This is a genomic window from Phaeodactylibacter xiamenensis, from assembly GCF_000759025.1.
Classification (GTDB): Bacteria; Bacteroidota; Bacteroidia; order Chitinophagales; family Saprospiraceae; genus Phaeodactylibacter; species Phaeodactylibacter xiamenensis.
Genome location: NZ_JPOS01000093.1, coordinates 1 through 57,671 on the forward strand (window position 1 = coordinate 1; position 57,671 = coordinate 57,671).

36 protein-coding genes (1 of these 36 running past the window's edge) are annotated in these 57,671 nt (G+C 52.7%); 13 read left to right on the forward strand and 23 right to left on the reverse strand.

Going from position 1 to position 57,671, the window contains the following annotated elements:
• From IX84_RS28345 to IX84_RS28355, 3 genes are all read left to right on the forward strand, one after another.
• Positions 1-567 (forward strand): transposase (locus IX84_RS28345; RefSeq protein WP_044229381.1); only part of this gene is annotated, 567 nt, incomplete at its 5' end.
• A 75-nt stretch (positions 568-642) separates the two neighbouring features.
• Positions 643-1,608, forward strand: a complete 966-nt coding sequence (locus IX84_RS28350; RefSeq protein WP_044229383.1) for a sensor histidine kinase — start codon at positions 643-645, stop codon at positions 1,606-1,608.
• A gap of 164 nt (positions 1,609-1,772) precedes the next feature.
• Positions 1,773-5,063, forward strand: a complete 3,291-nt coding sequence (locus IX84_RS28355; protein WP_044229386.1) for a T9SS type A sorting domain-containing protein — start codon at positions 1,773-1,775, stop codon at positions 5,061-5,063.
• A gap of 48 nt (positions 5,064-5,111) precedes the next feature.
• Here the strand turns inward: IX84_RS28355 and IX84_RS28360 are convergent, their stop codons facing one another.
• Genes IX84_RS28360 through IX84_RS28370 form a run of 3 tightly spaced genes read right to left on the reverse strand, consistent with a single transcriptional unit; the run spans position 5,112 to position 7,788 of the window.
• Positions 5,112-6,326, reverse strand: coding sequence for a retropepsin-like aspartic protease (locus IX84_RS28360; RefSeq protein WP_044229389.1), 1,215 nt, complete (start codon positions 6,324-6,326; stop codon positions 5,112-5,114).
• 2 nt (positions 6,327-6,328) lie between these two features.
• Positions 6,329-7,525, reverse strand: coding sequence for a glycosyl hydrolase family 18 protein (locus tag IX84_RS28365; RefSeq protein WP_052516487.1), 1,197 nt, complete (start codon positions 7,523-7,525; stop codon positions 6,329-6,331).
• A 53-nt stretch (positions 7,526-7,578) separates the two neighbouring features.
• Positions 7,579-7,788, reverse strand: coding sequence for a hypothetical protein (locus IX84_RS28370; protein ID WP_044229394.1), 210 nt, complete (start codon positions 7,786-7,788; stop codon positions 7,579-7,581).
• 89 nt (positions 7,789-7,877) lie between these two features.
• On the opposite strand from IX84_RS28370, the gene IX84_RS28375 reads away from it, so the two are divergent.
• Positions 7,878-8,351, forward strand: coding sequence for a hypothetical protein (locus tag IX84_RS28375; RefSeq protein WP_152605282.1), 474 nt, complete (start codon positions 7,878-7,880; stop codon positions 8,349-8,351).
• Between the two features lie 5 nt (positions 8,352-8,356).
• Here the strand turns inward: IX84_RS28375 and IX84_RS28380 are convergent, their stop codons facing one another.
• From IX84_RS28380 to IX84_RS31950, 6 genes are all read right to left on the reverse strand, one after another.
• Positions 8,357-9,280 carry a DUF6624 domain-containing protein gene (locus tag IX84_RS28380; protein WP_044229397.1) on the reverse strand — a complete coding sequence of 308 codons (924 nt, stop codon included), beginning with the start codon at positions 9,278-9,280 and terminating at the stop codon, positions 8,357-8,359.
• Positions 9,281-9,305: 25 nt separating this feature from the next.
• Positions 9,306-10,217: a DUF6624 domain-containing protein gene (locus tag IX84_RS31715; protein ID WP_152605283.1), complete on the reverse strand. Its 912-nt coding sequence runs from the start codon at positions 10,215-10,217 to the stop codon at positions 9,306-9,308.
• A 7-nt stretch (positions 10,218-10,224) separates the two neighbouring features.
• The gene (locus IX84_RS28390; protein WP_044229399.1) at positions 10,225-13,167 is read right to left on the reverse strand and encodes a M56 family metallopeptidase; all 2,943 of its coding nucleotides are present in this window, start codon (positions 13,165-13,167) and stop codon (positions 10,225-10,227) included.
• Positions 13,154-13,528, reverse strand: a complete 375-nt coding sequence (locus IX84_RS28395; RefSeq protein WP_044229401.1) for a BlaI/MecI/CopY family transcriptional regulator — start codon at positions 13,526-13,528, stop codon at positions 13,154-13,156. Before IX84_RS28395 ends, IX84_RS28390 begins: the two co-directional genes overlap by 14 nt.
• A 66-nt stretch (positions 13,529-13,594) precedes the next feature.
• Positions 13,595-14,287: a hypothetical protein gene (locus IX84_RS28400; protein ID WP_044229403.1), complete on the reverse strand. Its 693-nt coding sequence runs from the start codon at positions 14,285-14,287 to the stop codon at positions 13,595-13,597.
• Positions 14,284-19,275, reverse strand: a complete 4,992-nt coding sequence (locus IX84_RS31950) for an amino acid permease (protein WP_063978309.1) — start codon at positions 19,273-19,275, stop codon at positions 14,284-14,286. The genes IX84_RS28400 and IX84_RS31950 overlap by 4 nt, the downstream gene beginning before the upstream one ends.
• A 124-nt stretch (positions 19,276-19,399) precedes the next feature.
• Between IX84_RS31950 and IX84_RS28410 the strand changes: the two genes are divergently transcribed.
• Positions 19,400-21,928: an OmpA family protein gene (locus tag IX84_RS28410; RefSeq protein WP_152605284.1), complete on the forward strand. Its 2,529-nt coding sequence runs from the start codon at positions 19,400-19,402 to the stop codon at positions 21,926-21,928.
• A 71-nt stretch (positions 21,929-21,999) separates the two neighbouring features.
• Here IX84_RS28410 and IX84_RS28415 read toward each other — a convergent pair whose 3' ends face one another.
• The 8 genes from IX84_RS28415 to IX84_RS28450 all read right to left on the reverse strand — a co-directional run bounded on the left by IX84_RS28415 (position 22,000) and on the right by IX84_RS28450 (position 36,292).
• On the reverse strand, positions 22,000-22,833 hold the full coding sequence (locus IX84_RS28415; protein ID WP_044229407.1) for an alpha/beta fold hydrolase: 834 nt from the start codon (positions 22,831-22,833) through the stop codon (positions 22,000-22,002).
• A 176-nt stretch (positions 22,834-23,009) separates the two neighbouring features.
• Positions 23,010-24,473: a PKD domain-containing protein gene (locus IX84_RS28420; RefSeq protein ID WP_202965309.1), complete on the reverse strand. Its 1,464-nt coding sequence runs from the start codon at positions 24,471-24,473 to the stop codon at positions 23,010-23,012.
• A 317-nt stretch (positions 24,474-24,790) separates the two neighbouring features.
• Positions 24,791-26,554, reverse strand: coding sequence for a PKD domain-containing protein (locus IX84_RS28425; protein ID WP_160213983.1), 1,764 nt, complete (start codon positions 26,552-26,554; stop codon positions 24,791-24,793).
• Positions 26,555-26,568: 14 nt separating this feature from the next.
• Positions 26,569-27,918, reverse strand: coding sequence for a PKD domain-containing protein (locus IX84_RS28430; RefSeq protein ID WP_044229416.1), 1,350 nt, complete (start codon positions 27,916-27,918; stop codon positions 26,569-26,571).
• Between the two features lie 525 nt (positions 27,919-28,443).
• Positions 28,444-32,190, reverse strand: coding sequence for a T9SS type A sorting domain-containing protein (locus IX84_RS28435; RefSeq protein WP_081969002.1), 3,747 nt, complete (start codon positions 32,188-32,190; stop codon positions 28,444-28,446).
• 438 nt (positions 32,191-32,628) lie between these two features.
• Positions 32,629-33,024, reverse strand: coding sequence for a VOC family protein (locus tag IX84_RS28440; protein WP_044229426.1), 396 nt, complete (start codon positions 33,022-33,024; stop codon positions 32,629-32,631).
• 150 nt (positions 33,025-33,174) lie between these two features.
• Positions 33,175-34,830: a DUF1501 domain-containing protein gene (locus tag IX84_RS28445; protein WP_052516489.1), complete on the reverse strand. Its 1,656-nt coding sequence runs from the start codon at positions 34,828-34,830 to the stop codon at positions 33,175-33,177.
• 10 nt (positions 34,831-34,840) lie between these two features.
• Positions 34,841-36,292, reverse strand: coding sequence for a DUF1800 domain-containing protein (locus tag IX84_RS28450; protein ID WP_044229429.1), 1,452 nt, complete (start codon positions 36,290-36,292; stop codon positions 34,841-34,843).
• 86 nt (positions 36,293-36,378) lie between these two features.
• Here IX84_RS28450 and IX84_RS28455 point away from each other — a divergent pair, with 86 nt between their 5' ends.
• The gene (locus tag IX84_RS28455) at positions 36,379-39,615 is read left to right on the forward strand and encodes a T9SS type A sorting domain-containing protein (RefSeq protein WP_044229436.1); all 3,237 of its coding nucleotides are present in this window, start codon (positions 36,379-36,381) and stop codon (positions 39,613-39,615) included.
• Between the two features lie 7 nt (positions 39,616-39,622).
• Here the strand turns inward: IX84_RS28455 and IX84_RS28460 are convergent, their stop codons facing one another.
• The 4 genes from IX84_RS28460 to rfbB form a co-directional block, all read right to left on the reverse strand.
• Positions 39,623-43,417 carry an FG-GAP-like repeat-containing protein gene (locus IX84_RS28460; protein ID WP_160213985.1) on the reverse strand — a complete coding sequence of 1,265 codons (3,795 nt, stop codon included), beginning with the start codon at positions 43,415-43,417 and terminating at the stop codon, positions 39,623-39,625.
• Positions 43,418-43,635: 218 nt separating this feature from the next.
• Positions 43,636-44,334, reverse strand: coding sequence for an RluA family pseudouridine synthase (locus tag IX84_RS28465; protein WP_044229441.1), 699 nt, complete (start codon positions 44,332-44,334; stop codon positions 43,636-43,638).
• 8 nt (positions 44,335-44,342) lie between these two features.
• The gene (locus IX84_RS28470) at positions 44,343-45,050 is read right to left on the reverse strand and encodes a DUF502 domain-containing protein (protein WP_044229443.1); all 708 of its coding nucleotides are present in this window, start codon (positions 45,048-45,050) and stop codon (positions 44,343-44,345) included.
• A gap of 3 nt (positions 45,051-45,053) precedes the next feature.
• Positions 45,054-46,115, reverse strand: a complete 1,062-nt coding sequence (rfbB, locus tag IX84_RS28475; RefSeq protein ID WP_044229446.1) for a dTDP-glucose 4,6-dehydratase — start codon at positions 46,113-46,115, stop codon at positions 45,054-45,056.
• A 143-nt stretch (positions 46,116-46,258) separates the two neighbouring features.
• On the opposite strand from rfbB, the gene IX84_RS28480 reads away from it, so the two are divergent.
• The 5 genes from IX84_RS28480 (at position 46,259) to IX84_RS28500 (ending at position 53,911) form a co-directional block, all read left to right on the forward strand.
• Positions 46,259-47,020, forward strand: coding sequence for a hypothetical protein (locus tag IX84_RS28480; protein WP_044229448.1), 762 nt, complete (start codon positions 46,259-46,261; stop codon positions 47,018-47,020).
• Positions 47,020-48,270 carry a 3-deoxy-D-manno-octulosonic acid transferase gene (locus IX84_RS28485; RefSeq protein ID WP_044229451.1) on the forward strand — a complete coding sequence of 417 codons (1,251 nt, stop codon included), beginning with the start codon at positions 47,020-47,022 and terminating at the stop codon, positions 48,268-48,270. Before IX84_RS28480 ends, IX84_RS28485 begins: the two co-directional genes overlap by 1 nt.
• A gap of 99 nt (positions 48,271-48,369) precedes the next feature.
• Positions 48,370-49,371 carry a bifunctional heptose 7-phosphate kinase/heptose 1-phosphate adenyltransferase gene (locus tag IX84_RS28490; RefSeq protein ID WP_044229453.1) on the forward strand — a complete coding sequence of 334 codons (1,002 nt, stop codon included), beginning with the start codon at positions 48,370-48,372 and terminating at the stop codon, positions 49,369-49,371.
• Positions 49,372-49,504: 133 nt separating this feature from the next.
• Positions 49,505-51,991 carry a T9SS type A sorting domain-containing protein gene (locus IX84_RS28495; protein ID WP_044229456.1) on the forward strand — a complete coding sequence of 829 codons (2,487 nt, stop codon included), beginning with the start codon at positions 49,505-49,507 and terminating at the stop codon, positions 51,989-51,991.
• A 66-nt stretch (positions 51,992-52,057) separates the two neighbouring features.
• Entirely contained in the window at positions 52,058-53,911 is a 1,854-nt protein-coding gene (locus tag IX84_RS28500; protein ID WP_081969004.1) for a T9SS type A sorting domain-containing protein, read from the forward strand.
• A gap of 87 nt (positions 53,912-53,998) precedes the next feature.
• Here IX84_RS28500 and IX84_RS28505 read toward each other — a convergent pair whose 3' ends face one another.
• The gene (locus IX84_RS28505; protein ID WP_044229462.1) at positions 53,999-55,171 is read right to left on the reverse strand and encodes a cysteine desulfurase family protein; all 1,173 of its coding nucleotides are present in this window, start codon (positions 55,169-55,171) and stop codon (positions 53,999-54,001) included.
• Positions 55,172-55,220: 49 nt separating this feature from the next.
• Positions 55,221-55,463: a hypothetical protein gene (locus tag IX84_RS28510; RefSeq protein ID WP_044229464.1), complete on the reverse strand. Its 243-nt coding sequence runs from the start codon at positions 55,461-55,463 to the stop codon at positions 55,221-55,223.
• A 108-nt stretch (positions 55,464-55,571) separates the two neighbouring features.
• On the opposite strand from IX84_RS28510, the gene IX84_RS28515 reads away from it, so the two are divergent.
• Positions 55,572-55,913, forward strand: a complete 342-nt coding sequence (locus IX84_RS28515) for a carboxymuconolactone decarboxylase family protein (RefSeq protein ID WP_044149718.1) — start codon at positions 55,572-55,574, stop codon at positions 55,911-55,913.
• 39 nt (positions 55,914-55,952) lie between these two features.
• Positions 55,953-57,671 carry the 5' portion of an ATP-dependent helicase gene (locus IX84_RS28520; protein WP_044229467.1) on the forward strand. Its footprint extends 594 nt past the window's final position, so 1,719 of the gene's 2,313 nt are visible here — the first part of the coding sequence; its start codon is at positions 55,953-55,955; its stop codon lies off the right edge, out of view.

Sequence of the window (57,671 nt, forward strand, 5' to 3'; positions counted from 1 at the left end):
AAGGGGGCACACCAACGGGTGGAATATGAGTACATCCGTCACGGTACAACGACGCTGATTGCCGCTAACAACGTGGAAAATGGCCAGGTCATCAATTACCGTATGGGAGACACTCGGGATGAAACAGATTATGCTGACTTCATCAAATGCACCGTCCATGCACTGCCAGAAATGGACCAGGTTATTATTTTGTCCGACCAGCTCAATACCCATATGTCGGAATCGCTGGTCCGCTGGATTGCCGAGTGCGAAGGGTATGATGAAGGCCTGGGCACAAAAGGCCGGGAGGGCATCTTAAAAAACATGGTAACTCGTAGGCGTTTCCTGGAAAAAGAAGAGCACCGTATCAGATTTGTCTTCACGCCCAAGCATTGCTCCTGGCTCAACCCAATCGAAAATTGGTTCGCTAAGCTGCAGCGTCATGTGATTAGCAATGGCAATTTTTCTTCAGTCGAAGAGCTACAAATCAAAATAGAAGCCTACGTGGCTTTTTACAATGAGTGCTTGGCTAAACCTCTAAAATGGAAATTTAAAGGCTTCGACAAGGACCGGGAACCTCTCATTTAAATTGTCAGAAACTTATGTCTTAAGCCACTACTTTCTAAGGCGTACCAGGAATTAGGGGATCATGTCAATGCCTTAGTGGCCTATCAGGAAAGCACTGCCATCGCTGATAGCCTTTCCAAAGCTGAAAACCGCGCGGCGATACAGGAAATCCGGACCCGGTACGAAACGGAGCAAACAGAGGCAGAGAATGAATTCCTAAGGCTGGAGAACCAGCAAACGATCAAACAGCGCAACCGTATTCTGGCCGCCGTAGCCATATTATTGTTGCTCCTCTCCGTTTTGGGTGTACTGTACCACAAGGTCCTTCAGGGCAGGCGCCAAATTGCCGCCCAAAACCTTAAGCTTGCCGAGCTCAATCAGACCAAAGACCAGTTGTTTGCCATTATTGCCCACGACCTTCGGGGAGAAGCCAGTGCCTTCCAGCAACTGGCACAAATCGTCGGTTTCCATCTCAAAAACCGCAACCTGGACCGCTTAGAACAGGTATTTGGGCAGGTCAACAAAAGTGCAGCCAACCTCAACACATTGCTTGATAACCTCCTGCAGTGGGCGCTCACTCAACTGGAAGGTGTTCGGTTGAAGCCCACTTCTGTGCATCTGCAACAAGAAGCTGCACATACGCTCCAGCTGTTCGAATCCCATGCTGAACTGAAGGACATCCAACTGATCGATGAGGTCCCGCCCAACCTCAATGCCTTTGCCGACCAAAACAGTGTGCAGCTCATCCTGCGCAACCTGATCAGCAATGCCATTAAGTTCACCCCTCCATCTGGCCGTATCCGGGTATCGGGAAAGCAGGATGGGCAGCAGGTAGTGTTATCTGTAGAAGATACCGGGCAAGGCATGTCTGCTAATCAAATTGCTGCCGTAATGGAAGGGCGGTCTGTTGAATCCCGGGAAGGGACCTCCGGAGAGCGGGGTACCGGGCTGGGCTTACCCCTCTGCAAGGCTTTTGCTGAACGCAATCAGGGCGCATTCACCATTGAGCCCCAACCGGGTGGCGGTACGCTATGCCTTGTCCGGCTGCCCGTTACTGGTTAAAGCAAATGTCATTCATGCTCCTGGTTTTGACATTCATGCATCTACTTCAGCCCTTCGGCGACATCACCGTTTAGCTGCAATCACCGGCATTTAGTTTTGTATTGTTCAGTCCGGGGCTGCCCCCTTTATGGCCCGGAAAAGTCACATTATCAAAACTAATCAACATGCACTATTTTCACCTCACTACATTCCGGGCATTCCTGCTTGTGCTTGGTATGATCCTGCCTGGCCTGGCCTACGGGCAGCAGACTGCAAATTTCAACCCTGTTTTTCAAGCCAATGGACAGAGCTTATTCGAAGCCAACGGCGGTACGCCAGCGGGCCTAAACCTCGATAAGCAATTTCTCGGCGATGGGAAGGTCTCTCAGTTCGTGGATGAGAAGATCCTTGATCTGTTGTTCCTCAAGGGAGGCATAGAGTTTGGTGCCTATTTCCAACTCAAAGAATTGAATGGCGGACAGGTCGACATCACCTATCCTCTTGACATCACTATTCAATACCCGGATGCCAATACGTTTGGCTGCAACGACTGGATCGAAATCACAACCGATTGCACTGTCGGTGCAGGGTACGACCTCGCGGTTACCCCACCTACCCTCGACTTTGAGCTGGGGACTTCTTTTACCGGTGGGGTTTCTGCCTCGATTGGCGATCTGGAGGAAATATCGGCTCCTGAGGGCTTTGGAAGCGCTACCTCAAGTAACTGGCAGGACTTTGGCGATGGTTGGGAAGATCCTTTCTTTGGCCTGAATACCAATACCGGTATTACCTGGCCCTGGGACTACATCCCAGGCCTGAGCGCACCAAGTGGGGCAATACCTGGTTCCTTTCCGGTTACCATCCCTGCCTTCATTGAAGATGCTATCTTTTTGGGTGGAACAATCGATAATCCCTTTGCCGGAGATGGCCCGGACAACCTGACGGGGAAAAAATTAAGTGATAATTCCCTGAAAAACTTCGTTAATATTCACTTCAGCCCACTCAATTTCCAGCAGTACTTTACGGGTGTCCCTCTGAGTATCGGGTTTGATGCCGGCATCGCCTCTGTCGATTTCACGGCATTTAATACGCCCCTGGGGCTGGAAATAGCACAGCGCAGAAAAGTGGAGTTTGAAGGGGAAGTCAATATCCAATTTGCATTTAGTCAGACGCTGCAATACGAAGAGGTTGACCCAGGTACGAACAGTGTGGTCAATACTGGAACAGGGGCAACAGCGACTATTAAAGCCGGCCACACATTGCGGGTAAAATACCCAGACGGTGCCCCTGAGCCAACGATGGTCACCCCTTCTTTCATCATGGTCAATGACAAACTTTCTACCGCTATCACCGAAGAGGTAGTTTTTGAAGTGGGCCTTGAAATCCTGAAGGGGGAACTCGAAGTTGGAGGCTTTGAGCAGGAAATCTGTGAGCCCAATATTCCTCCGTTTAATTTCGACGGCGTACAGTGTTTGACCATTGAGATCGAACCAATAATGGAAGAGTTTTTCATCTTTGATGATGACCTTAATTTCCCGGTTGAAGATATCGTTATCTATGATGAGACCTTTGATGTCACCGATGGCGCATTTGAGGACATTCAGGGCACGCCCATCCAATTACAGCCCGACCAGCAGGCACCGGTTGCCACCTATACCACCGGCTCCCAGGTCATTAACCTGAGCACCCCTACTATTGATTTGGACCTGGATGACTTTCTGGATTCCTTTACCGATCAGGAAGGAGGAGGTACCCAAATCCTTGAGGCTTCCGTTCAAACCTATTCCTGTGCGGATGTTGGCCCTACCGTGTACAGCTGGACAGGCTCAGATAATCGTTGCAATGAGGCGGACTATGACCGAAATTTCACATTGATGGACACCGGTCTGCCCGTCGTCAATACCAAATCCTATGATCTGTACCTCAACGCTAATGGAGAAGCGGTACTGAACCCGGAAGATGTTAACAACAACTCGACCGACAACTGCGGCATTGCGGACTATGAACTGGATAAGTCCGTATTCAATTGCAATAACCTCGGCCCTCAAACCGTGGTGCTAAAAGCGACTGACCTCAGCGGGAATGAGGCTTCCAATTCAGCATCCATTCAGGTTATCGATGCTATAGCGCCCACGGCCAACTGCAAAGACATAACGGTTTACCTGGATGAAGAGGGCCTGGCATCCATCACGCCCGGAGATGTAGACGATGCGTCCTTTGACGCCTGCGGCATTAGTGAGCGTAGCATTTCCAAGGGCGCTTTTGACTGCGATGACCTCGGCTCCAATACAATTACTCTTGGCCTGAAGGATGGCAGCGACAATCAAAGCCAGTGTAACGCCACGGTTACGGTACGGGACAATATTGCCCCCATCGTATTCTGCAAGAGCTTTGTCAAAGAGCTTGATCCATACGGCAATGCCAGCCTGACTCCTGATGATCTGTTTGATGAAGTTAACAGCTTTGACAACTGTACCATCAACCTGCTTTCCGTAACGCCCAACACCTTTAACTGTTCTACCCGGGGCGAGCATATCGTCACCCTTCGAGCTGTCGACAATGACGGCAATAACGTAAGCTGCGAAGGGGTAATCACTATAGTGGAAGGTACTGCACTTCCAGCGCCATGGACTACTGCCGACATCGGTGATCAGGGCAATGGCAGCACCTATAGCTTCAACCCCTGTACGCGGAACAACCCTGCAAACGGAGACTTTACCCTGAGTTCAGGTGCCAACAATCTGGACGGCGACACCTCTGATGATGTAAGCTTCATTAGCCAAACCTTATGCGGCAATGGCGGTATACAGGCACGAGTCAGAGAAGTCACAGGCGGATACGTTGGACTGATGATTCGCGAGAGCGATGCTCCGGGTGCCCGCAAGATTGCATTCTACTCTAATGGCACGAACATGACCCGCTGGGAAACACGCTATCAGACCGGTGCACCACACAATGACACCCATCTGTATGCTTCTTTCCCCTTCTGGCTACGCATCGTACGGCAAGGCAACTGGTTCCGGGGGTACTACAGAAACGCTGGCAATAACTGGGTGCTGATCCATCAGGTATACATGGAATTGCCGGAGTGCGCTGAAGTAGGCATCGCGACCTTCACCCATACTCCGAATGGCACTGTCAATGCGGTTGTCAGCAACGTAACCGTTCAGGGGGCTTCACCAAGCCTTGTCGTGCCTCATGATGGCCCAGAAGTAGCCGCTGACCACGAAACTCTGGCGCGTATTTTCCCCAATCCTTCCAACGGGCAATTTACCGTGGACTTGGGCCAGCCAACACTGCTCCCTATAACTGTTTCCCTAATCAATACAATGGGGCAGCTGATTGAGCAGCGGCAGTTCGAACCAGGTGCACAGCAACTACCCTGGCAAACTCAAAACCTGCCAAATGGCTTGTACTTCCTGGAAATCCCCAAATCAGATGGTACCACTCAAACTCTGAAGTGGATGAAACAATAAGAGCCATAAAGGGGAATTGACTTACAGCCCTGAAGTACGCTTTGTGCTTCAGGGCTTTTTTGTAGCCTTGTTCTGCGGAGCATCAAAAAGGTCCTGCTGCCGTAGGTTCACTCTCAAATGGTTCTCCTGCCTTTGGATGGTCAGCTCAATTGGATCCGTCGCTCCAAAAAGTGCTCTGGCTTCGCAAAAATCCGTTGCATCTACCGGGAGGCTATTGATGGCCACGACTGTATCCCCAAGCACCAGACCGGATTCCACCGCCAAAGATGGATAAACCAGTTGGGCGACTTCGAGGACCTCCCCATTCGGCTGAAGCGCGCAACCAAAGTTTTTCCAGACCGGGCTCCTCTTTTCGCCCATAGGCACAGGCTCAAGTACCAGCTCATTGTTTTGCCAGTCGATCGTAGAACGGAACTCCCGGAGTATTTGTGTGCCAAACAAATGGCCTCCTTTGCGCCGGATGCGCGCCCGGACACCATGTAAAATCAGATCCTCACGGGAAGTGAAAAGCGCTTTCGGAGACATAAACCAAATGGAATCCAGTTCCACCCCATAGAGCCCTACACCGGCTGCACCAGCGGTAAACAAGTCTGCTCCAGCAGGGTCAAACATCTCCTCCACGGCTTCTAAGTCAAGCGACAAGCCACTGGAAGAACCAAAATCCAGGGTAACGTCACTTAGGCGCAGACTATCACCGAGCGTTACCGACAGCTTAGGCGTTCCCTGATTATTGACACGGAAGGGCATCACGATCCAATCTGCGCTGTAAATAAAGCCCTCGCAATCTTCCTGAATACGGATCACTTCATTTTTGTAATCCATTTGCCAGCAGGCATTGCGCATGAGATTAGCCCCCAGCAACCCATCGATATCAAGGCAATCGAAGACAGGTACACTCCGCAAATCAGAGATCAGAGCGCCCTGCCGGATAAAGTTGATACTGTCTATCGTTATGGTTTCCAATACGGTGTAGTCAATACGGTTACGCCGGTCGTAAGAATCAACAGCTGTACCGAATGCTTTGGTTTTGAGCCCCAGTTCCTCCACCAATTGGGCATCTATCAGGGTAGGCGCACCGGTATCCATCAGAAAATTGCAGGGCCTGCCATTGACGGCTACCTCCACGAAAATCAGCCCGTTTTTGATCTGTATGGGAATTTCCCGGGCAAACGTTTTTTGCTGTACTTTTCCTTTGACCCACAGGCGTTGCTTACCGCAGCTGAACAGCAGCAGTAAAAGGAGTACTCCAATTACTTTATGCATGGCTATCGTTTCACAAGCTTGTAAGTTTGCTGACTATCAGCGGTTTGAGCTGTCAGTAGGTAAAAGCCGCCCGGGAGATCCCAGGTGCCCACTTCCATATGAGACTGCCCGTTAAGCACAGCAGACCTTAGCACCTGCCCATTCACATTGCGGATGCGGTACTGAACGGTCTGATCGGAAGTGTTGGCGACGGTGAGACTTTCCCGGAAAGGGTTGGGAAAGACCTCCAGCATTTTAGTCCTTGTCATTGGCTCCTCAACGTCTACCACATTAAGCGTTTCATCAATGGCGCGCAGTAAGGACAGGTCAGAGAAATGATCCTGCCCCAACTCCCAGATCATGATGCCGGATAGCTGGGCTTCTGCCAACTCGGTTTTCTGTACAATCGTAGGGATGCCATTGTAGTATACCTGGTTTACCTGATCCACCCAGGCATTAGCCGGATCCCAGTCTACAATAGTGCCATAGCGGTAGGAGGAAACCGGAGTGCTCCCAAAATCATAACCATAAAATGGCACGCCGAGGGTCAGCTTTGACTTGGCTACACCTTGTCCCTGCCAGTAGAACATCGCATTAAGGGCAAAGGAGTATGGGGAGTGTGGCCCGGGATTGCCGGGGTCCCAGGAACCGGTCAGGTCATACACCATCATATTGATCCAGTCATAGGCGGCCAGCGCTTCGTCTGTAATGTCGGGATAACGATAGGTGCCAGGCAGGGCTGCGGTGAGCGTAAGCCCGTGGGCGTCTACAGAGTCGCGCAATTCCAGCACAAAGGGGCTGTACTTTTCATTGACATGCCCCCATTCCAGGTCAAAATCAATACCATCCAGCCCGTACTGCTCGACGTACTGCATAATTTTGTGAATGAAAGCTGACCGGTTTCCAGGCAGCATGAGGTGTTCCCAGGCCTGTTCCCATTCGTCGGTCAGGGCACCGCCTGCCAGAGAAATATAGACTTCCACGCCCTTCGCCTTAGCGGCATTGACAATCGGGGTGATGTCCTGTCCACCGATATCCAGGTTGCCCTCCATATCCGGGTTGGCAAAAGCAAGGTTGAGGTGGGTCAGTCGTTCATATTCAATCTGACTGTTGTAGTTGAACCGGTAGTAAGGCAGATAGCCAATGACTTTGAAGTCTTCCTGGGCGGTCAGTGGACCCAGCGCCATAGCGAAGGTCAGGAGTAGCAGTATACGTTTCAAATCAATAGGTTTTAGTGATTCAGACGTATAAAGCTAACCAAAATTTCGGGAATCTATGGTAGGCGTCTTATGAGCAGCCGGATCAGAAGCACCCAGGGAAAGCCATGCAGAACGACATCAAACCAGTCAAGTGCCTGCATGCCCACTGCCCCGCCACGTATCCACTTGATCTTGCCCCAGATGTGGGGCTCGGGATAGAAAGGCGCCAGGCCGAGGGTGAGGCAGAGCAGGAGGACGAATTTCCAGTCGTTTATGATAGACATAGCCTGAATTTCATTAGTAGGGCATAAAGGTAATGAAATATGCCATTAACCTTTATCAGGCTTCTTCGGAAATTCCTACATTTATGACCATGGCTAAACGATCTGAAACTTCCTTGCTTTCGTTGATACAAAGGCTACAGCATGCCCTGCAGGAGCACCCCAACCAATCCCTCGCCGAGTTTTGGAATACCCACTCCGATGTGCCCCCCAGCCAGGCGCAGCTACTAACCCCTGCGTTCCTTCAGCAACAACTCTACGGGCAAATCGCCCGCCCCTGGGAACGCCTCAAGCGGAACAAGCCCAAAAAGTCTGTGCTTAAAAAAATGATGGCTACTGATTGGGCGGACTTCGAAATCCTCAACCTCCACCCTTCCCTCTCCAGGAAGCCGATGACGCTGAGCTTTGTGCTGGAACTGCTGCGCAACGCCATCAGTCACGACAAGGTACGATGGGATAAAGACCTGAACGCTACCTTTTCAGACTGGGACAGCAACAAACTTCGCTTTTCTCTGCCAGCGCTCATCCGGTTCATGGAAGCTTTTGAAGCTTTCCGCCAATCCTAAAAGGGCTACTTCGTCTTTTGCTCCACCTCCCAGTCGATATCCCAACGGCTGAGGTAATTCTCAATCGGGCCCAGTCCAACTTCTGCGCGCCGCTGATTTACATATTCCGGCTCCAGGATAGGAAAAGGCTCGTAGGTTTCTGTTTCCGGATTGAACCGTACCTGAGAACCATACTTCTGAGGCTTATCTTCCCGGGTCTGTATGCGGTCGTACATCAGCGCGTAGCTCGACCAGCTTGCCTCCCCCTCTTTGCAGGCCGCTTCAATCATGGGCAGGTAGCGTTTTTGCAGCTCATAATCCGCGTGCTGAATAACCAGGAAAGCAGCAGAAGCTGCTGTACCGCCCACCTGCGAACGCAAGGGCCAACCATTCTCTTCTATAATTTCAACCAAAGCTTCCTGATTCTCTTCATTGATGCGATGTTTAAGTTCCCAGATTGCCGGTGTCATTATATTTCGGCGGCCCAGCTTCCCTTCTGCTACCCGGGTATGCCCGTAAAAAGCCTGATCGGTTTGCATCATGCGCCACAGCGTGCGGGCCAGCTCGGGTTTTTGGTACTTTCCATGCACGGCTTGCACTTTCTCTATCTGCTTTTCTGCCAGCGCCTGATAGCGGTCATCTTCGTACAGGAAAACGAGATCGGGGTCGCGCATCATGAGTACTGTGGAATCGGAGGGCAGCGCTTGCTCCAAAAAGTAGAATGCCGAATCCCGATTATTAAGTAGGGCATAAGCACAAGCCATGTTGTACGTATTCGTAAAATCGTCCGCATCCTGCTCATAGCCTTGCCGGTATAGGGCGATGGCTTCCGCCAAATCTCCTGCCTCCCGGAGGGAGTCTGCCTTTGTGGTAACAGGCATCTGCTTTTCCTGAGCCTGAGCATAAATCGTAAAAAGGAAAAGGAATAAAAAAGTCAGGTGATTTCTCATGGTAAATGGTTTTTATCGGTAAAAATTATTGAAAACGGCTCAGTACCAGCGCACGATAGGACTCGATAGGCATCATGCCTACTTCCATCCGGCGTTGGTTGAGGTTGTCCGGGTCTTCGACCGCTGCCAGTTCGATGGTTTTGGTGGCCGGATCAACTTTTGAAAACTGCGTACCGTAGCGCTGGGGGTTTCCGGCATTGACCTGAATCCGGTCGTACAGGTAAGCATAATCCTGACCATCCAGTCCGCCATTTTTCACCGCTGCTTCAATGTAAGGCAGCTGAGCCTTCTGCCATTCCGGGTCCTGGTCTGCATGCTGAATGAGGATGAAAACAGCGTGCATGCCTTCCTCCCCCACCAGCTCGGCAGTGGGAAAGCCGTGCGCTTCGATAATTGCTTTTAGCGCTTCCCGGTTTTCTGCATCCACCTCTACCCCATCCGCATAGCTCATACCGGAAGTATCAATACTAAACGCTTCTATCAGATAGTCTTGCACATTGCCGCGCGCCAATTGGTCCCGCACTTCCATCGCGATCAGTTGCCCCTGAAGCACGGTATCCTGAGGTTGCTGATCGTCTCTCGTACACGGGATGTGGGCAGGTTTTTGTTCCAGGTACACCCCCTTTTGGCAAAATGTACCCCAGGTATGCTCTGGCTGCAACGCCAGAATAGAATCCCGTCTTTCCATTTGTCCAAGATGCTCCAGCACTTCCAAACCGGCAATTAGGAACCGTAATTCCACGGTGTCCGAATAGGCCCGAAGCGAATCAAACTGTTGAGCAGCAGTACTAAAGTCTTCCTCAAAAGTACTGACAATCATACGCCAGCCCAGTTGCCAATGCTCTGTTTGGCTCAGCGAAGGCGCTTCGGTTTCCGGTGTAGTTTGACAGCCCACCATCAACAAGATGAAGGCCATGGCTACAAAGCTTCTTTTCATTGCATCACTACTTTAAATTAAAACTAAAGGTGACGGGCAGGCGTTTTTGCTGCCCATCGGTATCCTGAATGACCATATCCGTCAGAAATAAGCTACTGTTTGGCTTAAGGTCAGCAAGGTGTTGCTGCACCGTGGTATCCTCCGCAGACTTAGATTTCAGCGTTACGCCCTTCCCCTCTTCCGGTATAATGACTAACTCGAATTGCAGCACCGGGTACTCCAAACCTCCAATTTCCAGCAGCATCCCATCCTCAGTGGCATGCTGAAAGGCGTGCAGGGACTGCACCTCATTACTCCGGGTGCCGCTCAGCCCACGCCAATGAAAGGTCATTGCCTTATCGTACAACTCATAATACTCCGGTATGGTATCCGTATCGATATATGTAGCATGCAACAGTTCCACTCTGTTAATTTCCGGCTCCGGGACTACAGCCTCCCCTTCCCGGCGCAAGCGCTCTACAGTACGAAAGCCGGGGATAGGCAACACATTGACATTTGGATCATTGGCATACTGTTCGTACATCCAACGGTGCTGGGCCACACTCGTATCCAAACGGATGAGGGTAGGCGCTCCCGGCCGGTAAACAAACTGGAAAGGGTCCAGGGATGGCTTCAGCCGGAGCGTATCAGCTTCGGCCGCAATGGGCCGTTCCTGGTTGATTTTTAAAATAAGCCGACCACGGTCGGCACCGTTGTCTAAACCAAAGACCACCTGCAGCTCGAAGGCATCTGTGCGCTGAGCAGCTACCCTTAGCCTGCGCTGCCCGGCTTCGGAGAACAAAGGCGTAAACTTCATACCTTCATCTGACCGGTCATAACTCCACAACATCAGACTATCCGTACCCACCGCTTCGCCATTAAAAGTAGCCGACCACGCTGCCGTCGACAAGGCTGTCAATGCTTCTGCCGGGAGATAACGAACCGCTTCACTCGCCCGCCCGTCCCGCTGCCGGAGAACCCAGTGGTAATCCCCCCATTGGATTTCAGTGCCGGAACGACGCAGCCATGCTTTCGGCTGAGGCAGCTGATCGACTGTACGGCGGGAGAACTCCCCATAGCGTTCACTGAATAAACCGTCCTGAAAGACCAGCCCGGGCTCCGGTGAAACGCCGATACCCAGGCTGGTGTAGAACGCTTTTTCATCTGTGGTACGGGCAAGAAGGTGCAACTGATCTCCTTCGCTTAAGGCTGCCGTTACCTGCCTCCATATTTCCTGAACTTCACCGGGCGAAGCCGCTTCCAAAATCCGGTCAGGCCCGCTTTTTTTGATGAGGTTTACACACAGCTGTTCAACCTCCAGGCCCTGCCCTGCTTTGGTGATTTGAAAAGATGTGTTTTTTATCCTCGCCAAACGACCTGGCTCAACCTCCTGAATGATCGTTCCGGCAGTACTGGCAAACGGATGGTTGTACCATTGCACCCCCAGCAGCTCTTGTCCCAGTTGCAACCGGTAGGGGCTGCTTTCCCAGGGATGGTGGGTATTGATTTTCTGAATATGCTCATCAGCTAAAGCCACACAAAGTTCGGTCTTCCCGCCTTCCGCCTTAGGGCCAGCAACCTTCATCATAGCGTACACTCCTGCCTCCATCATAGCCACCCGGAGATCATCAGAATAAACCTTACCCAAACCAATAATACCGCAACTCAGGCGCCCCCAGGCATCTTCCACCGCCAGAACGAGCACCAGATCCTCCTCCATGCCAACCCCGGCTGGCCAGCAGTCTTTTAGCCTGCCCTTTACCGAAAAGGAGTGGACCAGCTGACTGCCCCTGTAAAGCAAGGCCTGCGTCTTATTGCGCCACAACACCTGCTCCCCCAGCACCAACTCGAAGCGCTCAGTGCTCAGGGCACGTAGGGCGGCGGGAGTCAGAAAGGTAGCTGACAGAGCATTGTCCGGACCACTGAGCTGCGCCGGGCTGAATAATGGCAACCGATAAGGTCCCCAGGCCAGGGCATCCGCCATTTCTTCCGGTTGTTCGCCCCAGGTGGTAAATACGTCCTGCCGGGCAAAGGCATCCACCGCCTGACCTGCCCGTTCGAAGCCCCCTCCGGGGAGTTGTTCTGATAAATTGAATGCAAACAGCAACACCAATAATCCTGTAACAGGCAGCACCGACAGGTACTTCACCGCCCGCCACGGAGCCGAAGACCGTTGTGCCAGCATTTGCAACCGGCTTCTCAGATGAGCGGCAAAAGTATTGGCTAGTGGATGACAACTGTGCCCCATACGCTGTAGGGCCAGAAACTGTGCGTAGGTATGGCGGCTGCCTATTTCCCGCGACACGTAAGCATCCGCTATATATTCATGTACCTGCTGAAGCGCTGTGCGGTAGGCATAAACCAGTGGATTGAACCACTTCAATATCAAATAACATTCCATCAGCAGCACATCCAGGCTGTGCCGCTGCCTGACGTGCACCAGTTCGTGCTCAAGGATAACACGCTTGGCTTCAGGCAGGTCTTCGCCTTTCCAGAATACGTAGCTGAAAAAACTGCTGGCCGGAATGTCCCGTTCGGGCGTCAGCAAAGTGTATCGCCCCTTTTGCTCCCGCCGGCTCCTGCGGATCAACCTCCGCAGCGCCAACAGGCGCAAACTCAGCCGGCTCAGCATAAAAAGCGCACCCGTCAGATAAAGCCCTACCAAAATATCAGCCAGGCTCAGGGAAAAGGCAGGCGTGGGCGCCATGAGCTGCCCGTAAATCTGCAGCTTCGCTGACGCTGCTTCCCGCACCACTGGCAGGAGCACCTCCCCCGCAACGGTAGAGGGAGCCACTGCCTGCTCAATATGAAGCAGAGGTATAGCAAGAGACACCGCCGGCATCAGCAACAGGTACGCCCGGTTGAACTGAAAAAAGGTTTCGCGGCGGAGCAAAAAGTAATAGAGCGCGTAAAACAGCGCCAGACAGATACTGGACTCCAGTAAATATTGTGTGACGCTACTGGGTATCATGATCCTCCTGTTTTTTGATCTTGTCAAGCAGGGCTTCCAGCTCACCGTAAGAAACTTCCTCTTCCTGTACGAAATGAGACAGCAAGGCCTCCGCAGAACTTTCAAAATAGGAGGTCATCAGGTGCCGGAAGGCTTTGCTCCGGTACTCCTGCTTGCTCACGGCCGGATAATAGCGGTTGCTTTTCCCGAAGGCTTCATGCCCAATGAAACCTTCCCCCTCCAACTTGCGCACCATGGAGGAAACCGTGGTAACTGGTGGCGGTGGCGGTGGAAGCTCCGCAACTATTTCTTTCAGAAAGGCCCGCTTTAGCTTCCAAAGCGCCTGCATGACAGCTTCTTCTTTTTCGTTTAATTGTCTCATAGGACAAGTATACAACGAAATTTTCGTTATACCAACTAAAATACCGTTTTTGTAACGAAAAAATCGTTACCCTTCGATTTGCTGCCGGATATAAGCCTCCTGCCGCTCCTGAATATCAGCATCCGGAACGTAGGCAGTGATGCGATAGGTATCAGGCCCAAGCTGTACAACGCTAGCCGGATAAGCCGGTGCCGTCCAGGGTGAGGCGGTCAGCCATTGCTCCAGGCGCTGCTGGGCATTGGGGCCTTCCAACGTTACCTCAAAGGAAAACGGGGAGAGTGCTGTTTTTTCCACTGACCGGTAAATTGCAGGTTTCTGAATCAAATGATAAGGCAACACCAGCAAACCACCATCTTCTCCGGCCAGTTGCACACTTCTCCCACGCAGCTGCAAAATTTTGTAGGCCCGGCCTTCATGATTCAGATAATCACCAGGGCGCAGGTCCCCTTCCAGCCGCAGCAAAAGCCCGGGGTAGAAATCCTTCCACCAGGGCCAGCCCAGCACGATCAGCAAAATGATCGTTGCCAGTGCAAAAACCGGGGAGGCCATCAACAGGCGGTAAAATGCAAAAACGGCCCAACTCAGCCATAAGGCCACGCCCGCTCTCAATAACAAGCCCTCCAGGCGCTGCCGCTGCCGCCGGCTCTTCACAAGAGGCAGCCCATACTTTTTAAGTGCGTACAGCAATGCATGGAGCAGCAAGGCTAACAGGCCAAGCATAAGCACTAACCCTAATGGCAAAGTGGACAATTGGATCATAGCATGCCTTTTTCGGTGAACAACTGCCCCAGGTAATAGCGGACTTCCGGCTTTAACTCCAGCACCTCACGCTCGTGGGGGACCAAAAGCTGACTGCGCTGTAACTCTTTGATCCGCCCCCCTGCCCAGTCGGCTCCTTCTGAAGCGAACAAACGGGTAAAACGCCGGTGGGTCAGCGCCCGGTGCAAGTACAACTGCAGCAGAATAAAGTACCACTTCGCATCGTCCAGAACCGGAAAATCCGGGCGGTGGATCTTGGTTTCCAGCCTGTTCCGGCCCTGTCCATTAGTTCTGAGATGGGCCAGCCAAAGGCGCAGCGCTATCCCGATATTCCCATCACTTTGGCGGTGCAGCCGGCCAAACAACTGGTCCCACGCCTTCATCCGCACCAACTCCTCGGATTGCCCACCAATATACAAGGGTACTCCGCCGGTCTTATGACGGGCCCAAACTGCAGCGCGCAAATGCTGAAGGGATAATGGCCGGAGGATGACCGTGGCAATCATGGCTTCATCCACCGGGCTCTGTGCCCGAAGCACCTTCAGGGTATTCAAATTACAACTCAGCAGGAAAACATGGCGCTTTCCAAAAGCCTGCACGGCCTCCAGCAGTTGCCCGAAGGCCTGACCCTGATCTGCCCCGCGCTGCCACCACAGCTCAATATCTTCGAGTAGAAATACGGTGCTGTCCGGGCTTTCTGCCAATAAAGCCGAAAGCACCCCTCTTTTCCCGGTAGCCTGCTCAAAGGCTTTTTGTAAGGCTCTCGGCGAGGTGGCACCGCCCTGAGGAGGAATGACTTTCAGGTAACTGCCCCCAAAAATCTGCCGCGTAGCGTACTCCAAAAAGTAGCTCTTGCCACTCAGGGCTTCCCCGGTAATCAGAATACCGCCGCCGGGCCCTTGCTTCCGGTCTTCCAGGGCTTCCTGCACCTGCAACAACTCCGCATCCCGGCTTTCTGAACGGGTCCGTAAATTGAGGTGCTTGCCTGAAAACAGCTGCCGGTAATAATAAGGATAGCCTTCCCGGACAGACTGAACCGGCCCAACGGCTTTGGCAAACACCCGAAGCCGGTCCCGGTCACTGCGCAGCGCCTGCTCCCGTCGCTCTACAGCAGCCTGTGCCACATCTTCCTGCTTTTGAGCGGCGTAGTCCCGCAGCCGGTCCCACTGCATCATTACGCTTTCCTCCAACTTGCGGCGCCAGGCAACAATACCTCGGCGGCGGCTTTCCTTGCGCACGTACTGAGACAGGGCTTCTGCCTGTGCTATGATATGATCAATAGTTAGTGCCGATTCCGTGGCTTCAAATTGTTCCTCCAATTCTGCCTGAAATGCGGTGAATACATCTGACACCTCCTGTTCGAGCTCTGCGAGTTGCTCCTCAGATTTATCCAGAATACTGGAAAGGGCCTCATAACTTTCCGCATCTTCAGCCGCATCCACACCGTAGTGGAGTAAACTCCCGATATTGAAAATCTGCCCGCTCAGTGGGTTCAACTGCTGCCGCAGGCGGATGAGCTCGTTCTCCAGCGTTTGGGAAAACTGCGTGTCGACCAGGTAGTCGGCAATTTCCAGCAGGGATAACTTCAGTGGGGGCTGCCCTTTGGTCTGCAATGCTCTGAAGTCACGGCGTGTGGCCTGATCCATAAGCTCGACTTCAACGGGAAGCGGCGAAGTGATGCGCCCGGTTTGCTCCATAAAGTGCCAAAGTACGGATTCCGTATTGTCCAAATCCTCTTCATCGCGCTGAAAGGGGGCCATCGTCAGCGACTCGGTAGCCCCATTTTCCAGTTGGGTTTTTAGAGTATGGCAGGCACGACCAAGGCTTTCCATTTGTGTAGTCAGCCCGCCTACGTACACTTCGCTCAGAGCATTCAGGGCATCGGTTTTGCCAGACCGGAGCAAAAGCGAGGTATGGGTCAGTTGCTGATTGACTTCAAAATTGCGGTGGAACAACTGCTGATTGTTTTTCCAGGAAGCGCTGAAGGCTTGAATGTCCTGTGCAGCTGCTTTGACGGCTTTCCTGCCCCACTTTTGTTTTTCCTGTTTTAGCCATTTGCTGAGGTTGGCAGGCTGCTCCTGACGGCTAAGGGCATTGCAAAGCACACGGTCTTCGTTCCGGAGCCTGATCAGCGGTTTCTCCACCATCCCTTCGACCTGCTGCCGGAGTTGTTCAAAGCCTTCCTCCAGCTGAGTAGCAGCTTCTTCCAGCAATACCTGCAATGGGCGGTTACTTTTTGGCTCCAGCTGTTGGTGAAGTTTGCGGACCAACTGCCGGATAGCCAGCATCAGGCGGGCATTCAGTTGTCCAAAATCCAGCAAGACTTCCTGCAGGACCATTTGGTTTCGGCGGCAGGCCCATTTTAAGACAGGCCGCTTAAGCCTGACTTTTTTTGTACGCCCGGCGCCATTTTCCAGTTCCACGCGCTGAGGCAGGGCTTCTACTACCTGCTCACAGGAGGTGAGATACTGCTCCAGTGCTTCTGCAAGCAACTGCGACAGGCTGTCCAGTTCCTGCTGCCGGAAAGCAGCGGAACGACCGCGAAGGTCCTCCAAATGGCTGACCAGCATAGGTATGGAAAGGGCTTGGTGTTCCGCTGCCGAATCCAGTATTGCCTTAAAAGCGGATTCATGATCCACCACCCATTGCTGATAGTGCTGCTGTACCACCGCAAGTGCCCGGGCTGATAGCTGATCCATAGCCTTTTCCAAGCCTGAATCCAGGGCCTGCACCACCTCCGCCAGCTGACTTTCTTCGGGCATTTGCAGGTCATCGAGTGCCTGGCTCTTTCCGGGTTCAAAAATTTGTTTCTGTTCTAAATCCTTGAGGCCCAGCTCGGTCGTTTCAAAAGTAGACGATGCTTTGACCAGCAACGTAGTGCCAATAAGCCCGACCAGTTCGTTGGTCTGCTTTACGAAAGTGGCTTCCGTCCCGGTTTGAATGTTGGGAATGCCAATGAAGATCAAATCCGCCTCTGCCGACATCGTTTTCATAAGGTCGTAGAAGGGCGTCCGGTCCAGGGCATTATTGATGACCTTAATCTCGGCTTCCACGCGAAACTCATCCAGCAGCGCCTGAATGCGCTTCTCGATCATCCGCCGGTCTACATTAAAATCGTTGACCAGCAGCACCCGGACGCGGGCATTGCGCCATTCATTGGAGGCACCGATGAAGCGGGCCAGGTGCAGCATCAGCTCGGCATTATTGCTGATGCCCCGCCACCACATATCGATCTGCTCCCGTTTTCGGAAGCCCCAGCGCTTATCGTAGTCCAGATAAAGTACGTTGTAATCCAGGTCGATCAGCCGTTCGGTCATTTGGGCAAACCAGATGGGGTCCTGTGTGTTTTTGGCCCAGCCCATAAGTACGGTATTGGGCTCCAGCCCGGAAAAGCCAAAAGTAGTAGCTATCGTCTCAATGCCTTTGTATACATTACTGACCTCAATGCGCCGCCCAAATACGCCGTACTTTTGCAGGAGGTCATCATTGACTTTCTGTTTGTGCTTGGGGAAGAGCACCTTGGACTGCCGGTTCTCCACCAGGTCGAAGTTGGTCACCATCCCCACCTGACCGGCCAGCGTCTTCCCAAACTCGATCAAATGGGGGCGCTGCTCAGAGCTGCCGCTAAAGAGCATGATATTGGGCTTCCAGTTCCGTTTGTGGTCTTCTGTAACTTCCATGCGCTTGAGCCCGGATTTGACGACCGTAGACCAGACACTCTGCCAGACATCGCCAGTACCCAGGCTTACCTGTTTGCGCTGCAGCCAGAGAAAGACACCCCCAATCACCACCAGCGCCGCCACCATAGCCAGCATGTCCAGCTTAAACATGACCGCGAAGGTCGCCATGAAGCCCACCAGCCCAATCCATTTGCTTACGCGAAAGGATGGCTTAAAGTCAGAACTGGCCCAGCTTTCCAGGAAGAAGGCAATATTGATAAAGCCATAGGCCGCCAGGTAAAACATAGAGACAATCCGGGCAATGAGGTCCAATTCCCCGATCAGAATGCCACCCTCTGCAATCAGGATGGTGAGGATAAGCCCATTGCGGGGCTCATTAGCCGTCCCTGAACCTTTGGCAAAGATGCGGGGCGTAATCCGGTCGAGCGACATGGCCTGCAGAATGCGGGGAGCACCCAAAATGCCACCAATAGCAGAAGACAGCGTTGCACCCCAGATGCCGGCAATCACCGCCGGGGCCCAAATCGATATTTTGCGCAAGATATTGTAATCCGACCGGAGGATTTCCAGGTCTACGTTGCTGTAAAGAAAGATGGCCAGCGCAATGTACACCACAAAGCCCACGACGATAGCAGCAATTGTACCGACGGGAATATCCCGCTTGGGGTCAGCCAAATCTCCCGACATTGCAATACCTGCCGTGAAGCCGGTCACCGCCGGGAAAAAGATGGCGAAAACCGTTTCCATAGGCACTGTTTCGCTGACCAGCGTTTCCGGAATAGCGGCTTCAGCCGGGCTGCCGCCCATAAAAATCACCACCAGGGAAGCGACAATAGCCGCCAGGATAAAAAACTGCGTTTTGATAGCGACAGAGGTGCTAATGAAAGCCAGCACCATCAGGAGGAACAGGAATAAACTTCCGGTGCTCCGCATACCGTTAATATCTGTACTCAGCCCCAGGAAAGCATTGAAGCTCTCGGCAAAGCCCACCAGGTATAGCGCAATGCTCAAAGCCGTACCCACAAACAGCGTAAGCCCAATCGCCCCACCAATGGGCAGCCCCAAGCTGCGCGACAAAACGTAGTACACCCCGCCGGCGCCTACTTTCTTATCCGTAGCAATGGAAGAGATGCTCAGGCCTGTACTGAAGGAAATCACGTGCGCAATGACCACGATGATAATCGAGCCCCAGAGCCCGGCATTACCAACCACCCAGCCCATCCGCATGTACATGATCACACCAAGGATAGTCAAAATGGAAGGCGTAAACACCCCATCAAAAGCCCGGAATTTCTTTTGTCTGCTCATTGTTGCCGAAGGTAAGAAATCTGAGCCTTCCGGGAAAATCCGTAATATTTCGGCCACGGAGAAAGTAAAAAGGGCGGAAAAGCGTTTATAAAGAGAACGATTCTATCAGCAAGACTTGCCTTACATGCGACTGACTGCCCTGATCCTTTTGATATTGCCCATTCTGGCCTTTGCCCAATCTGGCCTGCCCGAAACCGAAGACCTTCAGCAACAGCTGTCTGCATCGGATACCGCGCCGGAAGAACGGGCCTGGGCGTACATTCAGCTCGCCCGTCAGCACCTTAGCCCGGACTGCCCCTGCTATCAGCCCGACTCTGCCTATCATTACCTGCGGGAAGGGCAACGGCAGTACCGCAAGCTTAGCAACCGGGAACTGCGCAAAGCCGGGCAACTGGGGTACGATGAGCAGCAGGTCAATCAGTTGAAGCAGGATATACGGGAAGAAGGGCTCAAGTACTATCAGGCCAAGGGAAGCAGCTCAGGTGTCGCCTACTACCTGGACAACTACGGGCGGCTGTCTCACGAACTGCGCACGGAGGGTACGAAACACTTTCTGGAACTCCGCTTCAGGGAACTGCAGAGTGAGAGTCAGTACGATAGCCTGAAGGCATTTGCAGAAACCTTCGCCCCCCAGCTCAAAGAATACCTGCCGTCCCTGCAACCTCAGCTGGAACGCGCCGTATTTGAGGCCTTCTTCACCACTAAGGACAGCACCAACCTCAATGACCTCTTCCGGTTGCTCCGCGATTTCCCCGATGCCGCTCCCCTGCTCGATGCCCCCATCAGCCGGGCACTTTCGGAGTTCCCGCTGATTACAAAAACCGAAAACATCCTCCGCGAAGCCGACCACCGCGACCTGCCCAAGACCGTACGGGTCATCTACCTGTACCACTACTTCACCGGCGACTGGGGCGACCTGATTGGGTTCCAGAACCGCTATCCGTTCTATTCCGATAGCTTTAACCTGAAACGTGCCGTTACAGTGGCTCAGCTTGCCCCCGATCTTGACCTCGGCTTCACGGACGACCGGAAGGATGCTTTTGAGCGGTACATTGAGCTTGGCGCACCCACCCAAAAAGCCTACTTCGCCCTGCAGCAATACATTGCCCGGGATGTGGAAGCTCAAAACTGGGAACGCGCCCTGGCCAAAGTCGAACAGTTTGCAGGCTACTTTGGGGAAAAAGACGAACGCATTCAGCAGTTGCAGCAAATCCTCCGCGCGCCCTCCGAAGGCATTGCGCCCCGCAGCCTGGGCGATACCCTCAACTCCATTGATGGGGAATACGCCCCCGTGCTCAGCGCCGATGGACAGCGGATGTACTTTTGCCGCAACCGCGATGGGGACGAAGACATCTACTTTGCCGATCGCAATCCGATAGGTTGGAATTACCCGCAGCCCATCACCGCCCTCAATACCCAAAGCAGCCACGAAGCGCCCCTCAACATCTCCCCCGATGGCAACACCCTCCTGATGTACGATGGTGGCGTGGTGGAGTATACCGAGCGTACCGTTGACGGGTGGTCGCCCTCGGTGCCCTTCTTTCCGGAAGACCGCCGCCCGGACTGGCAGGGCATGTCTGCCATTACTGCTGATGGGGAAGCGGTGATTTTCGCTGCCCGCTCCATCGATTGCATTGGCGCGCGCAATGAGGACAACATCGACTTATTTGTCGCCTACCGGCAAGCCGACGGGCAATGGGGGCCGCCCATCAATCTGGGCACCACCCTCAATACCCCGTTTGAAGACCGCAGCCCTTTCCTCCATCCCGATCAGCGCACCCTATACTTTAGCTCCGATGGGCATGGTGGTTTTGGGGAGCTCGATGTCTTCGTCACCCGCCGGATTGGTGATGGCTGGACCGAATGGAGCCCACCCGTCAATCTGGGCAAAGACATCAATGGCCCCGGCTATGACTGGGGCTATCGCATCAGCACGGATGGGCGCACCGCCTATTTCTCCGGCTTTGAACCCGGCTGGAAAGAAGAGCTGTATGAAATTGGCGTACCAGAGGCACATCGCCCTATACCGGTCTCCACCGTTACCGGCACCCTCACCCGGCAGTCCGGCGCACCAGCGGAGGCCCTGCTCATCGTCAATGACCTCGAATCCGGGGAGGAAGTCGCCAGGGTACACCCTGACCCGCAGACCGGACAGTACTGTATCACGCTGCCGGTGGGGAAGCGTTACAGCTACACCGTTACCGGCGAAGGGCTCTACCCTATCGGCAACCATATTGATCTGCGGGAGGCGACAGGCACGCTGGAGAGAAAGGAAAATATCACCGTGCCTAGTATTTCCGAAGCCCGGGAAGCCGGGCTGTCCCTGCCGCTCAGGAACCTCTTTTTCGAGACCGACAGCCATACGATTGACCCCGCTTCCCACCCCGAACTCAACCGGCTTGCCCAACTCGTGCAGGATTACGATCTTAAAGTAGAAATCGCCGGCCATACGGATAATCAGGGCGGAGCGGAATACAATAAAGCCCTCTCGCAACGGCGGGCTGATGCTGCTAGAGCTTACCTGCTACAACAAGGCTGTACCCCTGCTCAGGTAGAAGCTACCGGTTATGGCCTAGAGCAGCCTCTTCAGGACAATGCCTCGGCTGAGGGCCGGGCGCAGAACCGGCGGGTGGAGATTCGGTTTCGGGAGTAAGTTTCACTTTTAAATTAGGCGGTTGTGGCACACGAGCGGAGCGACTGATGAAATAAACACCCGCTTAATGCTTAATCTAAAAACGACTTTACCGCCTCAACAAACTCCGATGGCTTTTCCATCCAGGGCAAATGCCCCGCCCCCGGCAAGACCACCAACTGACTATCAGGAATCAGCACCGCGGCCCGCTCTCCGTGGGCAACGGGAAAGAACGCTTCGTCCTCGCCCCAGATGATCAAGGTGGGGACTGGTACGGCTTTCAGCTCCTCATCTGAATACGTTTGTACCGCTTTGCCCCGGCCCAGGAAAAAGGGATAGCGCCCACCAGGCTTTCGGATGACCTCCATAGAATATTGGTGCCAGGCCGGATCCGCCACGAACGGATCTTTCATCACATTACTACCCAGCATACGCCCCCAAAACGGGGTTGGGAACAGCCGGTACAGGATCATCCGGGGAATAATGCGGCGGTCCCATTCATCGCTCATCCCTGCTGTATCTACAAGGATCATTTTACTGATGTATTCGGGAAAGCGCAGGGCAAAGGCGATGCTCACCGAGCCCCCCTGTGAGCTGCCTGCCAGGTAGCAGCGGCTGACACTCAGTATATCCAAAGCCGCTTTCAGCCAATCGGTATAAAACGACTTGCTGTAGTCCGCCCAGGGCTTGTCCGACTCTCCGTAGCCCGGCTTGTCAAAAGCGATGACCCGGAAGTGGCGCGACAGCGGGCCAATGACTTTGTACCAACTTGTGGCCCCGCCCCCAGCACCGTGCAGTAAAATGAGCACCGGCCCATCCCCGGCTTCCAGATAGGAAGTACGGATACCGTTGGCTGTGATGAAGTGGTGCTGCGCCGGCGGGTCGATTAGGCTTAGCAGCCGCTGGAAGGAGGGTGTGGATGGCAATGTGTAAGATTTTTGTAGGATATAACCCCGAGGCTGGGAAATTGGTTGAACAGCTAACTCTTCCTTACTGGTATGCACCACGAAAAGGTTGGTTATCTACTCATCCAAGGCACTGATTACTTTGTATTTTGCTCTGGGGTATGGAAAACGCACCACCTGTAATCCTGTTTAGCACATCACCATTTAACGATTTTCCCCACACCCAGCACCTGCCCGCTCTGCACCACCCGCCAAACATAAACGCCACCTGCCTGCCCGGCCAGCTCCACGCTATTCACCCCAGCCCGCAGCGGCTGACGGTGCACCTGCCGCCCCACCGCATCATACACTTCCAGCCAGGCATCCACCGGTAGCCAGCCGGGGCGTAGGGAAAGGCTGAAGCGCTCCCGGAAAGGATTGGGGAAAGCGGTGGCAGCGACTACTTCCTGTTTTTCCTCTGCCGTGCTGTTGGGCATGGTGAACTCCAGCTCTTTGCACTGTGTGCCGCTGCCATTGGCGTTGCTCACCGTGAGGCAGACCTCATAAGTGCCGTAGCCGGGGAAGGTATGCTGGGGCAGGGTATCTGTGCTCGTACTGCCGTCGCCGAAGTCCCACAGCCACTCAGCCGGCTCGTAGTCGCTCAGGTCATAGAACTGTACTTGAAAAGGCTCCAGCGTATCCTGCTCGTAGCGCCAGCGGGCCAGCGGAATATTGTCGATGCCGAGCGTGTCGCAGGGGCTGCCGTCTATAGGGCCAAGGCGGTAATTGGGCTGGTTGGGGATGGAGAAGGCGTTGAAAGTAGGCAGCTCTATGCCGTGCTGCTCAATGCGGCAGTCGGGGCATTCGGCGTCCGGGTTGTGGATGACGTGCAGGCTGGTAACGCCGTTGTTGGAAGCGATATAGATTTTGCCGTCGGGGGCGAGCTGGCCTTGGAAGAAAGTGGTGGGCAGAAAATCCAGATGGCCGTCGTACTCCGCTACCAAGGTGCGGGTGGCTTCGATGTCTTCGGCCCAGAGATCATATTGATAGAGATTAATAGAAGACATTGTATATAGGTAGCGGGAATTTTTAGAAATAACAGCACCCGGGCCTACCCCGTAGGCAGGATAATTAAATTGCCGGAAATCACTGAGCAAGCCAGTACAGCGGTTAAAATCATATATTGTAGTATATTCCCCATCCTCCAGACTAATACCGTTGAACCGAATGTGTTTAGTTCCATCCGGAGAAAAAAAAGCTTGCCCAACTCCAGAGGGTACCACATCCCCAATTTCTTGTATGCCTTCCAGTCTAATGCCAGAAGGCGTAAGCAAATAACGGTAAAAACGGTTACTATCAAATTCCGGCATAATTATCCACCAATCTCTTCCATTGGCGTGGCGGCAGGCACTAAGCTTACCAATATCTAGGGTGTCGCTCAAAAGCAGTTCTTTGCGTACCACTACAGCCCCTAAGCCTTCGGCACCCGACTGATCAATTTCAGAAAAGTATATATTCTCACCTACCCCAATCATTTGCCCGCCAATCTCATATCTATTGGTCTGTGTGTTGATTAATGCAGCTCGGGAGGAATCTTCTGGAAATGGCAGCATCAAGCCAGATTGAGGATAGAACCAGCCAGCTGAAAAATCTCCATCGAACCATTCGTCTCCATTGAACATTGATACATGTTCTTTATTATATACCCCTTTCCCGTTAAAAGAACAGATGAAGCTCCCCCCCTTGTCACTATAACTAACATTATTCGCATCAAAAAACATACTACCTTTTCCCTCATTTGACGCAATATGCAGTGTTTCATTCTTGAAAGAAAGTATAGACAGTCCGAAAGAGTCATTAACAGGAGTTCCCGGTCCGCCTCCATAGCCTAAAACCCAAGTGTAATCGTGCTTTTGAGAAAGTGCAGGGAGATTTAAGAGAAGATTACAGGCTAGTATCAAAAAGCAAACTTTACTTGTTCTCATGGTCCTTGGATTTATCACCATTTAACAATTTTCCCTACGCCAAGCACCTGCCCCTTTTGCACCACCCGCCATACATACACGCCGCCCGGCTGCCCGGATAACTCCACACTATTCACCCCCGCCCGCAGCGGCTGACGATGCACCTGCCGCCCTACCGCATCGTACACCTCCAGCCAGGCATCCACTGGCAGCCAGCCGGGGCGCAGGGAAAGGCTGAAGCGCTCCCGGAAAGGATTGGGGAAAGCGGTGGCAGCGACTACTTCCTGTTTTTCCTCTGCCGTGCTGTTGGGCATGGTGAACTCCAGCTCTTTGCACTGTGTGCCGCTGCCGTTGGCGTTGCTCACAGTCAGGCAGACTTCGTAGGTGCCGTAACCGGGGAAGCTGTGCTGCGGCAGGGTATCCGTGCTCGTGCTGCCATCGTCAAAGTCCCACAGCCACTCAGTGGGTTCGTAGTCGCTCAGGTCGTAGAACTGCACCAGGAAGGGCTCCAGCGTATCCTGCTCGTAGCGCCAGCGGGCCAGCGGAATATTGTCGATGCCGAGCGTGTCGCAGGGGCTGCCGTCTATGGGGCCCAGGCGGTAATTGGGCTGGTTGGGGATGGAAAAGGAATTGAAGGTAGGCAACTCTATACCGTGCTGCTCGATCCGGCAGTCGGGGCAGCCGGCGTCCGGGTTGTGGATGACGTGCAGGCTGGTGACGCCGTTGGTAGAGCAGATATAGATTTTGCCGTCGGGGGCTAGTTGACCTAAAAAGAATGTGGTAGGGAAAGGGTCCAGGTGTCCATCGTATTCTGCTACTAAAGTGCGAGTGGCTTCGATGTCTTCGGCCCAAAGGTCATATTGGTACAAATCAACGGAAGCCATGACATAAAGATATCGAGAATTTTTAGATATTACTGCACCGCCGCCTGAGCCTTCTTTTTCGTGGTTGCGTTGCCGGAAATTACTAAGAAGACCCGTGCACCGGTCAAAATCGTAAATCGTTACATAATCGCCTACTGTACTGCTGATACCATTATAACGCAAATGCTTGGTGCCATCCGGGGAAAATAAAGCTTGCCCAACTCCAGAGGGTACTAAAGCCCCAATTTCTTGTATGCCTTCCAAGCTAATGCCAGAAGGCGTAAGCAAATAACGGTAAAAACGGTTGCTATCAAATTCCGGCATAATTATCCACCAATCTCTCCCATTGGCGTGGCGGCAGGCACTAAGCTTACCAATATCTACGGTGTCGCTCAAAAGCAGTTCTTTGCGTACCACTACAGCTCCTAAGCCTTCAGCAGCTGACTGATCAATTTCAGAAAAATATATATTTTCACCTACACCAATCATTTGCCCGCCAATCTCATATCTATTGGTCTGTGTGTTGATTAATGCAGCCCGCGAAGGATCTTCTGGAAATGGCAGTATCAAGCCAGATTGAGGATAGGACCAGCCAGCTGAAAAGTCACCATCAAACCAATCTCCTCCCCCTTCCATAACCTCATGATCAGCGTTGTACAAATCTGTTCCGTCGAACGAGCAAAAAAAACTAGCATCACTATCGCTAAAACTTACATTCGTCCCTCTAAAGAGGGCTTCTCCTTCCTGATTGTCACTGATTTGAAGACTTTCCTCCGCAAAGTGCAAAATGGAAAGCCCAAAAGTGTCTTCATCCGGGGACAGATCTCCACCAGCGTAGCCCAAAACCCAAGTGTAATCGTGCTTTTGAGAAAGTATAGGAGCATTGAAGAGAAGATTACAGGCTAGTATCAAAAAGCAAACTTTACTTGTTCTCATGGTCCTTGGATTTATCACCATTTAACAATTTTCCCTACGCCAAGCACCTGCCCCTTTTGCACCACCCGCCATACATACACGCCGCCCGGCTGCCCGGATAACTCCACACTATTCACCCCCGCCCGCAGCGGCTGACGATGCACCTGCCGCCCTACCGCATCGTACACCTCCAGCCAGGCATCCACTGGCAGCCAGCCGGGGCGCAGGGAAAGGCTGAAGCGCTCCCGGAAAGGATTGGGGAAAGCGGTGGCAGCGACTACTTCCTGTTTTTCCTCTGCCGTGCTGTTGGGCATGGTGAATTCCAGCTCCTTGCACTGTGTGCCGCTGCCATTGGCGTTGCTCACCGTGAGGCAGACCTCATAAGTGCCGTAGCCGGGGAAGGTATGCTGGGGCAGGGTATCTGTGCTCGTACTGCCGTCGCCGAAGTCCCACAGCCACTCAGCCGGCTCGTAGTCGCTCAGGTCGTAGAACTGCACCAAGAAGGGCTCCAGCGTATCCTGCTCGTAGCGCCAGCGGGCCAGCGGAATATTGTCGATGCCGAGCGTGTCGCAGGGGCTGCCGTCTATGGGGCCCAGGCGGTAATTGGGCTGGTTTGGGATGGAGAAGGCATTGAAGGTGGGCAGCTCGATGCCGTGCTGCTCGATGCGGCAGTCCGGGCAGTCGGCATCTGGGTTGTGGATGACGTGCAGGCTGGTCACGCCGTTGTTGGAAGCGATATAGATTTTGCCGTCGGGGGCTAGCTGGCCCTGGAAAAATGTGGTGGGCAGAGGATCTAAGTGCCCATCGTAGTCGGCTACCAAAGTCCGGGTGGCTTCGATGTCTTCCGCCCAGAGGTCGTATTGATAGAGCGTGGTGGTGGAAGAAGTATACAAATAGCGGGCGTTTTTTGAAATAAACGCCCCACCTCCACTACCTCCGATCGGATAGTTGAACTGCAGGAAATTGCTGAGCAGACCTGTACAGCGGTCAAAATCGTAGATTGTGGTGAACTCTCCGGCTTGCTCGCTGATACCGTTGAATCGAATATGTTTAGTGCCATCTGGGGAAAACAGGGCTTGCCCAAGCCCCGTAGGAACGGCTTCCCCTATTTCCTGAACCCCTACTAAGTCGATGCCAGAAGGCGTGAGTAAATAGCGGTAATAAAGATTGGAGTTGAAAGCGGGAAGGATGACCCACCAATCCCTTCCGTTGGCGTGGCGGCAGGCCGATAACTTTCCGTAATCAAGAGTATCCGAGAGGAGTAACTCTTTCCTTAATGATACGAATATATCTGCAAGTGCTGTGTCTTGCTTAATCATTGAACTGAATAAGTACTTACCCGTTATCGACAATTCTTCTTCAATTGCCCATAACTCTGTTTCCATATTCAGCAATATGCAATACCCAACATTTCCAGGATGTGGTAAACATAAACTAGCTTGCGGTGCTTTCCATCCCCCATCAAACTGTCCACTATACCAGTTAGCTCCATTAGGCATTAATTCGTATTCTGAGTTATAAACACCCTCTCCTGTGAAATACAACCTTAGACTTGCAGAACCGTCACTAAAACTAACGTTATTGCTTCTAAAGTCTCCCTCACCCTGCTCATTGGCACTTAACTCTAGAGACTCATCCAAGAAACTTAATTTCACCAAACCAAAGGAATCGCCTACAGGCATATTCACTCCACCATCATAGCCGAGTATCCAGTTATAGTCATGCAGCTGGCTATATCCTGGCTCAACTATCCAAAAGCCTAATAGTAGAGGGAGTATATAGCCTAAGTGTGAAACACTAATGTAGACCCTACCAAGTGTAACCTTTATTCCTGTAGTCATTCAGTATTGTTTTAAAAAATCAGGCACGGCTAGACCAAGCTAACCGTGCCTTTAAACAGAGGAATACTATTACTGCTTAATCAATTTTATGGTAGAGGAACTGCCATCCTTTAACTGTAAAGCCAAAAAGTATAACCCCTTACCATAGCCCTCTAAGCTTAGTTCAAAATAACGAGTAGCTTCCTCAAGTGGATATTGGGTTATCAACTGCCCAGCCGCACTATACACTTGAAGCTGTCTAGCATCAGCTGCCCACTGTAAAGTCACTTGCGCTAGGGCTGGATTAGGGAATACCTTTAAATCAGCAACCTGCTCAGAGCGGATCGTAGTATTGCCCGGCTGAGCGATCAGCTGTTTTACACTGCAAAGCAGGCTGTCATTGTAGCTGGTAGATTGGTAGGCAGACAGCACCGCACGGGCGTGCAGCACTCCGGGACCACCAATATCAGGGCATTGGTTGGCGATGCCCTTTAGCGTATCCAACTGTAAGCTGTCCAATACCCAATCCCCTTGGGCTACATTGGAGAGCAGTAATTGATAGACCTGTAATTCCAAATCAGCAGCAAGGAGTGTATCTGAAGCGCCTTGCCCGTAGGCAGTGAGGTCCATTGCATTCAACACAGACGCTTCCTGCCACTGTAGGGCCCACGCCCGGCGGGTAGCCATTGTGACACCCAGTAGGGAATCAAGGTCACGGAACGCTTCGAATAATGCAGCGGAGTCGATGGCTGTAGTCGCATTTTGCAAGTCTTCGTATACCTCATCCAACTCTGCGTACAACATCGTTACACTATCTTGATTGGCAGACCAGGCTTCCTGTTCGGCTAAGGTGAGGGCAAACATGCTGTTGTGCCCCCGCTCCAAGCTATCTAAAATTTCTAATGTCTGTCCGGTCTGATCATTGTAGAAGGTATCTAGCTCAAGGTGTTCAGTGAGTAAACTTGGGTTTTCATTTATTTTTTGGTACAGGCTGCGCTTCCCCCGCCAATCCATGACCGGCTCACTTTCAAACGTGCCCATCAGTAATAGCGAGTCCAGGCGTGTTTTTTCTTCTTCTCCTACGTATAAGCTGCACCCTTCATCTACGGCGCAACTGTCAGCTGCCTGACCTGCGCTAGGAACAAACCATTGCGCCAAAGTTGCGTTAGGTACATCAATGCTGCTAATAGGAGGATATAATATAGTGCCTGGTACACCTTGAACTTCGTATTCTGAATTTGAAACGAAAATTGAGCTGCCCATATGCCGAGCCGAGGCATCACTATAAGTCCCCAGCCACTGATTACCTGGATGCTCTTGCACCCCTATGGCTGTATTGGATTCACAAAGCAGCCCAATATCATGCGTATTCAGCTCATTCTGCCGGATGCTGCCCGGGCTGTTGCCTCTGAAGCGCAGTCCGACTGTATGGCCGTCGGTGCTGTTGCAGCAATAGACTCCTTGAGGGTGATTGATCGCCGTTATGCCCCGGCTATTTGCTTGTCCCGGAGTAATAGCATAATCAATAGTATTGGCAAAGATGACATTGCTTTCGCCTTCTTCCACGAAGATGCCAGAGGGGCCACCTCGGGTGATTAGGATTTGCGTACCAACGTGGTCGATATCATTTTCCTCCACAAAACAAAGACTGCTGCGGTCAAGGTGGATACCATTGCAGCCTATCTCAATGGCTTGTATCGTGTTGGACATGATCTGTGGCTGTTTCAATGAGGACTCGTTACTCAGTCTTATACCCGCCATCAAAGGATAATTCCCTCCATTGATCTGCGTGATAGTATTATCCTTTATATCCAGCACATCTGTTATCGTGCCGTTTTGGTTGAAATAGCCGACACCGTACTGCCGGAATTGTATTGGGTTGTTATCTTTAATATTGATATCGAGCATACCATGCAGATTGGTCATAATAATACCGTCTTGCAAGCTGAAAAACTCTGTCTCTGTAACATCCACTATACAAATCCCCGTATTTTGGACATGAATCCCTCTTACCATATCTTCTATCAGGCCTTTTTCTACCTTGAGTGAGGAGGATTCCTCCCCATCTGAGAAAATGCCAAAACCTGCCAGTTGCTGAAAATCGCCGTTGATGCCAGGGAAGGAAGTTTGTGTAGCATCAAAGTTTCCAATCATACCCTTTATAAAGGGAGCAACGACTGAAATACCGGAATTGAACGTGATGATACCATTTTGGAGGTTCTCGAAATCGTTACCTCTGGGAAGAAAGAAAATCCCTCCAGGCCTTCCAATCTGAAATGACGGGCAATTATTCAAAACGATGCCAGCACGCCCTATGCTGGCTGTACTAATGGGTTGTCCATCGTAAGCAGGCAATAAGCCAAAGGTGCTAGTTCTAAACTCATTCCTGTTCATTGGTGCTACGAATTGCAGAATACCATTTGAACCACTATCTGCTTTGTACAGACCGATATAATTGTCTATAAAATCATTATTGATCAACGTGATGCGGCTTCCATCTACAGCTTCAACAGCGTAAAGTGCATCAGATATGATATTCCCCTGAAACCGTAAGTAGGAACGTATATTCAGCTTGATACCTTTCCAAAGCCTGTCACACCCTTTTACCTCTGAGAAATATACTTGTAAGGTTCTGGCTTCATTAATAGTAAGCTCCACCCCAGGCGCAAAGTACAATTCAGAACCTGATGCGAAGGTGTAATCAAACTCATCCATGAATACATCGCCTTCAAACAGCAGCTTTTGAGGCTGAGCTGCTGCTTGTGCCGGGGGCAATAGGTACCCGTCATTGATTAGAGTGCTAAAGTTACCGGCTGGGACAAGTGTAAATCCACTACCCTCTTCTAAACATGGATATTCAGAAAAACATATTTTCTCGTAAGTGTGTGTAAAAGCACTCTCCACTGGTGGCACTTCGCAGAGGCTATTCTGTAGGCTCGTTTCCAAGTCAAGGGTAAACTCGATGATGCTGCCATCTGCCAGGTCGCTAGCCTCGGTATAAACAATGGTGACTTCCTCGCAGGTGCCCGCTGCAATATTGATAGTCTGTGAGGCGGGTTGTGCAGTGACGGACATATTAGCAGTTGCGTCAATATCCACTGTGATATCTTGGTCGGCGCATATCTCGTAGGTCACGCTTATGGAGTTGCCTTCGTCACATAAATTCGGAGTCGAATTCATAACTTCGACGGAAGGGGGATCAGGAACTATAGCAGCTTCACGAGTAAGCAACACATTATCAATTAAAAGTGCGCCTATGGAGCGGCGAATAGTTTGTCCACCAATATCAATCGCAAAAATGATTTGATCATAGGGAATCTCAGCACATTTATCTATAATATTAAAATTAGACCATTGAGTTGAACTAAAATCCATTACTGAGAAAGTTGCAATTTCCTGAATTTGTAATCCGTTGATTGATGGCATCGGAACAATACAGTTACCAGGAAGAGACCAATTCCCCTGAACTCCATTGGCAATAAAGACCCTTAAATTGAATTGGCTGATATGACTTGCCACTATCTCCCTACGTCCAATAAAACTCAAATTTAGCTGATCCCCAATATTCCCTTGTTGGGCAATCTCAGCAATTACCCCTTCGCCGTCATCAATCAATGGTGTACCAAATGAACCATTACTATACGCTAGATATAAATAATTGACACCATCTGGTGTAGAAAAATTGCTGCGAATCGAGGGTGTACCAAACCATGGCTGCCAATTTGATAAACAACTTGCGTCGACTATGTTACCCCCATCACAAAATGAAGTCGTACAAGAGTGGGTCTCAAACCCTTCCTCAAGTAGTTGACCAAACACAACGTTAATTAGAGACATAGTTAACAGTAAACAGAGCGTAAGAGCGTAAGAGCGTAAGAGCGTAAGAGCGTCATAATATGAAGTTTTAGTTAGATAAGCGGAGCGTTATTGAGATATTAACGCGTTGACAATGCTAAGGTACATTGTTTTTATGGGCAATTGCAATAATTTAACATAAATCGAGCGCACAGGAACGAAACACTTGACCTAATCAGCTATGAACAGGTGGTTCATTCTCTTTATGTTTTAACCTCTCATAGCTAGTCTATACCGATAGCATTAAAAAACTACTGCATGTTTTTCCGCGCAGCTCAGGCTTAGCTTCAATCTTTTGGAGGGGCACATGCCGCACCTACAGCGCGGGGGAACAGCAACACATTGGAGGTTATCCATATTTAGTCCCTACAGGGACTTTGCGCCATTCCAAAACAGGCGGAAAGCACCTCCCGCGTTTTGCTACAGCGTCTGTACCAATTGAATGTAGTTGCCGCAGGTATCGTCCAAAATGGCAAATTTCACCGGCCCCATTTCCGTGGGCTTGACGCTAAACTCCACATCGAGGCCCGTCAGCCGTTCATATTCGGCCTCCACGTCATCGACGTCGAATTGTGTCCAGGGCATCCCGGCATCCTTCAGGGCATCCTGATAGACTTTTGAGGGTTCAAAATGATTAGGCGCAGGCTCCAGCAGCAGTTCCGGACCGTCAGGCCAATCTTTTGAGACCAGCGTCAGCCACCTGTTGCCGCCACCTAAGGGCTCATCCTTCTTTTTGATGAAACCTAATTTATCGGTATAAAATTGCAGGGCTTTTTCCTGGTCCCGGACGAGGATGCTGATTAGGGTGACTTTCATGGCTTAGGTGTTTTTAAATGATGCTTGATTGCGATTGTTTTCGATCTGAATTTAATTCTCACACTCCCAATTTTTTTTCAATTTTAAAAGCAAGAAAATCTTGGATGAGTAAAAGCAAAAAATAAAATTCAAACTCGATGATCTCGGTCTTTACCAGGTGATAAGCCTTGTAAATACCCGCCCACCGGCTTCCAGCCGATAGTAATACCGGCCGGGGCTGAGGTAGAACTCTGAGGGAGCAAAACGCAGCCGATGACTACCCGCTTCCTGATAGTGGTTCCAAAGGGTGCGGGCGGTGGTGCCGTTTTCGTAAAGCAGTACAATGCGCACGGGGCCAGGCTGCCGCACGGCATAATGAATATCAAAAGCCAGACCACCATCCGGGGAAGGCTCGTGGCCCAGTAGCATCCCTGCCTCGTTGGCACCGATTGGCGGGTCAGCAGGGGGCAGCAGGCCATCAAGTGGCTGTAGCCCTTCGCTGTCGAGGAGGTGCTCTGTGACTTCCGGGGGCGTGCACAGCCAGTTCTGCATGACACTGGCGTAAACCGACCGAAAGTCCACCGAAAAGAAAGGATCACCATACTGATCGGTATTGTCCAGGTCAGGTGCTTCGCCCAGGAAATCGCTGCCCAGCCCCTCCCCAAAGAGCAGCATGGGCGCGCCGGTACCGTGATCTGTCCCGGCCGAGCCATTCTCATAAATGGTACGGCCAAACTCGGAGAAACTCATGGTCAGGACATTCTCGCTATGCCCGGAAGCCGCCAGGTCGGCATAAAAAGCTTCCACGCTGCTGCCCACCCAATCCAGGAGGTTGGGGTGGAAATTCGCCTGATTGCTGTGGGTATCAAAACCATCGATGGTAACCATAAAGACCTTGGTACCCAGGCTGCCTTTGATCATCCTGGCAACGATTGCCATCTGCTCGGCGAGGTAGTTGTCAGGATAAGCGACCTGATTGCTGCCATCGTTGTACGCCCGCTGAATGGATTCCGAATAACGAAAGGCGCTGTTCGCTACCTGCCGCACGTACCGCAGTTCGCGCTCGAAAGGCTGATTGCCAAGGTTGCCCGACTCGTAAAGCGTGCCCGTTTGTGCAATCTGATAAAACTCCGCCGGATTGCTGATCGCCAGCGCATAATTAGCCGAATCGCTGCGGAAGATCATATTGGGCTGCACCCCAATCTGCAGGGCAGGCGGGATAACCGGAGGGGCGCTCAGAAAGGCAGGCAGGTCCTGTTCCAGCCAACGCCCCATCCAACCGGTATTGACCACCTCACTGCTATCGGAGGCGGAGGCCCAGATATCGGAGGAGCGGAAGTGGGAATAATTTTGCTGAGGATAGCTGACGTTGTGCACCACCTTCATGCGCCCCTCTTCCCAAAAGGGCTGTAGCCCGAGTAGTTCGTTCGGCATGCCGTAATCGTCGGACAGCGCCCAAAGGCCATTTTCGGGTACGGCAAGGGTGGGCCGGATATTGTAATAAGTGTCATTGCCACGAAGGATGACCGTATTCAGCCCATCATTGCCCCCTTTTAGGCGCAGCAGTACCAGCACGCGGTCGCCGCAGTTCGTATTCGACAAGCCCGCCAGTATAGGCCCGGGTGCAAAGGCGCTCACCGGGTAACCACTCAGCGTCAGGGCACCGCCCAGGGCAGCCAGGCCGGTCATTTTCAGGAAATCCCGCCGGCCCCATTCCTGATGCATATTTTCATGGGCTTCGCCATCCTGCAAACGGGTGCCTTTTTTGCGCTCCAGGTAGCGTTTAGCCTTGGGGTGGTAAGTATCGTGGTGATCGTGCTTTGCCATTATTCAGAGGTTAGTTGAGCTGCCATTCCGGGAGGCGGACCAGGTGAACAAATAGGTTGACAATCTGCCAGGGCACAGCACCGTAGTACAGGCTCCAGGTACCGTCCTCAAAGTAATTATCGGGCACATCGCCTTTGAAGTAGAGCGTAGCCACTTCCAGCAGGCGGTCTTCGAGCGGGCGGTTCAAAAAGAAAGTCGCCAGCGATTGCGTAATGACCGCCGGGTCGGTTTCCTCCAGCCCCACCCGCTCGATAGCCATATCGCGCAGGCGGTCGAGGAACGCCTGTGAACCGGTCATGCTGTACAGCACATTCTCACACCCTGACCACCGCGCGGTAAGGGTATTCTCTGTCAGCCAGCTGTGGTGCTCCGGCCAGCCCGCTACGTCCACCGGGTTGAAGACTTCCTGCCCGAGATTGCCCGCCAGAAAAGTGAGGTACCCAACGAGGTCCTCATTGTAATCTTCTTCCCAAATGCCGCCCGTCCTGCGAATGACACCAACCAGGGCTTCCAGCGGGCTGCGCACCCGGGCATTGATGAAGCGCTGCTCGTAAAAATGCTCGCTGTGGAAAAGCTGCCGCAGCACGGGCATGATTTCCCAGTTGTTGTCCCGGAAGGTCTGCGCCAGACCCTCAACAATGACCGGGTCGGGCTCTTCATAGACATAAAAGCGATAAAGCTTGCTGCAGATGTAATTGGCGACCTCCTGCGAGCGCAGCGTAAAGATAAGCTCGTGCACATCGTCGTACCCCCAGTTGCCCGCATGCCCAAAGATCGTTTTGGAGGTATTGTCGTACAGGTTAGGATCAAAATTAACGGTAGGGTCACAGGAATACATATTCACCCGCCAGCCGGTCAGGGCGCGGGCTACTTCCACGATATCGTTTTGGGTATAGCCATTGCCCTCGCCCATCGTGAAGAGCTCCATGAGTTCGCGGGCGTAGTTTTCGTTAGGCTGCTCTGCGATATTTTGATTCCCATTGAGGAAGGTGAGCATCGCCGGATTAACGCCCATTTCTTCCACGAAAGTGCGGAAATTGCCAAACGCCCGCCGGTGCAGCAAGTCGTAATAATGCCACATGAAGGAGTTGCAGGCATAGTCGTTTTCACGGGTCACAAAGTGGTTGTGCCAGAACAGTGCCAGCTTAGCCCGAACGCTCTCGGTAGCCATTTCCCGGATCCATCGGCGGAAGAAGGCGCTCTTGACTTCAAAATAGGTCTGCATATCATCATCCGGGTAATCGTCGTAAGCCCAGTTGGCCCAATAGGGGGCGTCGGGATCGGGCAGGTTGGCGGCCTCATCGAGCAGTTGGTCGGCCAGCGCCTGAGGCGAAAGCGACAGCCCGGCAGTGACCGTGTTATGAGCGGCTCCGAACCCGAGGCGGGCATAAAGATGCTGCACCCGCTGTTCGTTCCAGGGCTTTTCCGCACTCGGCTGATAGGGCGCTAATGAATCTGGCATAGTGGCTGGTATTGAATCGCAATTCCTAAAATTAGCAAAAACCCAACAATTATTTTGTAACTTTCATGGAGCAAATTATCTGAACCTTGAAGACGTACATCTTACCTTTATTCCTATTGCTGCTTTCCACAGCAGCAACCACTGCTCAGGAGCTGCTTTTTGAAGAGGACTTCAATAGCTGCGGCCTGAGCAGCAACTGGACGGTCAACCTCACCGGCAACCCGGATGCGGCCTGGTCCGTTGGCCTGCCCGAAAATGAAAACAGCGATGGCAGCAGTATCGACGGCAGCTGTATGCTGATCATGGACGATGACGCTACGGGTGAGAACAGCCCCGCCTGGACGCTGCAACTGGAATCCCAGCCGTTCGATGCCACCGGCTGGTCGCGGGTAACCCTCTACGCTGATGTCCACTTCCGGAATTACGACGGGCTCGATGCTTTTGACCTCCTGGCTTTCGATGGCAATGAATGGCAATTGCTCCGCCGCTTTCAGGGCGTGGAAGGGCAGACCGGGACGCAATTTTCAGCATTCCTTCCAGTTGAAATCGACCTCACTTTCTTTGCACACGAGACCTTACAAATTGCCGTCCGCTACGACGATGGGGGCACCTGGGGCTGGTGGGCCGGCATCGACAACATCCGGGTGGAAGGCACCGGCAGCGGCACCCCTGTCCTTCTGGAAACCTTCAACGAATGCGCCCTGCCCGATGGCTGGCTCAATGAAACCCTAAGTGGGCCGGCGGGATGGTCGTTCGGAATGGTGGATAACGAAAATGCCGGCGCCAACAACAGCATCAACGGCTCCTGCATGGCGTTTTTTGATGACGATGGACTGGGCGAAGATGCCCCCTTTTCCAAAGCTCTCCTGCTCAGCCCGGTCATTAACGGGCTGGAATTCTCAGAATACCGCCTCGAATTCGATGCCGTCATCCGGCAGTACACGGACCTGGAAAGCCTTTCGGTGGGCCTGCGGGATGAAGCGACCGGCGAGACAGCCTGGGCACAAGCCTATCTCGAAGATCAGGGCGGTCCGCTGTTCGACAATTCCGTTCAGCTGGTGGTCGACCTGTCCGAGTACCGTAGCCCACAGATGCGCCTCGCCTTCCTCTACGACGATGGCAACGGCTGGGGCTGGTGGGCCGCGCTGGACAATATCAAACTGATTGGCGAAGGCAGCACCAATGACCTTTGCGAGAACGCCATTGCATTAGAACTAGACGCCCCCTGCACGCCCGGCAATAATCAGGGCAGCGTCTACACCGGACCCGATGCCTGTACCCCGCCCGGCGCAGGCAGCCTTTGGTACCAATACACCGCAGCGGGCAGTCAGTGGGTACACCTGCGCACTTTCGCCGGGTACAACGATGCGGTCACCATCTTCACCGGCGATTGCACCTCCCCGGAAGTGCTCACCTGCACCGATTACGATGCACATGGCTTTACCGGAGAAGACTTGTACTTTGAAGCCGAAGCAGGCACAACTTACTTTATTAGGGTTCATGGCCAGCGCGCTGAGTTTGGGGTACCGCGCGGTGCCCACTGCATCCAACTGTCCAGCGATGGGCCGCCCCCTACCCCTCCTGCCAATGATGACTGCGCCAATGCCTTACCGCTGGAAGCCGATGGTAATTGTGTGTCCGGCAATAATTACCACGCGACCTTTGAAGGGCCGGTCCCAAGCAGAAACAACAAAGCACAGGCTGACATCTGGTTCCGCTTTACCCCGGAAGATGGAACGCCTTTGCGCATCCAATCCCAGGCCGACTTCGCCGATGTGCTCACCGTCTACCGGGGCAGTTGCGGAGCGCTGGAAGAGGTCGCCTGCAATGAACTGGGGCAGGAGCTCCTCCTCGAAGCCCCCGAAGCCGGCACGACCTATTACCTGCAGCTCAGCGGGTTCTTCGCTACGCTGGAAGGCACCTGCTGCTTAAAAATCGAAGCTGCCCCTGAGGAACCACCGGCAAATGTCCTGTGCGGCACCGCCATTGAACTGGAGCTGGGTGATGATTGCACGGCCGTACAACCCACCGGAGCAGGCTTTTCCGGTCCTTTGTCCTCCTGCGCACTCGGGCAGTCTGATGCCGTTTGGTACACCTTCACCGCACCCGGCAGTGGCTCGGTGGCTTTTGAGCTGGAGAGCGATTTTGTAGCCACACTAAGCGTTTTCAGCGGCAGCTGTGCCAACCTCGAAGAAATTTTCTGCGCCACGGCCCCCGATGCCTGCACCCATACCAATCGCCTCAGCGGGCTTACCCCTGGTCAGCAGTACTTCCTGCGCCTCGGGGTCAACAGCAGCCTCACAGGCTGGGCGGGAGCAGGTACGGCTTGTCTGCGGGTGGACGAAGCAAGCGGGGCACCTAATGCCGGTCCCCTGTCGCTTTTCGCCAACCTGGAATGCTTTGGCAACGGGCGTGCCCTCCTGCTACTGGAAGCTACCGGTGGCTCCGGCGGTTATACCTTTACCGGCATTTCTGATGGCAGCCTGCTTGACGATGGCATGGCTTACTTCGCGGAGGTAACGGATGAGGCCGGATGCAGTGCCGTGATTTCCGGAACCATCAACTGCCCCGCTACCTGCCCTCTGGATGTGGAGATAGAAATTCTGGAAGAAAACGACTGCCCCAACGACTTCAACGCTGTCCTGCAGGTGGCGGCATTGGGTGGTTCCGACAGCCTGCGTTATACCTGGCAAAACGGATATGACGGCCCGCTGCTCACTCAGGCTATGAACGGCAGCTACCGGGTGACGGTCACCGATCTGACCAACAACTGCTCGGCCATAGCAGCCTACGAAATAGGAGCGATTGCACCAATTGCCGTGGAAGTCCTGGAACTCAGCCCGCCATCCTCCGGCGGTATGGATGGCAGCATTTCGGTGGCCGTTAGCGGCGGCACCCCGCCTTATCTGTACGAGTGGTCCCTCGATGGCGCCTTCGTTTCCAATGCTGCCAATCCACAAAACCTAAGTGCGGGCGCTTACCAGTTGCACATTACGGATGCCAATGGCTGTACCTTCAGCGCTGAGGATATTGAACTGGGTACGCCTTCCACCACCCTTTCGGAACCTATGCATGCCCGCATCAACGTTTATCCCAACCCGAACCGCGGCCTCTTCTACGTAGATGCGGAGGATTTACCCGCTCCCGTCACTCACCTGGAAGTGTACACTGCTTCCGGGCAGTTGGTCCGGCGGGTGGACATAGGCGCTAACTGGCAACCGCCCTATGCCGTTGACCTGTCGGGCAGCAGCACGGGGCTGTACCTGCTCCGGGTGTTTACCGAAGCAGGCATAGCTCAACGAAGGGTAATAGTGGGGCGGTAGATTTTGATTACCGCACTATTGTAATTGGCAGCGCCTCACCAGTCTCCGTGCGCACCCAGTACAGGCCTGTGGGCAGTGCCGAGACATCCACAGAGGTCACCTTAGTATCCAATGCTATAGTTTGAAGCCATTGCCCTGTGCCAATGTACAATTGCAAACGCTGTGTCAATGATTGCCCGTGGGCCCTAATCCAAATACGATCACGGGCCGGATTTGGAAACAGCGTAATTTCATCGCTCAGGGAAAGACCTGTTGACCCACTGCTGATCAGCACCACCTCCTCACAATAAGTATGCTCCCCCCAGTCATTAGCCGCTGTGAGACAAACCGTATAGGTACCGGGTGCTGCATAAATGTGCTCCGGGTGCTGCGCTGTACTGCCTTGCCCATCGCCGAAGTCCCAAACCCAGCTCGTAGGGGTATTGTTGGAGACATCCGTGAAGACAACCTGTAGCTCGGCCGTTTCGTAGGCAAAAGCGGCCGCAGGCGTGAAGTCCGGCAGTTCGGATACCATCACATTTTGAACGTTGTTGGTGATGATAGGCGGATTGAAGTCGAAGTAAATGCCAGCGGTATTCTCAACTAGGGTATTTTCGTCCAGCCCGGGCAGGGCTTCGATTTCAAACTGCACAAAGCCGTGGCTTTCCGGTTCATTGGTGGTGCTGTCGGGCAGCAGGATGTCCCGGAAGTGAAATTCCAAACGGCCATCTTCGTACAGTACGGCCTCGTAGGGATGGCTGCTGCTGCCTGGCACAAAGGTGGCCCAGTCGAGGTCTTCCGATAGCTGATCGCGCAGAACCACATTGAAGGCGGTATCGGTGCCCGTATTCTGAAAACGGATGGTGTACAGCAGGGGCTCCTCAAACAGGGTATAGTTTTGAGTAAAAGGCGGTTGTTCCGAACGCGCCGGGTGCACCTGCTTATCGTTGGGATCGTACGCACAGTTGATGATGGAAGTGAACCCAAAAGTCTCTGCGGGCAGGGGTTCACCTATGGCATTATAGGGCACTACGCCCACCTGAATATCCAGGGGCGAACCGATAAATTCCACCCCGGCAATGACCATGTTCAACGCTACGGAGCGGCTCTCCCCCGGCTGCAAACCTTCAAAGTCCCAGAACAGGGTATCGCCTGACGACTGAGCGGGCACGGGCGTCGCTTCCACCAATTCGGCCAGCTCATTGAGGACCAGATAAGCCTGCCCATCGAAGGGCCAACAGCCATCATTGGTGTAATTGAGCCAAAAGGGCACGGTAAAGCCGCAGCGGGTGGGCGCAGAGGCCAGCGTTATGCCTGCTTCGGGCTCCTCGGTATTCGGGCTTACACCAAATTCCAGGCTGTCAATGGCCGTGCCATCGAAGGTGATTTCGTAGCTCTCGGGGGTGGTGGTTAGGGCCCAGCACTCTTCGAGCTGGGGGCTGATGTTGTAGGTGCCTTCTGCCCCGTAAACGGTAAACCGCCCTTCCTCATCTGTGAAGACCGCCAGTGCCTCAGGCTCTATCGTGATTGGGAAGCGGTCGAGGAGGACCTCCTGTGTGTCGCGCTGCCCATTGGCATTGATATCAAAGAAAACCTGCCCGGAAACGCCCACGTCGTTGGCCAGATTATAAGACACAATGATACGATCGATACCGCCATTCGGAGGGCTCTCTGCATTACCTACAATATCCAGGTCCCCATCGCCATCCATATCTGCCAGTTCGAAGCCGCGAACCGCAATAGCTGCGTTTGGGATGGGCAAAGGGGGCAAAAAATCACCATTGCCCTGCCCTTTCAACCACTGCATGGGAAAGTCCTGATACCCTGAAGTCACAATATCCTGCACCCCATCACCGTCGTAATCCGTCAGTGTGAATTTTTCCATAGCCGGGCCACCAACGTAGATATCCTGCTGCGCCCCCAAATAGCCGCCCCCTGTACCTGGCCACCAGGCGATCCGGTCCTCTCCCCCAAAGCTGTTATCCGCAGAAACGATGATGTCCATTAAGCCGTCCTCGTTCAAATCAGCGGCCTGTGCATAGAGCGCCGTTGTTATGTTCGTGGTCAGGGTATGAAGGTTATAAAAATCCCCTCCTCCCAAATTAATCCGGTAATCGATCACCGGGTCTTCGCCTTTGCAGACAACGAGGTCGGTAAGCCCGTCGCCGTTTAGGTCCGCAGGAAGGACATCCAGTACCCCTTCCACTTCTTCCCAAAGAAGGACGTAGTCGCCCCAACTACTGCCATGATTTGGCACCCAGCCTACGTAACCGGTAGGCTGGCCATTGTGGCTCGGAGAGGCCCAGAGCATATCGAGGTCGCCGTCGCCGTCCATATCTGCCATCTGAAGGTCCCGCTTGAAAAAATAGCCGCTCTCGAAAGGAGGCGTTTCGGTAAAGGTGCCATCCGTATTGTTGATGTAAACGCAAAACATGCTTTGGTTAGTCGCATTGTCCTGCACACTGCCTGCGAGGACATCCGGCCAGCCGTCGTTGTTGTAATCAAAAACAGCAATACTGGCAGGTTCATAGTTATGCCTCCTTGCAATCAGCCTGGGCTGCGAATACCTCTGACCTTCGTTTCTAACCCAAACCAGGGCATCGCTGCCGCCAGAGCCCACGACAATATCTGGCCGGCCATCCTGGTCAACATCAGCTACTACAGGGAGACCAACCTGGTATACACCAAGTTCTACGAGTGCGGGCGGGGCAAACGCTCCATTGCCTTCAGAAGCCAGCCAAAGCAGGGCCTCCTTTGGAGGGGCTGAGCTGTTAATTCCGTAAAGGATATCCGGGAAACCATCCCCGTTGAGGTCGGGCAGGTCAAGAAAGCGCTGATAAGCGGCATAATCCTGTAGCTTGATGTCAGGCCCGAAGTGTCCGGTACCATCGTTCTGGAGCCACCCCACTTCGCCGTAGCGGTGGCAGGAAGCAAGGTCAAGATCCCCGTCACCATCCATATCCGCCGTTTGCACATAGTAGCTACCGTAGGCGGGCAGCAGGGTATCCGGGGCCGAAAAAGCACCGCCCCCCAGATTGCGGAAAAGGGTCAGCCCGGCACCGCCTTCGTCTTCAATGCGGTTGGAACAAACGATGTCCGGCAGGTCATCCCCATCAAAGTCTCCGGTAACGACCGAATTAGGGCCTAAATGGGTATCATTAATGACCTGAAAATCAGCAAAAGTGCCATTGCCCAGGTTCTCATGCCAGCAGAGGCGATGGTCAGAATGAGCGGCGACCACAACGTCCTGATCACCATCTCCATCCAGGTCTTCTGCATGAACGCTGTTGGCACTATTATGATCAGCGCTAAGGAGCTGAGCATCGCCGAAGGTGCCGTCACCCTGCCCGGGCAGCCAGGATACGCCCTGAGATTCTCCGACAAGAGCATCCGTCTGACCGTCACCATTGAGGTCGGCAAGGTAAAGGTCTGTCACTAGCCCGGCGTCGTAAATGATCGTGGGCGGCCCGAAGGTACCATTGCCATTATTGAAGTGAATCCCAAAACCTGCCTGGTAGGAAGCAAAAAGTAAGTCTTCGTCCCCGTCGCTATCTATATCGAAGCTGGTCAGGGAGCGGTAAAGCCGGTCCGTAAAGTCAATGGGGTTTTGATGGCCGAAGGTGCCATCCTCAAGCTGCGGGAGCCAAAACAGGCGCTTATCTGTAGCACAAATAACATCGGTGCGGCCGTCGCCATTTACATCTGAGCCTATGCTGAACTGAACGTTCCCTACTTCGTCAAAGAGATCAATGGCAGGCGCATACTGGGCATTAAGCCCTGCAGTAAAAAACAGGCTTACTACTACTAACTGGAGTTTATTCATCGTTCGTTTTGGTTTAGCACAGCAAGGTACGGCTTTTGGCAGATACACCATGGCAAGGCCAATCAAAGTGTTTTGAAAATTTGATTGGGACTTCACCTCAGCTGCTATCAGGCTAATAAAAAAGCTGGTCTGATAAAAGAAAACCGCAATGCTGACTGATGGGCGCACTGGCAGGCGCAACCCTTGATGAGCCCCTAAGCTGGGAATGGCCCTTTTGCCTACCGGTCCCGCCACTGATTGGCAAACATCTGCCATACCTCATCCTTATTCACCGGATTGGCAGTGATGGTGACCGGCTCATTGCGCACCGGGTGGACAAAGGAAATGGACCGGCAGTGCAGGTGAATGGAGCCATCTTTATTGGGTGCAGGGGCACCGTATTTCACATCCCCCCGGATAGAGCAGCCAAGTCGGGCCAGCTGTACGCGGATTTGGTGAGGGCGACCGGTCAGTGGGTTGACCCTGATCAAGTGATGGTTGCCCACTTCAGCGATCAGCTCGTAGTCGAGCTCGGACTTCTTAGCGTCCTTATTGCGGGGGCGAACGGAGGCATGGGCTACGTTGCGGGTACGGTCTTTATCGATGTAGTGGACCAGGTGCCCGGATAACGGGTCCGGCCGCTCTTCGGTTATGGCCCAGTAGGTTTTCTGAATTTCGCGTTTCTGGAACAGGGCGTTCATACGGGCAAGCGCCTTGCTGGTACGGGCGTAAATTACGACCCCGCTCACCGGACGGTCGAGCCGGTGGATGGTGCCCAGGAAAACAGCACCTGGCTTGTTGTAGCGGTCAGCAATATACTGCTTCACAAACTCGCTCATGGGCTTGTCCTCTGTAATATCCCCCTGCACGAGCATGCCCGCCGGCTTATTGACCGCGATCAAATGATTGTCTTCAAAAAGTATTTGTAGTCCTTGCATAACGCTGGCTAATTATGGGACGAAGGTAATTCTTTTTCTGTATCTCCCTCCACTGCTTTCCCGGCTTCCGGCAAATCGAAAAGACTGGAAGACCCCGCACCAACACTTATAATGGACCGCATAGCGTCTTCGGGCCGGGTATTGACGTATTTGACGTCCTCTTCTTTCATGTGAAATACGAAGCCGTTGGTAGGATTGGGCCCGGTAGGCACAAAAACAGTAACGTAGCCATTGCCCAGCTCATCATCGGTCACAAACCCCGTCATCAGGGTGCCGCTGCCAAAGGGGTCAACGAGGACCACCTGCGAAAAAGGCACCTTTTTACGCCCCAAAAATTGACGGACGGTTTCCCGTAAGACGCCGTAGAAGGGCAGGCTCATCAACCACCGCTGCTCGAACTGCGTAAACATTTTACTGCCCGAACTGGTGCGCACCACCAGCCCAAGTGCAAAAAAGAACGTGAGGACAATGGACAGCGCCAGAAAATCCAGGAACCAGCCTGGCAGCTCCTCTGAAAAAGGTATCAGTGCCCGGACCGGAGAGACAAGATTCGTCATGAAATTAATCAGAATCCGGACCAGGAAAAAGAAAAGGGTGAGGGGCAATATCACTACCAGCCCCCCTATAAAAGTGGTTGCGAAAAATCGGCGCAGGCGGTTAAAAATCCGCATGAACCGGCGGGACCGCCTGCGTACTTTTTCGGAAGGTTCTATCATTCGCTATACGTTCGTCTGGTATTGTTGTTCATAATAGGCCTGGTAGGCCCCGGTAGTCACCCGCTCCAGCCATTCGGTATTGCCAAGGTACCACTCAGCGGTCTTGCGCAATCCTTCTTCTGCCTGAATGCTTGGGGCCCAGTTGAGCTCATTCATCAGCTTGGTGGCATCAATGGCGTAGCGGCGGTCGTGGCCGGGCCGGTCTTTCACGAAAGTGATCAATGCCCGGGAAGTACCCTGATCGCGCCCCAGCAAATCGTCCATAACATCACAAAGCTGATGCACCAAGTCGATGTTTTTCCATTCGTTATTGCCACCGATATTATACGTCTCGCCGTTTTTGCCTTCGTGGTAAATGAGGTCAATGGCAGCAGCATGGTCTTCCACCCAAAGCCAGTCGCGGGTGTATTGGCCATCGCCGTAAACCGGTAGTGGTTTGTTGTGGCGGATGTTGTTGATCATCAGCGGCAGCAACTTTTCTGGAAACTGATAGGGGCCGTAATTGTTCGAACAGTTGGAAATAACAATGGGCAGCCCGTAGGTATGATAGTAAGCCCGGACAAGGTGGTCAGAGCTCGCTTTGGAAGCCGAATAGGGCGAGCGTGGATCGTAGGCCGTTTCTTCTGTGAAGAAGCCGGTTTCGCCCAGGGTGCCGTACACCTCATCTGTGGAAACGTGGTAGAAGCGCTTGCCGGAAAAATCCCCCCAGTGCTGCTTAGCGGCATTGAGCAGGACCACCGTGCCCACGATATTGGTTTCTATGAAACTCATCGGGTTGGCAATAGAGCGGTCTACATGAGATTCTGCTGCCAGGTGGATGACCCCGTCGAAATCATGAGCAGCAAAGAGCTCCTGCATGGCAGCGGCATCCGTAATGTCCGCTTTCACGAAAGTGTAGTTGGCAGCGTTTTCGATATCCTTAAGGTTCTCCAGATTGCCTGCATAGGTCAGGGCATCGAGGTTAACGATGTGGTAATCGGGGTATTTATTGACCATCAGGCGGACAAGATGCGACCCAATAAACCCGGCACCACCGGTAATCAGGATTGTGGTTGGCTTAGACATGTTCTTTGGTTTTGGTTTGCGGTACAGTGGTTTGGTGTGTTTGTGGACGTTGGACGACAAAGCTAACGAATTCCTGTGGCTGTTGCCAGTCCTGATGCGAGTGATTTTCCTACCTTTGCAGGAAACCAGAATCACTCTACCTTATGCGTACGTACTTTTGGCTCTTTTTGTTGCTGCCCCTGTTGTCTTCCGCTCAGGAATACGGGGAGTTTGACCTCAACCGGGGCAATGGTATCCTCGTTGACTTCACTTACGGCTACCATACGCCTGGCGGCGACTTTGGCAAACGCTTCGGCAACCACTTCAGCGTAGGCACCGGGGCAGAATTCATTACAGATAAAGGCAACTGGCTTTTCGGGCTGGGCATGAGTTACTATTTTGGCAATGAGGTGGCAGAAAATCCACTCACCGGCCTGCTCAATGATCAGGGCCGCATCATTGGCAACAACCGTGGCTATGCCGATATACAGCTTAGAATGCGCGGTTACTACGTAGGCGGTCATGTAGGGAAGCTCATCCCACTGGGCTTTTCCAAAAATCCACGCTCCGGGCTGAGAGCGACAGTCAGTATGGGCCTGCTGCAGCATAAAATCCGAATTCAGGAAGATCCTTTGAGTTTCGTCCCCCACCTGGATGATGAATACAAGAAAGGCTATGACCGCCTCAGCAACGGGCTGGCCTTCACAGAGTTTATCGGCTATCAGGTACTGAGTACGAACAAGCTGATCAACTTTTTTGCCGGGGTGGAATTCACCCAGGGCTTCACAATGAGCCGCAGGAGCTTCGATTTTGCCACCCGGCAGCAGGACACGGCCGAACGGCTGGACCTGAATGTCGGCTTCAGGGTAGGCTGGATTTTACCCTTCTATGTTGGGCAGCGGGCCTCTGAGGAAATTTATTATTGATGGCTTTTTACACCTTGGGCATTCATCTTTACGGCCTGGCATTACGAGTTGCCGCCTGGTTCCACCCCAAAGCCCGAAAATGGGTGAAGGGGCGGCAAAACTGGGTGGAGCAACATAGGGAGCTGAGCGCTGCACTCCCGGAGAACCGCCCTCTTTTTTGGTTTCATTGTGCCTCTCTGGGCGAATTCGAGCAAGGGCGCCCGCTCATCGAAAAGCTCAAAACACGCAATCGCCCCCCACTTATATTGCTTACCTTTTACTCTCCTTCCGGTTATGAAATCCGCCAAAAATACCCACAGGCGGACGTGGTGGCCTACCTCCCGCTCGATACGCCTGCTCAGGCGAGGGCTTTTGTCGCGATCTGGCAGCCACAGCTTGCCATTTTCGTTAAGTATGAATTTTGGTTCAATGTTTTGCGGCAGCTCCAAAAGCAGCATGTCCCAACCCTCCTGATTTCAGGCCTGTTTCGTCCGGGACAGCTCTTTTTTAAGCCTTACGGCAAACCCTTCCGCCGGACCCTTGAGGGGTTCAGCCATCTCTTTGTTCAGAATGAAGCTTCCGGGCAGGTGCTGTCGGGTGCGGGGATTCATCAGTACACGGTAGCCGGAGACACCCGCATCGACCGGGTGCAGTCTATAGCACAGCAGGCTCCGGAAATCCCTGCAGCTGCCACGTTTTGCCAGTCCGCTCCGGTTTTGATTGCGGGGAGCTCCTGGCCCGAAGACGAAGCCTGCCTCCTGCCTTTCCTTAATACAGAGTTCCCTACTGACTGGAAGGCCATCATTGCGCCCCACGAAATTTCAGAAAGTCACCTGCGAAATATTGAGCAGCAGCTTTCCCTGCCCTGTATTCGCTACAGCAAAGCCGAAAACAACCCGGAACAGCTTGCAGCGGCACGGGTTTTGCTCATTGATAATATTGGTATGCTATCTGCACTTTATCAGTATGGGCGGATTGCCTACATCGGGGGAGGGTTTAAGACCGGGCTGCACAACACCCTTGAGCCTATCGCCTTTGGCCTGCCGGTGCTTTTTGGCCCTTACTACCATAAGTTTGAGGAGGCCCGCTACCTGGTCAGGGAAGGCGGAGGATTTGTCATAACCCAAAAAGACGACCTCTTCCGGACCTTTCAGCAACTGCAACACCCGGAAGCCTATACAGCCGCAGCAGCTAAGGCATTAAGTTACATCAAACAAAATCAGGGCGCTACTCAAAAAGTCCTGAACTGGATAGAAAGTGCAAGCTTGTAAGTCGTTTGGCTTTAGCATAATTGCGGCATATTCCTATCTTTGCTATTCGGTTGAACGGCACTGTCAGTGACTCAAAACTCTATTGACCTACTATAGATTATGATCTCTAACCTGAAGGCTTTCACGGCATTTGAACAGCAAAACATTCTAATCATTGGCGATGTGATGATCGACCGCTACCTGAATGGCAGTGTAGATAGGATTTCACCTGAAGCGCCGGTGCCCGTAGTCCGGCTCACTGGGCAGGAAGACCGGCTTGGAGGTGCCGCTAATGTAGCCCTCAACCTTAAAGCACTCGGAGCAACGCCCTACCTGTGTTCCGTCATCGGAGCAGATGAAAACGGAGGACAACTACAGCAACTGTTGACAGCCTTACAGTTCTCGGACCGGGGGCTGCTTCAGTCCAAAGAGCGCCGCACGACCGTCAAGTCAAGAGTCATCGCTGGCAATCAGCACCTGCTCCGGGTAGACGCCGAAGATACACACCCTCTTTCCGCCACTGAGCAGGAAAACCTCCTTCACCTGATAACAGAGCTGCTGGAGCAAAAGGAAATTCACGCCATTCTTTTTCAGGATTATAACAAGGGCGTGCTCTCTTATCCAGTCATCCGGGCGGTCATCCTCGAAGCCATCAAACGGGATATCCCTACTGCTGTAGACCCCAAGTTCGACAATTTCTGGTCCTACAAGCATGTGACACTCTTCAAACCCAATCTGAAGGAAATACGGGCACAAATGCCCTTTGAAGTGCAGCCCACTCTGGAAGACCTGAATAAGGCAGCTGACCACTTGCGCAACAAACTGGGCAATCCCTACAGTCTGGTTACCCTTTCCGAACGGGGCATTTACCTCAACAACCGGGGCGAAGGGCAGACTATTCCCACCCACCCCAGGTCGATCACCGATGTATGTGGTGCCGGTGATACGGTTTTTGCAGTTGCCGGGCTTGGCCTTTCCCTGGGCATGCCGCTGGAGGAAATTGCGCGTTTGTCCAATCTGGCAGGTGGCCAGGTATGCGAACGGGTAGGCGTGGTCCCTGTAAACCGGGAACAACTGGAACAAGAATATCAGCAGCTCCTTAGTGAAGGAGAGATTTCGTAACCTGGATTGCTAAAGGCTTTCTTTCGCTGGACCAGAGACCGGTTTTTCGCTAAATTGATGTATTCGTTTTAGTGCAATTTGCGCCCGGGAGCCACCTCCCACTCTATTCAAAATCAAAACCCTGGATCAAGCTATGAAAAAATCGTTTACCCTATTTCTGTTTTTGGTATCGTATTTGTCCTCCGCTAATGCAACGGTCCCCTTTTGGGAAGTGCACTTTGAGGCCGGCCTGCCTAACGGGTGGTCCTCAACCGATGCATCCGGTCAGAATGTATTATGGACCTACTGCAATGACTTTGGGGAGTGCCTCTCTGATCAGAGCCCAATTGAAGGCTTTTATTCTGAATCAGCTGACAATGGTTTTATGCTGCTCAATTCCGGTGCGGCCGGCCCTTTGCCTGGCAATGGCCACATCAGCCGGTTGCGTAGCAACAGCATTGATTGCTCCGGTCACGAGCGGGTCTATGTGCAATTCCAAACCAGCATCGCCACCGATAATGAAGCTGCATTTCAGAAAGCCGTGCTAAGGGTCATCACCCCGCTTGGCGAATCCACCTTCCGCCCTTTCCCCACCCTGAGGCGCAATGCCCAGCAACTGGCACCTAACCCTGACATTGCCCCGGGCCGCCCCTACGTGGTGACTTTCGACATTACTAACCTCGCTGCCGGTCAAAGCTCGGTCGAACTGGAATGGGAATGGGCTGCCAATTATGAATTCGCCTGGATGATTGATGATGTTATCCTTACCGAAAAACACCCTGCAGCACCCGAAAATGTCATTTTTTTCGAGCCTTTTGAGTTTGGAGACAATGGATGGACCTCCAATGTCTTATTTTTTAGCGAGAGTGACTCCACCTGGCAATGGCGGTACGGCGGTGATGCCAGCCGCGGGCTGGGCGCCGATCAAAGCGCATTAGGGCCAGATTTCTTCATTCATTCCGAAACAGCGGTGGATGGCGCAATGCTCTTCGATGGGGACTACTACACCACACTAGGGGACGAGCCCGGGCAGCAGTTCCACATTTGCGAACTGATTTCGCCAGTCATTGACCTCACACAAAGCAGCAAACCTCTGGCCTTATCGTTTCACCAATTAGCCTGGCTGGGCAATACCGCCTTCAACGCCCCCTCTTCCGATGGCACCCGGTTTATCACTTCCTTTTCGTACAGTACCAACGGAGGCGCTACCTGGAGCGCACCGCAAGGCGTCAATCCCTACCTCACCCCGGTAACAAGTGCTAATGGCAATCACCTTCCGCCCTATGACAACAGAGAGTATTTTCCACTCCCAAACCTGGAAGGCGTAGATGAATTCCGGATCAAATTTACCTGGGCGGGCGACTTTTACTTTTGGGCACTCGATGATATTGCGCTGGAGGAACGCCCCGACAGCGACCTGAGGACGAACCCCAACTTCTTTACCCGCTTTCCAAATATGCAAACCCCGGTGGGGCAACTTACGGATATCCCTCTTCAATCTGATTTGCAAAATATTGGAAGTGCAAATGCCACTATTGTCACCCGTAGTTTCCAGTTAGCAAATACTGAAAATGAAGAGGTCCTGTTCTCAACAGAGGAAGCAGTGGCAGAGGTACTTGCCGTGAACGAGCTTTATGAAAATCAGCCTTTTGAGGACCTGATGCCCTCTTCAGTTATTACCAATACCGGCACTTACCAGGGTATATACGGCAGCAGTCATATAGAGCCGGACCAACGACCTGAAAACGACAATATCAGCTGGAGTTTTCAAGTTACTGATTCCACTTTCGCTAAAGAGTTGGGGTTTACCCGGGATATCGCCCCGGTAGAACAGGTAGACTACAGCTATGGCAACTGCTTCTTCATGCCTAATGGCGATGGCCTGTACGCCCGTTATGTTTCATTTGGCGTAAGCAATCCGGTGCCGCTCGCCAATTTCAGCCGGGCGGTCAATGTAGTCCTGCACGAGTGGGCAGGTGACCTGAACAACAATAATGAGGCGGATGCTGAAGAGCTACAGGAGATCGGCATTAACCTCTATCCATTTAACGGGACAGAGGGGCTGGGTATGATCACGCTCCCGGTCTCCTTCGAAGGTGAAGGCATCCCCTTGAAAGACAGCACCTACTACATCATCAGTGTACGTTACAATGACCCTACGCCTCCCCTGCTTTTTATGCTGGCCAGTGACACAATTGATTATACCGCAACGGTTGCTGCGCACAATTCCACGCCCGGGCTTGTTCCACAGTACGCAAGTGCATTAGACGTTGGCAATGAAGGGGCATTCAGCATGTTGGGTTTTGGATACAATATCGTGCCGGTAGTAAGGCTGCACATTGGTGAATCGCCCATTTTGACCCAAACTGCGGAAACGGAACCCTCGGCAGTAGCGGTCAGCATAAGCCCAAATCCTGCTAATGAGGCTTTCGAGGTCCATTTGAAGGGGGATTTTGTTGCGAAAGACGCCAGTTTAAGGGTCACTGATGCCTCGGGCAAGACAGTTCTTGACAGGGAAATTAAGGATTCTCTTAATAAAAGCTTTACATTTGCGGCTCGTCAGTTGCCTTCCGGTTGGTATACCGTCCGGCTTGAAACGGCAGAAGGCGTTCTCACTAAACCCTTGGTTATACAGCATTAACCCCAGCGTTTTCTTTTGCTTAAAGAAGGAAGAACATTGAGAAAAACATCAAATCATCTTATATATATGAATTCACGTAGACTAATTACAATCACCTTGTTTATGCTGGGCATGGGCGTTTTCACAACCCTGTCTGCCCAGAACGTATTGCTGTCCGAAGACTTTGCCAATGGCATTCCTGCCGACTGGACCAACGAAGATGCGTCCGGTAACGGTGCAATCTGGACCTGGTGTAATGATCCGGCAGCCGGACAGGGCGATGGCTGCCCTGCCGTCTGGAATGATCAGATCAACCAGCAGATGCCATTTGCTGCGGAGACCGCCACGAATGGCTTTGTAACAGTTGACTCTGATGCTGCGGGTGGTGCAGTTACACACACTAGTGAGCTGACCATTGCCCCTCAGGACTTCTCAGCCCAGGATGCCGTTTGGATTGCCTTCCAGGCACACATTGGCGTTTTTGCTTTCTCTGCAGAAGACAATGCCATTCTTCGCGTCAGCAATGACGGAGGTACTAACTGGGATACCTACACAGTCTTTCCTGGCCTGACTACTGGTGAGCGCTGGTCAGAAAACCCGGAACAGATACAGCTTGACATCTCAGCAACTGCTGCCGGTGAGTCCAACGTACTCATTCAGTGGCAGTGGACTGGTAACTGGGAGTACAACTGGAATCTCGACGACGTATTCATTTACGACGCCGACCCACGCCCGGCCAACGACATGCGCGTGAATAACTTCCGCGCCGTAGCGCCTAACTTTGCAACACCTGCTTCTCAGGTAACGCCATTTGGCTTCATCGCTGATATTCAAAACCTCGGTTCTCAAACACAGGAAAATGCAACGCTTACCGTCTCCATTAGCGATGCAGGTGGCGAAGTATTCTCTGACGAACTGGTATATGCATCGATCGGTGCCGATTCTGTAGCCGAGAATATTTTCTTCGAAGAAGAATTCGTTCCTGACATGATGCCAGGGGCTTACACCGGTCAGTACGAGCTGACGCTGGGTGAAGCTGATGCTAATCCTGAGGATAATGTTCGTCCATTTTCCTTTATCGTTACAGATACGCTTTTCCAGCGTGATAGCGGAGAAGGACTGGGTGGTACCCGCCCGGCTGACGACAACGACTTCAGCTACGGTAATGTCTATTATGTTACCAACGGTGAGAACCTCTTCGCCCGTTACGTAACCTTCGGTGTAAGCAACTTCGACGAAGTGGCTGGTTTTGCTGTTTCCACACTACTTTACGAGTGGACAGGCGACCTTAATGGTGATGGACAGGCTGCCGGTGATGAGCTCGATGGGCCTATCGCATTCAACAGCTACGCTTTCACGGGTGAAGAGACAGGTCCTCTGGTAACTATCCCGGTTGATATTGACGAGAACTTCCCTGCACTGAAGGACGACACCTACTACATCATTGTAGTTCAGTTTGCTCCGGATGATGACGATTCTGACCTGTTCCTGAGCACGACTTCTGACATTGACTATTCTGCTTCCAATTTTTACCAGGACTCCGTAGGTAACAAAGCCATTCCTTACGTAGCCCTTGACGTAAGCAACGTAAATGAATTCTCACTGGTCGGCTTCGGTCTGGACAATATTCCGGTTGTTCGCCTTTCAGTCGGTTCTGCAACAAACAGCACCGTTGCTCAACTGCCGGAAAACAGCCTTGAAATCATGCCTTCTCCTGCCAATACTCAGTTCCAGGCAATTGTAAACCTGGAAACACCTGCACAGGAGGTAACGGCTACACTGTTCAGCGCGAACGGCCAAGTGATGGAAACCCGTAACCTGAGCAATATTCAGCAGACGACGCTGGACTACAACGTCAGCAACCTGCCCGCTGGCAACTACTACCTGCGCCTGCAGACCGAGCAAGGTATCCGTACCCTGCCCGTTGCGGTACAGCACTAATTGAGATTATCATAACTCAATAAGGAATGCCCCGGTGGACACTTGTTCCGCCGGGGCATTTTGTTTTGTTGCGAATGGCTGAACCGGTTACGGCTGTTGCGCTGCCCAGACCGGGCTGCCTGCCCGTACTGCCGCAACGGCATTCCTAACCAAATCCACCGCCCGCTCAATATCTTCCGCACGGGTAAAGCGCCCCAGACTAAACCGCAGGGAGCTGTGGGCTTCTTCTGCCGTGAGCCCCATCGCCCGTAACACATGGGAAGGCTCTACTGATGCCGAGGTACAGGCAGAGCCGGAAGACAGCGCCAGTTCCTGAGCGAAGCGCATCATAACGGTATCAGATTCGGTGAAGGGGAAAGCGATATTTGAGACATGCGGCAAACGATGCTCCGGGTGCCCGTTGAGAAAAGCCCGGGGCACTTCCCTGAGCAATTGTTGTTCCAGTTGGTCGCGCAGAGGTCGCAGGCGCTGAGCCTCTGCTTCCATTTGGGCCTTGGCCAGAGCAGCTGCCTTTCCAAACCCTACAATGCCCGGCACATTTAGCGTACCCGACCGCAGGCCCTGCTCGTGCCCGCCACCGTGCACCTGAGCAGCCACGCTCACCTTGGGCTGCCGGCGGCTCACATAGAGCCCTCCCACCCCTTTCGGCCCGTACATCTTGTGGGCAGAAAAAGCCATCAGGTGCACCCCGGTCTCCCGCGGATGGCAGGGCAGTTTGCCCACCACCTGAGTGGCATCGCTCATTAGCAAGGTGCCATGCTTGTCGCAAAGAGCTCCAATCTCCTGCATCGGCTGCAGCACGCCGGTCTCGTTATTGCCCCACATTATGGATACCAGTACGGTATCCGGGCGAATGGTGGCTTCCAGCTCATCTAAATCAACGAGCCCATCAGGTTGCACATTCAGGTAGGTGACCTCAGCTCCCAGTTGTTCGGCTCGCCCGCAGGCGTCGAGCACGGCTTTGTGCTCTGTTTTCAGGGTAATGATGTGGTTGCCTTTACGGCGGTATTGCTCCAGTGTGCCCAGGATAGCCAGATTGTCAGACTCGGTAGCACCGGAAGTAAAGATGACCTCTTTAGCTTCCGCGCTGATCAGGTTGGCGACCTGCTTGCGTGCCGACTTAACGGCATCTTCCGCCAGCCAGCCCAGAGCATGATTCCGGCTGGCTGCATTGCCCGGTTGTTCGTAAAAATAGGGCAGCATGGCTTCTACGACCTTAGGGTCGCAGGGGGTGGTGGCGTTGTTATCCAAATATATCATTCTTCTTCCTCTTCTTCAGTGGGATATTTGACACTAACGATTTATCAAATCAACGCTCATCAAGAAAAGTTTTCAAGCTCTTTTTTTCCTTCTTTCCATCTACCATGAGCTTAACTTCCTCGTAAGCAGAGGATAAACCCTGATAAAACTCCATTTCTTCTTCGTTCAAACTCAAGAGCACGCCCGGCGAAAGGAGTGCGCCGGGCGAGACGGGCACACCTAGTCTTTTTGCTAAAGCAAGAATTTGTGCTAAGTCATCTTTTTTCTCGATACTCAAAAGTAAGCGAGTCATATCTTTTCTTTTTCTGCTTAACGAAAGATAAGCAATTTTAGTTGCGCCTCCAATTCGCTCGCCGGGGCAGAATCCCTACTTTTGCTTTTCGGCAAAATACCATCCAATATGTCACAAGTACAAGAATTCAACGACTACCGGGCCAAGATGAATGAGAAAATTTTGGCGGAGGACAATAAAGTTTTGAAGCGCTTTTTCAATCTCGATACAAATGCGTATCAAGAGGGTGCACTTTCTTCCAAAACTAAAGAATTGCTGGGCCTGGTGGCCTCTATGGTACTGCGGTGCGACGACTGCATCCGCTATCATCTGGGCAAATGCCACGAGCAGGGCGTGACCAAAGCGGAGGTCTTTGAGGTCTTCGCCATCGCCAATCTCGTTGGAGGCTCTATCTGCATCCCGCATACGCGCCGGGCGGTGGAGTACTGGGAAGCTTTGGAGGAAGCATAGGAATTTTTAGAATACGGTCTTAAGAAACGGAAGACAAACATGAGCTATTTAGACGAATTGAACGACGTACAGCGGCAGGCGGTGACGAATACAGATGGCCCTGTGCTGGTAGTCGCCGGGCCGGGCTCCGGTAAGACCCGGGTGCTGACTTACCGCATCGCTCACCTGATTGAGAAAGGGACAGCGCCCTGGGAAATCCTCGCCCTGACCTTTACCAACAAAGCGGCACGCGAAATGAAGGAACGGATCGGAAAGGTGGTCGGCCCGAGAGCCAACCGCGTGTGGGCAGGCACCTTCCACTCTATTTTCGCGCGCATCCTCCGGGTGGAAGCCGAAAAGATTGGCTATCCGTCCAACTTCACCATTTATGATTCGGACGACTCCAAGAGCGTGATCCGGTCAATCATTCAGGAAATGAACCTGAATAAGGACCATTACAACCCCAACGCCATCCTATCGCGCATTTCCTCCGCCAAGAGTAGCCTCATCACCCCAAAACTCTACGAAAAGGATGAGGAGCTACGGGAGCAGGACCGTATGGCCAAGCGCCCGCACCTCCATGCCATTTACAAAAAATACACGGCCCGCTGCAAACGCTCCGGAGCGATGGACTTTGACGACCTGCTGTACCGCCTGTACGAGCTCTTCCAGAAAAACCCGGACAATGTGCTCGATAAGTACCGGGAGAAATTTAAATACGTGCTGGTGGATGAGTTTCAGGATACCAACCACCTGCAGTACTCCATCATCCGGAAGTTTATACAGTACGATAAAAGCGACCGCAACATCTGTGTGGTGGGCGACGATGCTCAGAGTATTTATGCCTTTCGGGGGGCGACCATTCAGAACATCCTGGACTTTGAGAAGGACTTCGAAAAGCACGGTATCAAAGTCTTCAAGCTGGAGCAAAACTACCGGTCTACCGAGCACATCGTACAAACCGCTAACGAAGTGATCGGCTACAACCGCCGCCAAATCAAAAAGACCATTTGGTCGGACAAAGGCGACGGGCACAAGATCAAGCTCATCAAAGCCATGACCGATGGAGAAGAGGGACAGCGCATTGCGGATAACATCCTGGAGCAAAAAAACCGCCACCATTTGCGCAACAGCGAGATTGCTATTTTGTACCGGACCAATGCGCAATCCCGCGTTTTTGAAGAATACCTGCGCCGGTACAACATCGCCTACAAAATCTTCGGCGGGCTGTCATTCTACCAGCGTAAGGAAGTAAAGGATATGGTCGCCTACCTCCGCCTGGCTGTCAATACTATGGACGAGGAAGCCCTGCGCCGGGTCATCAACTACCCCAAACGCGGCATTGGCAAAACCACCCTGGATAAAATCAGCACGGTGACTGCTCAGCTTGACAAACCCCTCTGGGAGTGCCTGGGCCGGGTACAACTGAGCAAGCGCGCTTTAGGGGCTATTGCCGACTTTGTAGCCATGATCAAATCCTTCCAAAAGAAGGCAGAGGGAGAAAACGCCTACGAGGCTGCCAGCTACATCGCCAAGCGCTCAGGCATAATGGATGAGCTCAAAGCAGATAATTCCGTGGAGGGTATCAACCGCATGGAAAACGTAAACGCACTCCTCGATGGCGTCAAAGCTTTTGTGGAAGACGACACCGTTATTGATACGGAGACGATTGCCGATAAATCACTGGCCAGCTATCTACAGAATATCGCTTTGCTTACAGATTTGGACACCAAAGAAGACGAGAACACCGAGTACGTCACTCTGATGTCGGTACACGCC

Excerpts from the sequence above, each read along its gene's own strand:
- IX84_RS28390 (WP_044229399.1), bottom strand. The coding sequence starts at position 13,167 with ATGATACCCAGTAGCGTCACACAATATTTACTGGAGTCCAGTATCTGT.
- IX84_RS28375 (WP_152605282.1), top strand. The coding sequence starts at position 7,878 with ATGGCTAAACGATCTGAAACTTCCTTGCTTTCGTTGATACAAAGGCTA.
- IX84_RS31950 (WP_063978309.1), bottom strand. The coding sequence starts at position 19,275 with ATGAGCAGACAAAAGAAATTCCGGGCTTTTGATGGGGTGTTTACGCCT.
- rfbB (WP_044229446.1), bottom strand. The coding sequence starts at position 46,115 with ATGTCTAAGCCAACCACAATCCTGATTACCGGTGGTGCCGGGTTTATT.
- IX84_RS28420 (WP_202965309.1), bottom strand. The coding sequence starts at position 24,473 with ATGTTCAATGGAGACGAATGGTTCGATGGAGATTTTTCAGCTGGCTGG.
- IX84_RS28360 (WP_044229389.1), bottom strand. The coding sequence starts at position 6,326 with ATGCATAAAGTAATTGGAGTACTCCTTTTACTGCTGCTGTTCAGCTGC.
- IX84_RS28440 (WP_044229426.1), bottom strand. The coding sequence starts at position 33,024 with ATGAAAGTCACCCTAATCAGCATCCTCGTCCGGGACCAGGAAAAAGCC.
- IX84_RS28410 (WP_152605284.1), top strand. The coding sequence starts at position 19,400 with ATGCGACTGACTGCCCTGATCCTTTTGATATTGCCCATTCTGGCCTTT.
- IX84_RS28400 (WP_044229403.1), bottom strand. The coding sequence starts at position 14,287 with ATGATCCAATTGTCCACTTTGCCATTAGGGTTAGTGCTTATGCTTGGC.
- IX84_RS28380 (WP_044229397.1), bottom strand. The coding sequence starts at position 9,280 with ATGAGAAATCACCTGACTTTTTTATTCCTTTTCCTTTTTACGATTTAT.
- IX84_RS28515 (WP_044149718.1), top strand. The coding sequence starts at position 55,572 with ATGTCACAAGTACAAGAATTCAACGACTACCGGGCCAAGATGAATGAG.
- IX84_RS31715 (WP_152605283.1), bottom strand. The coding sequence starts at position 10,217 with ATGAAAAGAAGCTTTGTAGCCATGGCCTTCATCTTGTTGATGGTGGGC.
- IX84_RS28500 (WP_081969004.1), top strand. The coding sequence starts at position 52,058 with ATGAATTCACGTAGACTAATTACAATCACCTTGTTTATGCTGGGCATG.
- IX84_RS28505 (WP_044229462.1), bottom strand. The coding sequence starts at position 55,171 with ATGATATATTTGGATAACAACGCCACCACCCCCTGCGACCCTAAGGTC.
- IX84_RS28425 (WP_160213983.1), bottom strand. The coding sequence starts at position 26,554 with ATGAGAACAAGTAAAGTTTGCTTTTTGATACTAGCCTGTAATCTTCTC.
- IX84_RS28460 (WP_160213985.1), bottom strand. The coding sequence starts at position 43,417 with ATGAATAAACTCCAGTTAGTAGTAGTAAGCCTGTTTTTTACTGCAGGG.
- IX84_RS28490 (WP_044229453.1), top strand. The coding sequence starts at position 48,370 with ATGATCTCTAACCTGAAGGCTTTCACGGCATTTGAACAGCAAAACATT.
- IX84_RS28445 (WP_052516489.1), bottom strand. The coding sequence starts at position 34,830 with ATGGCAAAGCACGATCACCACGATACTTACCACCCCAAGGCTAAACGC.
- IX84_RS28435 (WP_081969002.1), bottom strand. The coding sequence starts at position 32,190 with ATGTCTCTAATTAACGTTGTGTTTGGTCAACTACTTGAGGAAGGGTTT.
- IX84_RS28430 (WP_044229416.1), bottom strand. The coding sequence starts at position 27,918 with ATGGAAACAGAGTTATGGGCAATTGAAGAAGAATTGTCGATAACGGGT.
- IX84_RS28355 (WP_044229386.1), top strand. The coding sequence starts at position 1,773 with ATGCACTATTTTCACCTCACTACATTCCGGGCATTCCTGCTTGTGCTT.
- IX84_RS28450 (WP_044229429.1), bottom strand. The coding sequence starts at position 36,292 with ATGCCAGATTCATTAGCGCCCTATCAGCCGAGTGCGGAAAAGCCCTGG.
- IX84_RS28495 (WP_044229456.1), top strand. The coding sequence starts at position 49,505 with ATGAAAAAATCGTTTACCCTATTTCTGTTTTTGGTATCGTATTTGTCC.
- IX84_RS28480 (WP_044229448.1), top strand. The coding sequence starts at position 46,259 with ATGCGTACGTACTTTTGGCTCTTTTTGTTGCTGCCCCTGTTGTCTTCC.
- IX84_RS28370 (WP_044229394.1), bottom strand. The coding sequence starts at position 7,788 with ATGTCTATCATAAACGACTGGAAATTCGTCCTCCTGCTCTGCCTCACC.
- IX84_RS28485 (WP_044229451.1), top strand. The coding sequence starts at position 47,020 with ATGGCTTTTTACACCTTGGGCATTCATCTTTACGGCCTGGCATTACGA.
- IX84_RS28510 (WP_044229464.1), bottom strand. The coding sequence starts at position 55,463 with ATGACTCGCTTACTTTTGAGTATCGAGAAAAAAGATGACTTAGCACAA.
- IX84_RS28395 (WP_044229401.1), bottom strand. The coding sequence starts at position 13,528 with ATGAGACAATTAAACGAAAAAGAAGAAGCTGTCATGCAGGCGCTTTGG.
- IX84_RS28465 (WP_044229441.1), bottom strand. The coding sequence starts at position 44,334 with ATGCAAGGACTACAAATACTTTTTGAAGACAATCATTTGATCGCGGTC.
- IX84_RS28470 (WP_044229443.1), bottom strand. The coding sequence starts at position 45,050 with ATGATAGAACCTTCCGAAAAAGTACGCAGGCGGTCCCGCCGGTTCATG.